This is a genomic window from Paenibacillus oryzisoli, from assembly GCF_001653565.1.
In the GTDB taxonomy this organism is placed as follows: domain Bacteria; phylum Bacillota; class Bacilli; order Paenibacillales; family NBRC-103111; genus Paenibacillus_E; species Paenibacillus_E oryzisoli.
Window position 1 is genome coordinate 420 of the sequence record NZ_LYPB01000056.1, and the last position, 57,671, is coordinate 58,090.

The window sequence follows — 57,671 nt, forward strand, 5'->3', positions numbered from 1 at the left end:
TTTAGAGAAATCTAGGTAAGGCTCTTTTTGCATTCCATCGTGAGCGTAGATCCCGATGGAACTGGAATAGCTGTAGAAACTGCAGTTAGTATCATCGATTTGAACGAAAAAAATGATTTAGCTGGAAAACTTACATCTAATATCGTTGGAACTCGCTATTTCTGACTCAGAGGTCAAATTTAACTGTACCAAATCCATCTAATTCGATATAAACGATAAATATCACAATATTAGATGGAGTTTTTCGGAGTTTTTCTAGTTAATCGCTAGAATAGGCTTACGGTGGAAAATTTACTGTACATAGCAAGATGTATCCTTACTTGATATTTTCACTAAGCCAGCCTTGCGGTAGGGTTGGAAACGGAATAGCATCCAAAGCCGCGGGAGAAGCATCCAACAGTGGAAAATCGTTAGGTGGGCAAGCCAAGTACCAGGGATCCAGGGATACATGATGAGGATCAAGGCAAGTCCGATGACAAACAGATGAAGCTGTACTTTGGTAACGAGACGAACGGACGCATTGCCCTCGGGCAAGAAGCCAGACCAGAAGATTCCCCACCGATAGGACCAACCACGCATAGCCATTCCGATGGTGAAGTGGAAATAAGCTCGAACAAGAAGCGTGTGGAAGATGAGCATAAGTGGATAACTGACTAGTAGTGGGAACAAGTGAGATGAGTCGAACTTGTACAAAAGTAGTAGAATGAGGGAAGCGTAATAGATAACTATTTTATATATCGAATGATAAAATCGCCTCATTAATGTGTAACTGTAAATCGTAGATTGTTTGGATAAATTGGATTCTTGTTTGATTGACATAAGCGAGACCTCCGCGCTGCGGTAACATGTTATGAAGGTATTATCGGCATTTCCCTTCCAAAATATGAGCATTTAGCTAGTTTAGGAGAATCGACAATCGGACATACTAGTCATAAAAGATCGTGGGGGGATCCATATGGAGGAGAATCGGTTTGGACTATGTATGATTTGTGAGCAACAGCGGGTTGGCGGGATTCATATTGTGACGGCGTTCATATGTGATGATTGTAGTAAAGAGATCGTCAAAACGAGCGTTTCTGACCAGAAATATCCGTTTTTTGTGAATCAGATGAAGAAGGCTTTTTACATGGGAAATTCGAAACAGTATATGAATTAAGAGGAGAAGCTTCTTTTACAGAAGCTTTTTTTGTTTTTTTACCGGTAATCCACTACTATAGAAGGGTAAATTAATTGAAAATTGAAAGCTAATGTAGCTGGGGGAGTTTGATCTGTGTGTGCAGCGAACATTTACATGGGGCTCGGGCCCCGTTATTTGAGGCTATGGTGGCCCACCATGCTACGAAGTCCATTAGTCTGCATGTGCCAGGTCATAAATCAGGACAAGGGCTTCTGGAAGAAGGTACAGATTTTCTACAATCGATCATGTCGATTGATTATACGGAAATAACGGGGTTGGATGATTTGCATCATCCAGAGGGTGCGATCAGGGAGGCAGAGCAGCTCGCGGCAGCATGTTTTGGCGCAGAGGAGACGTATTTTCTCGTTGGGGGGAGTACGGTTGGTAATCTAGCGATGATTGGAGCTGTCTGTCAGAGGGGGGATCTCATCCTTGTACAAAGAAATGTACATAAGTCCGTTATTCACGGGCTCATGCTTGCTGGGGCGGAGGCTGTATTCTTAGCGCCAGAGGTTGACGTTGAAACAGGCGTAGCAACAGGTTTACAGATTGAGGTTGTTAGACAAGCGATAGAGCAGTATCCTACTGCGAGAGCTTTATTTATAACGAATCCTAATTACTACGGTATCGGAACGGATTTGAAGCCTTTTGCAAAGTTGATGCATGAAACAGGAAAGCTCCTGCTAGTGGATGAAGCGCATGGTGCGCATTTCGGATTCCATGAGGAAGTGCCCGCCTCAGCTTTATCACAAGGCGCCGACGCCGTCGTGCAGTCTACACATAAGATGCTAACCGCTATGACAATGGGTGCCATGCTCCATGTGCAAGGTCCGAGGATCAACCGTAAGGCGCTTCGACAATTGTTGGCGATGCTGCAAAGTTCAAGCCCATCCTATCCAATCATGGCCTCCTTAGACTTAGCGAGAAAACGAGTACATACAGAAGGACATGCGTGGTTGGAACAAGGCCTCCATATCATGAAAGAATTCAGAGAAGAGCTACAGGCGTTAGGATGTCTTGGTGTTTATCCACGAGAGAATCAGCAATCAAGCGGCGATGGAGTCGTCGAGCCAACAGATCCTTTTAAAATAGCGATTTATGATCCCACCCATTCTTTATCTGGGACCGAGCTCAAAGCACGCTTAGAAGCAGATGGCTGCTTTGTTGAGATGACCGATGGCTATCTGGTTTTACTGGTATTTACTCCTGCTAACTCAAGGGAGGATATGCGGCGTGTAGTCCAAGTTTTAAGCAACATTTGTTTGGACATCACGAGACGTAAGCAGGAACTTCAGGCGCCTATCTCGAATATAATTAAATTACCCACCTACGAGCCCATCTCCTCTCCAATAAGGTTTGACCATCATGTCTTGTTTCAAGAGACAACGCAAATGGTTAAGATAGAGGAAGCGATTGGGAAGCGTTCAGGTGAGATGGTCATTCCTTATCCGCCAGGTATTCCTTATTTATATCGGGGTGAAGTCATAACAGCTTCTGTAGCTGAGTCACTCGTATTCTTGGCTAAACAGGGCATTAGGTTTCAAGGAACCTATTTTGGGCAGACGAACAAGTTAACTATATACACAGAGCACGAAGGGACTTCGTGAAGGCAGTAAACAGGAGGAAGACGTGAAAGGAATATTCATTACGTTTGAAGGACCGGACGGCTCCGGCAAAACAACGCAACTTAAAAAGATTGCCCAAGAGCTACAAAAGTTAGGACATGACGTGCTTGTGACAAGAGAACCGGGTGGCACCGCAATTAGCGATAAAATCCGCAGCATTATTCTCGATCCTGTGAATGAGGAGATGGTGGATCAAGCAGAGGTTTTGCTTTACGCAGCATCACGTGCGCAACATGTTCACGAGCTTATCCTTCCAGCGCTGAAAGCTGGTCGAATTGTACTTTGCGATCGCTTTATTGATGCCAGTGTAGCCTATCAATCTTATGGGCTTGGCGAAGATATCGAGATGGTGAAGCATATTTCGAAATATGCGAGCTCAGGACTGCAGGCAACTAGAACGTATATGATGGACGTTCCCGTTGAAGTCAGCTTAGAGCGATTGAATCAGCGAGCAGGTGCTACAGAGTTTACACAGCAGTTGGATCGCATTGAGCAGAAAAATGTCGATTATCACAGCAGAGTGCGGGCAGGCTTCCACCAGATTGCTGTTGATCATCCAGAACGTGTAATGATGATCGATGCGAATCGAGATGTAGAAAGCATAGCTGCGGATATATGGCAGGATTGCAAACAGTTGCTTGAGGAACATATTTCCGTATAAAGCGGAAAACCCATTCTTAGTTTATAATATAAGGAGGCATCACCTATGAAACTAGTCGTAGCCGTTGTTCAGGATAAAGACAGTAACCGTCTCTCTAACGCTTTAATTAAGGAAGGGTTTAGAGCCACGAAGTTGGCAAGTACCGGTGGGTTTTTGCGTGCTGGGAATACAACCTTTATGATTGGTACGGAAGATGATCGTGTGCAAGAGGTGATGCAGGTGATTCGAGCAAATTGTAAAATTCGCGAGCAGTTGGTGACACCAGTTTCTCCAATGGGAGGAACGACCGATTCGTACATTCCATTCCCAGTGGAAGTGCAAGTGGGTGGAGCGGCTGTTTTCGTGTTACCCGTCGAAAGATTCGAACATTTCTAAACAAACTCAGCTCTACACAAGGATGGATGCGTCTTGAAAATTAATCCGGGGCTGCAGCCCATCGGTAAGAATATTAAAGTTGGTGAGAATGTTCCTCCGCCACAGATGGCTCCGCGCAATTTCTCTGACATCATGCAACAGCACGATGAGAAGTATACGCAGGAACAATTGACCAAAATGGTACAACAAATTACACTTCAAGGCGACCGCTTGTCGAGGGGCATGACCGTTAGAGAGCTTCTGCAATATAAGCTGCTTATACGGCAGTTCCTCGAGGAAACAGCTCGTCGTGGTGTTAACTTAAGAGATACGAAGGGCTGGGATCGTCGCGGCCGTTCGAAACGATATAAGCTGTTGGAAGCTATCGATCAAGAGCTCCTCTTGTTAGCTGATGAATTATTGGAGAATGAGCAGGGGCGGATCGAAATATTGCATAGAATCGGAGAAATCCGAGGTATGTTGATTAATTTGTTATTTTAAAAATATAAGTGTGTAATGGGGCGAAAATAAATGTCCTTCCAAGCTATACCGGGACAAGCAGAGGCCAAAAGGCTGCTGCAGAACGGACTACGTCAAGACAGGCTGTCGCATGCGTATATTTTTAGCGGTCCTGTTGGAACAGGTCGATCCGAAATGGCAATGGCACTCGCCAAAGCGATCTATTGTCAGAATGGGACAGATGAAGCATGCGGCGAATGCCTAGAATGCCGTAAGGTCGAACATGGCAATCATCCTGATCTTCATATGGTCGCTCCTGAAGGCGCTTCAATTAAGATTGAACAGATTCGGGAGTTGCAGAAGGAGTTCGCCTACAGGGCAACAGCATCCGGAACGAAAATATATGTCTTGTATCATGCGGAGAAAATGACGGTGCAGGCTGCGAATAGTTTGTTGAAATTTCTTGAGGAACCGAACTCTCGAGTGGTAGCTATTCTGATTACCGAGAACGGTAACGCCTTGTTACCTACGATTCAATCGCGTGCACAGTGGATCCAATTTACACCAATGGCACGTGAGCAGATGGTTCTTACATTGTTGGAAGAAGGGCTTCCCGCGGCACTAGTACAACCTGCGGCGCATGTAACAGCAGGTTTGCAAGCGGCGAGAGATTTAATTGCAGCAAATTGGTTTGCAGAAATGAGAACCGTAATGTTACAATTAGCGAAGGAGACGCTCACACGTTTCCCTACTTCTATGATTACTGTGCAACAGCGGATTGTGAAAACAGAACTTGCGGATCATGTTTCGGATTTGTTCGACTTACTGATCCTCTGGTTTAAAGATATGGTGCAGTTGCGCCTTGAGCGCAGAGACAAGCTTGTATATAATGACCAGCTAGACTGGATGAGCTCCCTCGCGTTAAGCCGAGATGTCTCAGTCTGGGTGCGTATGATGGAGCAAGCCGTAGAATTACAAAAGCGACTGCGTTCCAATGCCAATTCTCAGCTGGTTATAGAGAAAATGCTCGTGGAGATGCAGGGGGTGTAAGATGTACTCAGTGGTTGGCGTCCGCTTTAAGAAGGCGGGTAAAATATATTATTTTGATCCCATTGATTTACCGATCGAGAAAGAAAGTGCCGTTATTGTTGAGACCGCACGCGGAGTGGAATACGGCAAGGTCGTAGTGGGCAAAAAGATCGTTAAAGAAAACGATGTGGTTCTGCCACTCAAAAAAGTTATTCGTATTGCTGATGATACGGATGCTGATTTGGTTGAAGAGAATAAAAAAGCAGCCAAAGACGCTTTCCAAACGTGTCATGATAAAATTAAAGACCATAGTCTTAAGATGAAGCTAGTGGACGTAGAGTATACCTTTGACCGCAATAAAATTATTTTTTATTTTACGGCTGAGGGGCGCGTCGATTTCCGGGAGCTTGTGAAGGATTTGGCAAGTATTTTCCGGACAAGAATCGAGCTTCGTCAAATTGGTGTGCGTGATGAAGCGAAGATGCTGGGTGGCATAGGTCCGTGTGGGCGAATTCTATGTTGTTCTTCCTTCTTAGGTGATTTCGAGCCAGTCTCCATTAAGATGGCCAAAGATCAGAATCTGTCCTTGAATCCGACTAAGATTTCAGGGTTATGCGGAAGATTAATGTGCTGCTTGAAATATGAACATGATAACTACGAAAGTGCCAAAGATTCGTTACCGACTGTTGGTCGACTAGTGATTACATCTTTTGGCAGTGGTAAAGTATTAGGGCTTAATATTAAAGAACGTACAGCAAAGGTTCAATTGTTTGATCTTGGGAAAGCGCTAGATCTACCATTCGATGATGTTGTTGAACAGGAGTAGAAGATCTGGGTTCCAAGGAGGCGCTGGCCAGTAAGCATGCATGGCACTAGAGGTGAAAGCGTGGATAAACAAGATATTTTTGGACAAATAGATGGGATTGAAGAACGAATGGGTACCACGTATGCGGAATTAGGTGCCTTGAAGAAACGGATTATTACCCTCATCGAAGAAAATAAGAGACTAAGCATAGAGAATCAGCAACTCCGTAAGCTTATCCGACAAGAGGAGACTGTGATCGAGGAGCCGACGAGAGATATGGCTGAGGAACCGGTGCAGCTACCAGGAGCCGGATATGATAATTTAACCCGTTTATACAATGAAGGATTTCATATTTGCAATGTGTATTATGGACACCTTCGGACCGAGGGAGATTGTTTGTTTTGCTTATCCTTTTTAAATAAATAAGTCGTTTGGCCGTAGGGGTGTATCCCTTACGGTTTTTTTCCATCATAAGCAATGAAGAGAAAGGAAAGACGTATGAAGCAAGTTTCCTTACAACCAACTGAACGAATTGATGATTTACTGACATATGAATTGAAAATTATCCAAAGTGATGAAGTGTTCAGCTTCTCGATGGATGCTGTACTTCTAGGGAGATTCGCTAGTTTGCCAGCCAAGGGGCGAGTTGTAGATCTATGTACAGGTAATGGCGTTGTTCCCCTATTGCTATCTACACGCACGCGAGCAGAGATATGGGGCGTTGAAATTCAGGAACGTCTGGCAGATATGGCTGTGCGCAATGCGGAGATTAATGATCTAGGGGAACGGCTGCATATGGTGCAAGGCGATTTGAAGACGATTCACAAAACGTTGGGGCATGGTCAGTTCGATGCTGTCACCGTGAATCCGCCCTATTTGCCAGTACCGAATGGGGAACAGAATAGTAATGCGCATTTTGCAGCGGCGCGTCATGAGATCCATTGCACACTGGAAGATGTGATTGCGGCATGTGCCAAGTTGGTGAAGGCTGGCGGTAAAGTGGCCATGGTGCATCGCGCTACACGCGTGGTCGATATCATCTGCCTCATGCGGCAGTATCGGATTGAACCGAAGCGAATCCGTTATGTGCATGCGCGTGCGGGTGAAGAAGCGATGATGGTGCTGATTGAAGGGATGAAGGATGGCAAGCCGGAGATTCGTACGCTGCCGCCCCTGATCGTATATACAGACAAGGAAGAGTATTGCCAAGAGCTGAAAGAGATCTACTATGGTGGACGAAGTTCGTTAGAGTTCTCGTAAGTAGGTTTAATATAAAAGTATGAGGGAAATACCGTACGATCATACAAAGTGAAGAGGGATTGAACTGTGAGTGTAACGATACAGAAAAGCTACAGCGAGGATGCGAGCGGGATAGGCACGCTATACCTGGTTGCCACGCCCATCGGCAACCTTGAAGATATGACCTTCCGAGCGATCCGCACGCTGAAGGAAGTGAGCCTGATTGCCGCGGAAGACACGCGGCAAACGCGCAAGCTGCTGACCCACTTCGAAGTCGCGACGCGACTGGTCAGCTATCACGAGCACAACAAGGGAGCAAGCGGCCCGGAGCTGGTACGCTTGCTCCTTGAAGGGCAGAGCATCGCGCTAGTCAGCGATGCCGGTCTGCCGGCCATTTCCGACCCAGGTTATGACCTGGTGAGGATGGCCGTTGACCAGGGCGTGCCGGTGGTGCCCATCCCCGGCGCCAATGCGGCGCTGTCGGCGCTGATCGCGTCAGGCCTGCCGACAGAACGATTCGCCTTCGTCGGATTTCTCCCCAGGGAGAAAAAGGACGGGACGAAGTTGCTTGAAGGGCTGCAGCATGTGCAAGACACATTGCTGTTCTATGAATCGCCGCACCGCGTTGAGAAAACACTTCTGCGCATGGCGGAAGTGTGGGGAGCGGAGCGCCGGGTTTGCCTCGCCCGCGAGTTGACGAAGCGGTACGAGGAATTTGTGCGCGGCACGATCGCAGAGTGCCTCGCGCATCTAGAGCAGTACCCGCCGCAGGGCGAGTACTGCGTGATCGCCGAAGGCGCCTCCGACGCGGCCGTGCAAGAAGCGGCCGATGGATGGTGGGAGGCGAAGTCGCTTGGCGAGCACGTTGCCCACTACGAGGATCGCGGGATTGATCGCAAGGATGCGCTGAAGCTGGTTGCGACGGATCGAGGATTATCGAAGCGCGATGTATATAATGCATTGCTTGAGCGCTAAAATGCTAAGGAAGAGTTATCACAGCAAAGGGCCCTCTCCTAGGGCCCAATCCTTCTACTACATATATACTTACAAATTCATTCACGCACAATTGGAATAAGAACCCTTGTGTCTTCTAAGGTCTATACAAAAAAAGATCTCTAACCCGTGGCCGAAGCCAACAAAGTTAGAGATGAAAGGAGATATGAAAAAGGTTAGAATTACCAATAGGATAAGTGCTACTTCTATTATATACTACTTTTCTTATTTTGTCACAGGTGTTGGCATTTCTGCTAAACAAATATGACAAACAATTTTTCCCTTAAAGTACGATACATTCTCCGCATTGCCACAGAAGATACAAGCAGGCTCATATTTCTTCAGCATGATGCGCTCGCCGTCTACATATATTTCCAAAGCGTCTTTCTCGCCAATACCCAACGTGCGACGCAACTCGATAGGAATAACAACGCGTCCTAGTTCGTCCACTTTTCTAACAATTCCGGTAGATTTCATCATATATATAAAACCCCTTTCGATTTTATCAATTTTTTATCAATATCGTCATGTTTCGACATTTGCTTATGACTTATGATACCAACGATTCCCAAAATAGTCAACCATATTTTCACTGAAAACCAGCAGTTTCATCTCTATTCTGAATAATTATGTAAAGCGGTAAAAAACGGTGATGTCCCTATTTACAAGGGTTGTAAGGATTATATTACGATCATTTCAAATACCTATTGCATAAGAAGTGCTAGGAAATCAGCGATGAAGCTCTGAATAAATTGGAATTTGCAATTCGACAATCTTCGACATATCTAAAGGGTTCATGTCGAACATGTCGAAAGTATTAACCATATAAAACCATATCAAGGGAGGTTGGAGCTGTATGAATGAAGAGAAAGTATTTAAAGATCCCGTCCACAAATATATTTATGTGCAAGACAATACGATTTGGGATTTAATCAATACCCGTGAGTTTCAACGCTTGCGCCGTATTCGGCAATTAGGTACGTCCTATTTGACTTTTCATGGAGCAGAACATAGTCGGTTCTCCCACTCGCTTGGGGTCTATGAAATTACGCGGAAAATTATTTCGCAATTCGAACGCAATCACTATGAGGATTGGCCGAAGGAAGAGCGGCTTTTATGTCTGTGCGCTGCATTGCTGCATGATTTGGGACATGGTCCGTTCTCACATTCGCTTGAGAAAGCTTTTGGCACAAGGCACGAAGACTGGTCCTGCCGTATCGTGTTGGGGGATACTGAAGTGAACGAAGTGCTGCGCCGTGTCTCGCCGGATTTCCCAAAGAAGGTTGCAGGAGTCATCTGTAAATCCTATAGCGAAGAGATTGTCGTCAGCCTGGTTTCCAGTCAGTTGGACGCGGACCGTATGGATTATTTACTGCGCGATGCGTATTTTACAGGAGTTAACTATGGTACATTCGATCTGGAACGAATTCTTCGTGTGATAAGGCCTTACAAGGGGCATATTGTTGTCAAAGAAAGCGGCATGCATGCGGTTGAGGATTATCTTATGTCGCGCTATCAGATGTATTGGCAAGTTTATTTTCATCCCGTTACGAGAAGTGCAGAAATTCTTCTGCATAAAGTATTCGCGCGAGCGAAACATTTGTATGAGGAAGGCTACGCGTTCGGATTTATGGTTGAGCCAATTCTTCATCTCATTCAGAATCAAATCTCCTTAGAGGATTATTTGTTATTGGATGAGTCGGTGATGCAAACGATGCTGACCTTTTGGAGCCAAGAGAAAGATGATATGCTGAGAGATATGTGCAAACGATTCTTGGATCGTAAATTGTACAAGTACAGTACTTTTGATGGTGATCAGGAGCAACTCATTCAGCGCATGGAGAAAGCAATGAGAGAAGTTGGCTTCGATCCGACGTACTATATGGAGATCGATTTCCCTTCGAATCAATCCTATGACGTGTATAGAGCTGGCGAGAATGATGATAATTTGCCAATTCTTTTGCTGGATCATAAAGAGACTTTAACTGAAATTACACATCGTTCCGAAATTGTACAGTCAATTAGTGGCTTCCAGATGGGCAAGCATCATGTGTACTATCCAGAGGAGTTCCTTGAGCGGTTGAATGCGGAGGAGTATCCGGAAGTTTGGGAGATGCTGGGGGAGCAAGAATAAGCAGGAATAGTAGCAATAAGAAGCAGGAATAGTAGCAATAAGAAGCTATAAGAAGCTATGAGCAAAAAAGAAGAACTAACATTCATATACCGTTACATAAGGAGAACGAACATGCTAACAGATTCACACACACATTTAAATGCGGAGCAATTCAAAGAAGATCAAGATGAAGTCATTCAGCGGGCGTTAGAGGCCGGGGTTACGAGGATTGTGAACGTTGGCTTTAATCGAGAAACCATTCCTAGCTCAATTGAGCTAGCTGAGAAGTACGACTGGATTTATACGACGGTTGGCTGGCATCCAGTAGATGCGATTGATATGATGCCTGGTGATTTGGAATGGATTGAGTCCTTGTGCCAGCATGAGAAGGTGGTTGCGATTGGAGAGATTGGTCTGGATTATTACTGGGACAAGTCGCCAAGAGATGTTCAGCAGCGAGTTTTCCGGGAGCAAATTCGGTTAGCACGTAAACTAGGGATGCCGATTGTGATTCATAATCGAGATGCGCATCAGGATATTCTAACGATTCTTAAAGAAGAGAAGGCGGCAGAGGTCGGAGGGATCATGCATTGTTTCTCGGGTAGTTGGGAGACAGCGAAGCAGTGTCTGGATATGAATTTCCATATTTCTTTTGGAGGGCCTGTGACGTTTAAAAATGCGGTGCAACCGAAAGAGGTGTTGGCGCAGGTTCCGCTCGATCGATTGTTAATCGAAACGGATGCGCCATACTTGACGCCGCACCCTTTCCGCGGTAAACGCAACGAAACGGGGTACGTTCGCTTAGTTGCCGAGACTGCCGCGGAAATTCGGGGTATGACACTGGAAGAAATAGCTGAGATTACAACCAACAATGCGATTCGGTTACTCGGCCTCAAGTAGGGCGTTCTTCTTGAACTTCCGGCGTAAGACAACGCCGCATGCGAAAGAAATGAAGGCAAGACTGAGTAAAGGGACTACAAGATACTGGATAGGGATTCCTATCATAAATGGAATCGATAAGACGACAAGCTCCACTAAGAGGGTTAGCCAGATGATAAAGGCTAGCGAGCCTGCTCTAGTTTGAGGTTCCAATGGATACATGGTGAGCCAAAACGTGTATCGATGTGCTCGCTCTAATGAAGTAAGTTGAATCATCGAGATTACTAATGCGATGAGTAGAATGACGCTTCGTGCAGTGGTGGAGTCCGCAACAGCTAGGGCTAAGATGCCGATTACAGTCAGACGGAGCACAATGGCGAACATCTCGGTGCGCAGCAATGTCTTCATATATAAATAAAGAAACGCAGAATCCTGTCGAAATGGGATGGTTCGGGTAACCCCGCTAATCCATCCTCGGCGGGCTATTCGTGTTGGTAACTGAGGCACATCCACGAACCAATTGAAGAAGGCGTAGAGTCTGGCTTGTTGCTGTTTCTCTTTGGCGATCAGATGGTCCCATCCGATCACATATTTACCCGCGAATCGGAATGCAATCAGCCAAACGAATACAAGCACTATCGCAGCCAGGCTTGCCCATAAGCTACTGTAGTGAAATTGGATTGTAACTAAGACAAGGGATGCCACCCATCGAAAACAAACAGATACGAATCGAGTGCGTTCAGTGGCAAATCTTCCTTCCTGCCAATGGGCTAATAGGTTCGCTATCTTTAATAGAAGCAATAGAGCGAAAATGAGAAGAAATGGCTGAGCTTCGGTGCCTAGACAGTGTCTATATAAGGGCGTTACGGCAACCCAACCCAGTAATAAACGCCCGCTCTGAAGTGATAGACTGTACAGAAAGCTGCTTCGGAAATAGGCACCCATTTCGTGTTCGATTCGCAATAGAAACATGCGATCAGCACTGCGAATCAACGTACGAATGGAGCTTGAAGCAACGAGTGGAACGAGCACGAGTAACACGATCCATAGATACGGATAATCTGTCGGAAGACGCTGTAATGTTTTTGCATAATAATAGGAAGAAACGATGACAAGAAACAACAAGAAGCCGATAAAATTACTGCGTGCGGCATACTGCCAATACCCCATGGATTCCTTCATATAATGTTGGAAACGCTGCTTCCATAATGCATGTGTGTTAAATGTAGATGTACGATCTGTTAATTGACTCATGCGAGGTCTCCTTGAACAAGCTTGTAGAAGATGTCGTCTAATGACGCCTGAGGCAGGGCCGTTTGGGAGCGTAATTCGACTAAATCTCCCTGTGCAACCATGTGGCCTTTGTGGAGAACGACATAAGCATCGCAATATTTTTCAATTGTAGACAAAATGTGTGAGGAAATGAGAAAGGACGCTCCTTTCTTCTTCATTTGAACCATGAGATCAAGCAAGGAACGAATTGCTAAAGGGTCGAGTCCGAGAAACGGTTCATCTATAATATAGAGAGAGGGTTCGATCAAGAAGGCATTCATGATCATGACCTTCTGTTTCATCCCTTTGGACAAATGACTAGCGAAGCTATTCAGTTTATCTTTCATTTGAAATTGCTCCAATAAGTAGCGAGAACGGGCTTCATAATCCGCTTTAGATAAACCGTAAGCTAACGCTGTTAGCTCGAGGTGTTCGCGAATCGTAAGTTCTTCGTACAGCTCCGGACTTTCGGGCACATAAGCATATGTCGCTCGGTAAGGCAGCGGATTTTCGGCTAGCGTTAACCCATTAATGCGAATTGACCCTTTTTGCGGTTGGAGCAGCCCGAGAATATTTTTGATGGTGGTACTTTTCCCTGCACCATTAAGTCCGATTAGACCCATCATTTCACCTTGGCCGATGGAGAAAGTAAGGTTATGAAGAACGGGTTTGTTGGGTAAATAACCACCGAATAAAGCGTTTACTTGCAGGATGGGGCCCATCACAATTGCCTCCCTAAATAGCAAATTATTGGTATTTTTCAATCAAATACTTCCAGAATCATTATAAACAAAATTGCATTTTTAGCCTAGTTTTGATCATTATATACTAAAAAATCGAGTATACGTACGTTAAAGTTAGACACATGCAGATATAAGTGGGTTATATGTGAAAAATAATCGAAATTTAGTCGATTTAGCCCTTTTTAACGGGTGTTAATCCCTTTACAGGTTGAGATTAACAGCGTAATATACTTTTCATAATAACTTAATATCCAATTTGCCAATTTTCCATTCGCTGAGTTCCAAATGTGGGAACGGGGGAACCACTGCAAGCTTAATGAGCATTCAAATGCCGGTTAAGTAAGCAGAGAGTAATAGGGGTGAATCATAGACGTCAAACAAGCAGTTTGCGTCTACGTAGGGCGACTCTCACGTCCGAATCCGTCAGCTAACCTCGTAAGCGTAAGAGAGGTAACGATTGTCGTGCGTGCTATTTGTATTTCACTATGCAAACTAAGCCAGCGAGAAGAGTCCTCTTCTTGCTGGCTTTTTGTCCACATTTAGGGTCCTACACAGATCATATGACATAAAACAACCCGGAAATCATAGGATGATGAATAGGTAAAAGGGGGGACGACCAGATTCAGCAAGGCAACAAGGCTGATGATGGCGAGTGTGTTAAGTTAAACTATAAAAAACCTTAGTCGCGTCAAATTTAATCATGCTGTAACCTGGCGGCGAGGCTTTGAAGGAGGACCGAAGAAGTGGGCAGTATCTCAATTAGCGAGACCCATGTAAAACGATCATCCAGCATGTCCTTCGCATTGCGATGGAAGCATGAAAACTTGCGTTTGATTTTAAGCCTGGCTATAATCTCAATCGCAATGACTTTCATGTTTTTGGTGTTGTTGTACGGAACGGCTACCAAGAGCGTATCCGTGGTTGTGAATGGACAAGAAACCGTTGTGCACACGAAGCAATGGGTCCTGCAACGCCTACTGGATGAACAAGCCATAAAGATTGGTGAGCACGATGAAATTTCAGCTTCACTCACGACCAAGCTCAAGGGTGGAGACAAAATTGTTATTGAGCATGCATCACCGATTCAATTGACTGCTGATGGAAAGACCACCACTGTTTACACAACTGCAAGAACGGTAGAAAGTGCATTGCAACGTTTACATATTGCACTTGGTGAGAATGATCGTATTTCTCCCGAACCGACAGCCGCTCTTAGCACAGGCGATGAAATTAAAATCGTCCGTGTGACCAAAGAGACGGAGGAAGTCTCTGAATCGATCGCATTCGAGACAGAGAAAAAGAATGACGCGTCTATGCTTAAAGGGAAAGAGCAAGTGGTCCAAGAAGGCAAAGAAGGCGTATTGGTCAAAAAGAAAGAAAAGACTTTCGAGGACGGTGTTTTAGTCGCGGAAGCAGTTGTGGGTGAAGAAGTACAAACAGAAAGCGTTAAGAAAGTAGTCTCCGTAGGCACGAAGAACCCTGTGGTTGTTCTCTCCGCCTCTTCACCGAGTGTGGATGAGGTTTCCAAGAACGGTGTGACCTTTGGCTACAAACAAATTCTCAAGAACGTGAAGCTTACGGCTTATTCAGCTGGTGTTGCTTCGACAGGTAAGACGGAGGGCTCTGCGGGTTATGGTAAAACCTACACAGGTACTACTGTAACTGAAGGGCGTACGATTGCTGTGGATCCGAAGGTTATTCCGCTAGGATGGTGGGTGTACATCGAAGGGATTGGTTTCCGTCGTGCTGAAGATATTGGCAGCGGCGTGAAAGGCCAAATGATCGATGTGTACTATGAAGATCACGGTTATGCAAATAAATTTGGCACGAAGCAAGGGTACACTGTATATGTGGTTGGCCCTACAAAACCGTCCCAGAACTAACGTGTAAACGGTAGTTTTGGCGGGAACACTACTAACATACACGTAGCTTGGCATCTGCCTGCGCGAAAGAAGAGGAGACCCCTCTTCTTTTTCTGCGTACTGAGGAAGGAAACGCATCAATGATAAAAGAAATGATCGTTGTGGAAGGCAAGGACGATACAGCGGCCATTAGGCGGGCTGTGCAGGCGGATACGATTGAAACAGGCGGCTCCGCCATTGGACAAGCCGTGCTCAAACGGATTGCGCTTGCGCAGCAGCGCAGAGGCGTCATTATCTTCACAGATCCCGATCACGCAGGTGAGCGGATTCGCAAAATCGTGGCAGCCAAGGTACCTGGCTGCAAGCATGCTTTCATTACGCAGGAGCAAGCTGCGTATAAGGGCGATATCGGCGTCGAGAACGCGACGCCAGAGACGATACGTCAGGCGCTTCAGAGCCTGAGGACGGAATATGACGCAGCAGTTTCGCTGCTGACGATGGAGGATTTGATTGCTGCCGGGCTCATCGTGCATCCGGATGCGGCAGCTCGCCGCTTGACGGTAGGTAATGCGCTGGGCATTGGTTATTGCAATGGTAAGCAATTCTATAAACGTTGTGCGATGTTTCAGATTTCAAGAGAGGAATTTGAGGCGGCGCTCGAACATTTGAACTAGTAGAATTCTTGGAGTGACTAGAACCCTAAATAGATACGAGGTCTATACGATGAATATAACCAGACAAGAGGTTGTTGTAACAGCCGAAGACGTCGCAACACCAAGTAAAACGAAACAAATTATTAAGAAAAATGGACTGGTGCTCAAAAAAAGCTTAGGCCAGAACTTCTTAATCGATCAAAACATCCTAAGCAAGATCGTTATGGCCGCTGAGCTCGGCCCTACGAAGGCTGCGCTTGAGATCGGCCCCGGCATCGGCGCGCTCACACAGCAGCTAGCCAAGCTCGCTGGCCGCGTGCTGGCGGTCGAGATCGATCAGCGTCTCCTGCCCATTCTGGACGAGACGCTGGCGCCTTACCCCCATGCTACTGTCGTTCATGGGGATATCTTGAAAACCAACCTGCCGGAGTTGTTCCGGCAGCATTTCGAAGGCATGGAAGGCGTCAGCGTTGTCGCCAACCTGCCGTACTACATCACGACGCCGATCATCATGAAGCTTCTCGAAGAGAAGCTTCCCTTGGAGAATATCGTCGTGATGATCCAGAAAGAAGTGGCCGACCGCATGGCGGCTCGTCCGGGCACCAAGGACTACGGCAGCCTTAGCATCGCCGTACAGTTCTACTGCGAGCCGGAGCTCGTCACGATCGTGCCGCGTACCGTCTTCGTGCCGCAGCCGAACGTCGATTCCGCCGTCATCCGGCTGCGCGTGCGTCAAGCGCCGCCAGTTGAAGTGGCGGACGTAGATTTCTTCTTCGCTGTCGTCCAAGCATCCTTCGTTCAGCGTCGCAAAACCCTCTATAACAACCTCGCGGCGAGGTTCTTTACGAAAGAGAATAAGCCTGAGCTGGAAGCGTTGCTGCATGGCATTCAGATCGAGCCTTCACGCCGAGGTGAAACACTCAGCATGGAGGAGTTCGCACGCTTGTCCACGGCGCTTCGTGCGCACGGCTGCAAATAAACCCGCACCAAATGCCTAGTCTCGCCATAGGATACCCTTAGGAGGGGATTTGTGCGATGAGGCAAGGTGATTTTGTTACCCGTATTTCCTATGGCGGCGACGTCGTGTTTAAAATTGAACGAATTGAGCATCTCAAGGCCATTCTGAGGGGTGTCGATGTTCGGTTGCTTGCAGATGCGCCGCTCACGGATCTGACAAAAGCGAATCCTAAGGAGACCTTAGATCATCCGCGGTCAAGCTCGCCTGAATTTCGTGAGTCGCTGCGTCGACTAGCGGTGTCCCAAGTGCAGTTGCAGGAGAAGAATCAAATAGCCGTCAATCATAAACAAAAGTCACAACCAGGTCATAACAGCTATTTCGAAGTGCCAGGAAGAGTTCTACACTTGGATGGCGATCCGAGCTATCTTCGCAAAAGTATGCAGCTCTACGGAGAATTACGCATTCCGGCAGAAGGTTTCTTCATTCCTGAGGCGCAAATGGCGGAAGCGCTGCAAAGATTGCTTCCTCAATATAAACCGGACATTGTCGTCATTACGGGGCATGATGGTATTTTGAAAAATCGACAAAGTGTGAGCCCGAACAATCTGTCGAGTTATAAGAATTCGCAGAATTTCGTGAATGCAGTTCGGGTAGCCCGACAATATGAGAGGAACCGGGATTCCTTAATTATCGTAGCGGGGGCTTGTCAGTCACATTTTGAAGCTTTATTGCGAGCTGGAGCTAATTTCGCCAGTTCGCCTGCGCGCATCCTTATTCATGCCTTAGATCCCCTATGCATTGCTGCTAAGCTGTCCTACACGCCGACAAGAGAAACGATTTCGATGTTGGATATTATGGATTTGACGGTGACAGGTTTAGAGGGGCTAGGCGGGGTGGAGACGCGCGGCAGTTATCGGATGGGCGTTCCTGGTATTCAGCATACAGAAGAGTCTGTATAGCTGAATAAAGCCCTCTAGAGGACGAATAAGGCCTGTATTCATTTGCGTGGATGGGGTCTGCCTAAATGGTAAGATCCAAGTAGACACTTTTTGTCATGAACTCCGGATGGTGCGGAGGATGACGGAGAGTGTTCTTTTTTTATTTGCGGGAGGGTAATGTTCGCTTTGTTAGCGTCATTTTCATAAGTTGAAGGGGAGAAGTTTCTCCTTAACTGGAAAAGTGTGAATAATTTGCGAACATTGGTGACAACCTGTAGGGAGAGGAAATCCCAAAAGCTATAAAAATGCCGTTGACAACGGGATTATGGTGCTGATATAATATTTGACCTCATTTGACATGGTGGGGTGAATGGGTTATAATTGACAAGGAAAGAGGTGGTAGTTGACAATGGCAAAAAATGCGCTATTGGAAATCAAACGCAGTTTGGAGCCCCATGTTGGGCGGAAGATCATGTTGAGAGCGAATGGTGGCCGTCGTAAGACTGTCGAGCGTTCCGGTGTTTTAGAAGAAACCTACCCTTCTGTGTTTATTGTGAAATTAGATCAAGAATCCCACGCCTTCAAACGAGTGTCATACAGCTACGCCGATATCCTAACCGAGTCCGTCGAAGTTACCGTATGCAATGACGATGGCCAGGTTCGCATCACTTATATACAGCATTAGCTTATAGCGTTCCGATATTAGACAGGCCTATTGGCCTGTTTTTGCTTTGTATCTATCCTCATTACCAGGGCATACTAATCGAAATCGTCATCAATCACTGCTTATGATGGTTGCAGCGTTTATTATGCGCAAATGATAAGGAGGGTTCGGTATGAGTCGAAGAAGAAGTGTGATGTCAGAGAGTTTCAAATATGAGTTAGCGAAGGACCTTGGTTTCTACGATGTTGTACAGCGAGAAGGCTGGTCAGGAATTCGGACGAAGGATGCAGGGAACATGGTGAAACGTGCAATTCAAATTGCGGAGGAGCATTTGGCCAAACAATACGTTCCGGCTCCGAACAATGTGAATGCGGGTACGTCTAACTATCGTCAGACAACAGCTAATCAACCGGCATTTAACGGACAGGGTTATACGAGCTACACGTCGTCGCCAACAAGCCATCATCAGCAACAAACTGGCCCTATGAATTATCAGTCGTCAGGTGGTTACCAGCAGCCTTATCCGCAGTCTGGACAAGGGCCGCAACGCCCGTATTACAGCTAAAGCAATTGCTTTAGCTTTTTTTTTATGCTTTTGTTATAATATCGGGGTGGCTAACGAGCAAAAGAAGGTGATCGGATGAAGATTTTTGAGAAAGCACCGGCTAAAATTAATTTGTCTCTAGATGTTTTACATAAAAGACCAGACGGTTACCATGAAGTTGAGATGGTTATGACGATGGTGGATCTGGCGGATCGGATCGAAATGCAGGAGATGGCACGTGACACGATCATCATATCGAGTCAGGCGGGGTATATTCCGCTCGATGAGAAGAATCTAGCCTTTCAGGCTGCACGTCTTATTAAAGACCGCTATGACGTCAAACAGGGCGTTTATATTCATCTGGACAAGCGGATACCTGTGGCTGCAGGATTGGCAGGCGGGAGCAGTGACGCAGCGGCTACGCTGAGAGGCCTTAACCGCCTCTGGAACCTGAATATCTCCAATGAGGAGCTTCAAGTGCTCGGCGCAGAGCTTGGCTCGGATGTGCCTTTCTGTGTGACGGGAGGGACTGCGCTTGCAACGGGGCGTGGCGAGAAGCTGGAACATATCTCAGCCCCGCCTCAGTGCTGGGTTGTCTTAGCGAAACCGCCTATTAATGTGTCAACCTCTGAGATCTACGGCAAGCTGAGGGCGCGCGATATTAAACATCATCCTTCTACAGCGGGTGTATTAAGTGCAATACGGGACAAGCAGTTCGATCGTTTGTGCGATAATCTAGGCAATGTGCTGGAGGAAGTGACCTTGGATCTATATCCGGAGGTCAGACATCTGAAGGAATGCATGCAGCGCTTAGGTGCAGACGGTGTATTGATGTCAGGCAGTGGTCCAACTGTCTTTGGCCTTGTTTCCAAGGAAGCGAAAGTGGCGCGCATTTATAACGGACTGCGAGGCTTTTGCAAGGATGTTTATGCCGTGCGCATGCTGACCTAAAGAAGCTTGGTGGAGCCCCGTATTGGGGCTCTTTTTCATGTAATGGGGCATAATGGTTAGAGTCGTGTCTAAATAATAAACTGTGTTATGTTTGTGTGAGGTTTGTGTTAACATATTTTTCATGGTTTGCTTGAACAAATACGTATAAAAGTGGTATATTTTCATTATAATATTCGGATTTTGGGGGGTAGTGCGATGAAAAAGTTGAAAAGGAGCGCTAGGCTGGTAGAAATGACACAATATTTGTTATTTCGCCCCCACTCGTTAATCCCTTTAACGACTTTTGCCGAGCGTTACAACTCCGCAAAATCTTCCATAAGCGAAGATCTTGCCATCATCAAGGAAGTTTTTGAAGAAGAAGGATTAGGCGAACTGAATACGCTGGCCGGAGCAGCCGGAGGCGTGAAATTTTCACCGAAAGTACCGAAAGACATATCCCTGAAGTTTATCCAGAACCTATGTTTGCAACTTCAACAACCCGAACGAATTCTTCCGGGTGGATACTTGTATATGTCAGATATCATGGGACAACCCCAGTATTTGAACGAAATTGGCAAAACCTTTGCATCCGCTTTCGCTGGACGCGACGTGGACGTGATTATGACCGTTGAAACCAAAGGGATTCCGCTCGCTTATGCGACGGCTACCTATATGAATCTGCCTGTTGTTATCGTGCGAAGAGACAGCCGAGTGACAGAAGGCTCAGCCGTTAGCATTAATTATGTGTCGGGCTCCAACAAACGGATCCAGACGATGTCGCTTGCAAGACGCGCACTGAAGGAAGAATCCAAGGTCTTGATCATCGATGACTTCATGCATGTTGGCGGAACGATTCATGGCATGATGGACCTGTTAGCTGAATTTAAAGCAACGGTGCAAGGTGTTGGCGTATTCATGGAGTCCTGTGAAGCCGAGGAGCAGTTGGTGGATAATTACGTATCACTAGCTCGGTTGTATGGCGTAGACTCCAAGACGAAACAAATTACGGTAGAGCCTGGCAACTATTTTGATTCGAAATAAAGGAGATTTCTAAAAATGGAGCTCATTTCAACTACAGCAGCACCAGCTGCTATCGGACCTTACTCACAAGCGGTTAAACTGGGGAACCTGTTGTTTACTTCCGGACAAATCCCGTTAGGCTTAGATGGTCAAATCGTCGAGGGCGGGATTAAGGAACAGGCTGTTCAAGTTTTTGAAAATTTGAAGGGCGTGCTTGAAGCAGCAGGCTCATCCCTTGGGCAAGTTGTGAAAGCGACTGTCTTCTTGAAGGATATGAACCAATTCGGCGAGCTGAATGAGATCTACGCTACCTACTTCGGAGATCATAAACCTGCTAGATCTACCGTTGAAGTTGCAAGATTGCCACGCGATGTTTTTGTCGAAATTGAACTAATTGCTGTGATTCCTGTCGAAATTTAACATAAACATTAAGAACACATTAAATTATCAAAAATTTCAAAAAAATAAGAAGGAATTTGCATGGATATGTTGAATATATCACCCAAGTCTCAGAGATGGAAAAAGGTGGTGAACACAAGTGCAAATTACAGATGTAAGACTCCGCCGGGTAAACTCCGAGGGGAGGATGAAGGCGATTGCATCCATTACCATTGATAACGAGTTCGTCGTACACGACATTCGTGTCATCGATGGCAATAACGGAATGTTCGTTGCTATGCCGAGCAAGCGAACACCAGACGGTGAATTCCGCGATATCGCTCATCCGATTTCGTCCACGACTCGTGAGAAAATTCAAGCAGCAGTACTCGCTGAATATGATCGCGCGGCTGTAGAAGAGGAAGTTATTGAAGAAGGCGCATAATTCAGATTATTGAGAGAGCCCTTGGGGCTCTCTTTTCTTTTGGCAGGTAATGATGCTATATTGGGGAAGAACTCATTGTTAGAGATAGGCTTCAGAGACAGAAAAAGAGAAATCATAAATTCATTATAAAGGAGTTGGATTTTCGTTGAAGCTCATGGCAATTGTGTTAGCAGCAGGACAAGGGAAACGAATGAAATCAAAGCTATACAAGGTGCTTCATCCGGTTGTTGGTAAACCGATGGTGGGTCACGTTGTGGATACGCTGCAACATATAGAGGTTACGCAAACGGTAGTAGTAGTTGGATTTGGTGCGGAGGCTGTAAAAGGCTATTTAGGAGATCGCACCCAGTATGCGCTGCAAGAGCAACAACTTGGAACGGGGCATGCCGTGCTTCAAGCTAAGGATTTACTTGGTGACGAAGAAGGAATGACGGTTGTTATTTGCGGCGATACGCCACTCATTACAGCAGCTACGCTGCAAGAAACAATTGCACTGCACCAACAATCGGGCGCCGCAGCGACGATTCTGACGGCCAAGTTAGATGAGCCAACAGGCTATGGGCGTATTATTCGTGGTGAAGACGGAGCCGTTGCGCGAATCGTCGAGCAGAAGGATTGCTCGCCTGAGGAAGCGGCTGTTCAGGAGATTAACACGGGTACGTACATTTTTGATAATCGCAAAATGTTTGGTGCACTTGCTTCGGTTACGAACAAGAATGTACAGAATGAGTATTACCTAACAGATGTTATTGGAATTATGACAAGTGCAGGTGAAATCGTTCAGGGCTATTGCATGGCAGACCCAGCTGAGTCAATCGGAGTGAATGATCGAGTGGCATTGTCCGAAGCAGAGCAACTGTTCAAAGCGCGGATTAATCGTGGGCACATGTTGAATGGGGTTACGATTATCGATCCACTGAACACGTACATCGAGAAGGATGTTACGATTGGTGCCGATACGGTTCTGCTGCCAGGTACGATTCTGCGTGGAAACACACAGATTGGTGAGCTTTGTACGATTGGACCGCAAACTGAAATCATCGATTCCGTCATTCAGAACGAAGTAACAATTAAGCAGTCTGTTCTTCAAGAGGCTTATGTGGATAATGAAACATCCGTAGGGCCATTTGCTTATTTGAGGCCTGGTGCTAAGCTTGGCAAGCAAGTGAAGGTTGGCGACTTCGTTGAGATTAAGAATGCAACGCTTGGTGAAGGAACGAAGGTTTCTCATTTGAGTTACGTAGGTGATGCGGTAGTTGGATCGAATGTGAACATTGGCTGTGGTGCCATAACAGTGAATTATGATGGGTTTAATAAAAACCTAACAGAAATCGGTGATAATGCATTCGTTGGCAGTAACGTTAATTTGATCGCGCCTGTGAAAATCGGGGACGGGGCTTATGTCGTTGCCGGCACCACAATCACACATGATGTGAACGATGGAGATCTAGCTATCGCACGTGTACGACAAGAGAACAAAGCCGGTTATGCGGATAAAATTAAAGCGCGAATGAAAGCTAAGAAAGAGAATAAAGGTCGTTGATAGACGGCTTCCCAGATAAGACGGAGTATGTAAGTAGTAGAATGGAACCTCTTGAGGTGGGGTAAGCTAGAAATGAAGTGCTGCCCACTCAGCCTGGTTTACGTGAAAGCGTCCAGGCTGAGCGAGACCGATAGAGGTTCTTTTTCTCGTGCTAGTGCGCCTGCAGAATCTTTAGATGCTTGTAGAGCTGGAAGAGTCACAACTGCCACCCTGATGAAAGCGCTTAATATCCAGGGCGCGAAACAAAAGTATGCTTCTTTCTGCTATAAAAGATACGATTAATCTTAACGAAATGAAGGTTATACATTTCAACAAAGCCTATATCCTTGTGCAGATTTTGATAGTATACTTGGACGGGTACGTCCGCATCGATATGATCTTGGAAATGATCATCTTCTGTAAGCTGTTGTCCATGAAGATACATCGTTCGTTTATCACCTACAGCTTTTATGGAATGGATAACATTAGGTAACAGGTATAATGTAAACAATAACCTTTAGAAGCGGGTTCCGCAAAGGTTTTTTAGTTTATCGCTAGTTGAAAAAGAAAGTAGTCGTTTTTACTTTCTAGTCAACCTGGACAAACACGCTCGTCCCTCGAAGGACGGCGTATCCGTTTATCTATGGGGGGATTTTGAAAATTATGAAATGTTTTATCGGACTGGGAAATCCGGGAAAGCAATATGAGTTGAATCGGCACAATATTGGGTTTATGGCAATCGATCGCTTCGCAGCCAAGTGGGGGATGACCTCATTCCAGAATAAAGGAAAAGGGCTGCTCGCAGAAGGAAATGTGAATGGGACGAAAGTGTATCTATTGAAACCAATGACGTACATGAACCTCTCAGGGGAATCCATGCGAGCATTCCTTGACTTCTACAAAGCGAAATTGGAAGACGTCGTCATTGTGTATGATGATATGGACACATCCTTCGGTCAAATTCGTCTTCGTTATCAGGGCAGCCCAGGCGGACATAACGGTATTAAGTCCATTATTCAGCATGGGGGCACTCAGGTTTTTAATCGGATACGGATTGGCGTGAATCGCCCGGCACCAGGCTATAATATTGCGGATTACGTGCTGTCCAACTTTTCCAAAGAAGAGATGAAGTCCATTAATGACGTGCTCGATTTAACTTGCGATGCCATGGAGTTTAGTTTAGGTGAATCTTTCGAGAAGACGATGGCAAAGTTTAATAAATAATCACTGCACACTAACCTGCCTATATATGATGATATGTAAGCCCCCTATTCGAAAATGGCAATGGCAGATTCGGCTAATTATTCCGAAGAATGGTCATACTAGGATGTAATCGAATTGTTGAAGGAGGCATACATATGATCAAGTATATTTGCAGGCATTGTCATACCTTTGTCGGGGAAATTAATCAGCGTGCGATTACCGAGCAGCAGTTAGGCTTCCATTTCTTGACCCCTGATGAGCGTAGAGATATAATATCGTATAATACGAACGGAGATGTTACGGTTAGAGTCGTTTGCGACTACTGTCGTGAGGCATTAGAAGCGAACCCCGAATTATCCTTGCTAGCCAGTCCGTTGCAATAATTTATGATGAAGATAAAGAGTTAATAGCCGAGGCAAGTGTGCCGAGGCTTCTTTTTGTGAAAATTTAGCATTTATAAGTTTCACAGAATAAGTTAGCTAAATTTCTAGATAAACACACTCGTCTTATAGGACGATGTAGTCGTTTATTTTGGGGGAGTGTACTTGTTTGCAAGCTTTAATTCAAGCTTTTTCTGCGGATTCCGACTTTCAAACGATCGTGACAGGCCTGAGGTCCGAAATGAAAGAGCAGCTCATTGCCGGTTTAACTGGCTCCTCCAGGCAAGTCATGCTCGCCTCGCTTGCGCGTGAGCTAGAGCGTCCGCTTTTCGTTGTTACGCATAATATGTTCGCTGCGCAAAAAATAGCGGAAGACCTCTTGGAGTGTCTATCCCCTGATGAAGTGCTGCTCTATCCATCTCAAGAGCTTCTGACTACGGAAGAAGCGGCTTCAAGCCCAGAGATGCTAGCGCAGCGTATTGACGTTCTTACGAAACTTGCGGGCGGATTCCGCGGTGTAGTAATTGCTCCATTTGCTGGCGTGCGAAGATTGCTGCCACTCAAACAGGTGTTCGAAGAATCCCGAGTAACGGTTAATGTTGGGGACACGGTTCAATTAGACGACCTGTTGGCTTCCTTATCCAGCTTAGGTTATGAACGAGTTGAACGCGTTGAAACCAAAGGCGAAATGAGTGTGCGAGGCGGAATTCTGGATTTATTTCCGTTAACGTCAGAGAATGCCATTCGGATTGAACTTTTTGATATCGAGGTCGACTCTATTCGGACATTCGATGTAAGTGACCAGCGGTCAATTGATAAACTATCAACGGTGACGATCCCTCCATGCCGGGAGATTCAAGCGGATAGAAAGCGGTTACAGTCGGCGGCGCAACACGCATATGAGTTGCTGCAGGCGCAGTTGGCGAAGATGACGGAGCGCTCAGCCAAAGACAAGCTGTTGGAAGTCGTAGGCCGCGATATCGAGCTTATGCGAGAGGGTCAGACGTTCCCGGGCATTTATAAATATATTTCTCTCCTATACACGGAAAGACAGACGCTCATGGACTACATGCCCAAAGACTCTATTCTCATTATCGATGAGCCTGCCCGCCTCTTGGAAACGGCGAAGCAGCTCGAGCGTGATGAAGCCGAGTGGATGATGCATGCGTTAACTGAGGGGAAGAGCTTGCCGGCTTTTGTGCTGTCCAAATCTTACGAAACCCTGTTGCACCGCAGACCGTTCCCGACGCTATATGTGTCCCTTTTCCTTCGTCAGGTGGCGGGCATTCAGCCGCAGAATATCGTTAACTTCGTGTGTCGTGTCATGCAGAACTTCCATGGGCAGATGAATCTACTCAAGGCGGAGATGGAGCGCTGGAAGAAGAATGGCAGTAAGGTCATTCTTCTCGCTAATGGGGATGATCGCGCAGAACGTGTACGCCGTGTTCTTGGCGACTACCAGATCGAAGTACCTGAAATTGTCGATGGTAATCTACAAACCGGGTTCGAAATGCCTTCGATTCATCTCGTTGTGATTACAGAAGGCGAGATCTTCACACAGAAACAGCGTAAAGCGCGCAAAGTGGAGAAGAAGCTGGAGAACGCGGAACGAATCAAGAGCTATCAAGAGCTGAAGATCGGAGACTACGTTGTTCACGTCAATCACGGGATCGGAAAGTACGTTGGCATTGGCACTTTAGAGGTTGGCGGGATTCATAAAGATTATTTGCATATTATGTATGCTGGCGGCGATAAGCTGTCTGTTCCAATCGATCAGATTGATTTGATTCAGAAGTATGTCGGTTCCGAAGAGAAAGAACCGAAGGTATATAAACTTGGCGGCGCAGACTGGGCTCGAGTGAAGAGCAAAGCACGCGCGTCTGTCAAAGATATTGCAGATGAGCTGATTAAGCTCTACGCCGAACGCCAAGCGGCGAAAGGGTATGGCTTCGGCAAGGATAGCTCGTACCAGAACGAGTTCGAAGCGATGTTTCCTTATGATGAGACGCGAGATCAGTTGCGCGCGATAGAAGAAATCAAAACGGACATGGAGAAAGAACGTCCGATGGACCGTCTGTTGTGCGGCGATGTTGGGTACGGCAAAACCGAGGTTGCGGTCCGGGCAGCCTTCAAAGCTGCGATTGACGGGAAGCAAGTGGCCGTGCTTGTGCCAACGACGATTTTGGCGCAGCAACATTATGAAACGTTCCGTGAACGCTTCTCTGGCTATCCGTTCAATGTAAAAGTATTAAGCCGGTTCAGATCTAAGAAGGAACAAACCGAAGTCATGAAAGGCGTCAAGAAAGGTACCGTTGACGTTGTTATCGGGACCCATCGTCTTTTGTCACAAGATGTCCAGTTTAAGGACCTTGGCTTGCTCATCGTCGATGAGGAGCAGCGGTTCGGCGTGTCCCACAAAGAGAAGCTTAAGCGTCTGAAGACGAACGTGGACGTGCTTACGCTAACGGCGACGCCAATTCCTAGAACCTTACATATGTCCATGCTGGGCGTTCGCGACTTATCGGTCATTGAAACCCCGCCTGAGAACCGTTTCCCGGTTCAGACGTATGTCGTGGAATACGGGCCGACGCTGGTTAGAGAAGCTATTGAGCGAGAGCTAGCGCGTGAGGGGCAAGTTTATTATCTATACAATCGGGTGCAAGGCATTACCCAAATCGCTGATCAAATATCAATGATGATTCCGGATGCACGAGTCACTGTCGCGCATGGTCAAATGGGTGAGCAGGAGCTCGAGAAAACGATTCTCGATTTCTTGGACGGGGAGTACGATGTTCTTGTTTCCACAAGCATCATTGAAACCGGCGTAGACATCCCGAATGTGAATACACTTATTGTTCATGATGCGGATAAAATGGGTCTTTCCCAGCTCTATCAGCTGCGTGGACGTGTAGGAAGGTCGAACCGTGTCGCTTATGCGTATTTCACGTATCAGCGTGATAAAGTGTTGACAGAAGTAGCCGAGAAACGACTTCAAGCGATTAAAGAGTTTACAGAACTTGGTTCAGGCTTTAAAATTGCGATGAGGGACTTATCCATTCGTGGCGCAGGAAACTTATTGGGTGCTGAACAGCACGGCTTTATTGCATCTGTCGGCTTTGATTTGTACTCGCAAATGTTAGCTGAAGAAATTGCGAAGCTGAAGCTTGAAATAGATGGAGATGCGGTCATTCCAGAACCGGAATGGCATACATCAATCGACATTCAGTTAGATGCTTATCTGCCATCTGATTACATCTATGACAGCATGCAAAAAATCGAAATTTACAAAAAAGTGGCCGCCATTCGTACGCTGGAAGAAGCCGCGGATCTGCATGATGAGCTCGTTGATCGCTTTGGCGATCTGCCGCAGGCCGTATTCAACCTACTCACAGTGGCTCGTTTGAAAGCATACGGTTCCGAGTACCGGATTGAAACGATTAGCCAAAAAGGAGAGGATTACCTAATCAAGGTGCATATCGACCAGAACGGCAGGCTGGATGGTCAGAAGCTGCTTGCTTTGTCCAAAGGCTTTGATGGTCGTATCAAATTGAATGCAGATCCGCAGCTACTTATTGTTATCCGCTTTAAAGGCATGAAGCCGGAAGCCTCCATCGAATTGTTGGAGAAATTCTTGGTACAATATAAGGATGTTCTGAAAACGAAAGGGGAATTACAGGATGTTGCCAAATGAAACTAGCAAACAACGACGTACTTCGAAAAAATGGATATTAGGATTGGCGACAGTTGTCCTTGCATTCTCTGTCCTCAGCGCGTGTGGAGACAAAAAGGAGGGCGCGGGGGCAGCTTCGCCTTCCGCATCAGCTGCTGCTACAGGTAATCCAAGTGATACAATTGCTACGTACAAAGAAGGCGGGAAAATTACACGCGGTGAATTCGATTCTTTCATCAACGTGAATAAAATGTTCTCTCCGCAGTTAGCTCAATACTTGGCAGATCCAGCATTCCAACAAGATATGTTGAAACAAATGGTTACTTTCCGCGTTCTTTCTGCTAAAGCGGACGACAAAGTGAAAACGGATGCTGACAAGCAAGTTACGGAGCAAATGAAAGCCATTACGGATTACTTCGGTAAGCAAGAAGGCGGAATGGACAAGCAGTTGAAAGATAACGGTATCGAGTTGAAAGATATCGAGTCCCTAATGAAATTAAGCTTCTACACAATGGGCAGCATGGAAAGTAAAATTACGGACCAAGCGGTTCAAGATGCGTACAAAGAGCAAGCCGCTGCGCATGCGTTTGACATTGCAACAGTCAGCCATATCCTTATTTCCTTAAAAGATTCTGCAACCCAAGCAGATCTTCGTACGAAGGAAGATGCGCTCAAAAGAGCGAAAGAAGTGAAGGCGAAATTGGATGCAGGCGGAGATTTCGCAGCGCTTGCGAAAGAATATTCCGATGATCCAGGTTCCAAAGATGTAGGCGGTACGTACAAAGATGCTAACATCAATGAATGGGTAACAGAGTTCAAAGATGCAGCAAGCACGCTTCCATTGAACAAAATCAGTGATCCTGTAGAATCCAGTTTCGGTTATCACGTGATGAAAGTAGAATCCAGAAGCACGAAGCAATTGGATGATACACTTAAAACGCAAATCAAATCTCAGCTTGCAGAGAAATCCTTGTCTGAATTTGCTGAAACTGAGTATCCGAAATTGATCGAAACGAATAACCTTCCTAAAGTAGAAGCAGCACCAGCGCCAGCAGCAAGCCCTGCAGCAAGCCCGGCGGCAAAGTAAGAACTTACCAGGATGTCCGATAATGGACATCCTGTTTTTATTTCTCATTTTTGGACATGATAAGCGCAGCAGGATGCAGAGCTAAATAAAGTAAATTGCTTAGTCGGGGCGTCTGCATAGAAGAATGGGAAGTGAAGAATACTATGGATAGATTTCAAGTTCCCACCAAATCCCGATCTAGCATACAAGTTTCATGCTCGTGTCGTATCTAATTCGAAAGCGGAAAGTGAGGCATCTAGAAGTATGAAAGCAACTGGAATTGTCCGTCGGATAGATGATTTAGGGAGAGTTGTAATCCCCAAGGAAATACGGCGCACGCTACGCATTCGTGAAGGTGACCCTTTGGAAATTTTCGTGGATCGTGATGGAGAAGTTATTTTGAAGAAATATTCACCGATTGGTGAGCTTGGTGATTTTGCGAAGGAGTATGCGGAGTCACTGTTTGAAAGTACCAATCATGTGGCCTTAATTTCGGATCGAGACCATATTATTGCTATGGCTGGTGGATCTAAGAAAGATTACTTAGAGAAATCCGTTGGGGCGGTCATTGAATCTTGCATGGAAAATCGTAAGGCTGTCATTGAAAGCAGTTCAGGTCAATTCGAGATCATTAAAGATACCAACGAAACATTCACTTCCTTCGTAGCTGCGCCGATTGTTGCAGGAGGAGATCCCATTGGTTCAGTAATCCTGATTTCGAAGGACGAGAATGTGAAGATGGGTAATATGGAAGTTAAAATGGTCGAGACTGCCGCTGGGTTCTTAGCGAAGCAGATGGAGCAATGAACACATAATTTCAAACGAAGGCTTCCTTACGGACATGATGCATCTGTAAGCGAAGCTTTTTTTGTCTGAAGGAGTAGATTTCGCTATAATACGTACATAGGAATCATGTTAGCGTAGAGGAGTAAACGGGAATGAGAGCTACCTTCAAGGAGCAAGATGGGCAGAAAGAAGGGCTCTTGAAGCAGGGAAATGGCAAGCGGGGGAAGGACCTGTTGAAGGGTGCAGCCTTGCTTGGGGGAGCAGCTGTGCTCTCTAAACTACTGGGGACGATGCAGAAGATCCCTTTGCAGAATGTAGCTGGAGATGTAGCTTTTGGCATTTATAACGCGGTTTATCCGCTCTATATTTTGATCTTATTTGCAGCAACGGCTGGATTTCCAGTCGCGGTGTCTAAATTTGTTGCCGAACGCGTCATGGAAGGTGATCATCCAGGTGCGAAACGGATTGTGTTTGTTTCATCTGCACTCTTAATGAGCTTGGGATTTCTTTTGTTTATCCTGCTGTATATGGGGGCGGAGACGATTGCCGGTTGGATCGGCATTTCGCAAACCGCGACAGCGATCCGTAGTGTATCATTTGCACTGCTCCTATCTCCAGTTCTTGCTGTTCTAAGGGGATATTTCCAAGGGTATCAGAACATGGTGCCGACCGCGATCTCACAAGTCATCGAACAGCTTATTCGTGTTATTACGATGGTTGCGCTATTGCTTTACTTGGTTGCCCTCGCTTATGATGAGGCATGGATCGCGGCAGGAGCCACATTTGGCTCTGTAACGGGCGCTGGAGCGGGCCTTGTGGTGATGGCTGTGTTTTGGCACAGAGAACGCCGTACCCAACGTGTGAAGCAAGTGAGGGCAGAGTTGTTGGTGAATAGAGAGCAAGCGGGTGGGACAACGCCAATGACAGAGCAGGATACGAGGGAAGCGATAGCTGCCGGTTCAGAGGTTATGCAAGTAACGTCATCTTGGCAGTGGGCGAAACGGATTACGTTGTATGCAATTCCTGTCTGCCTAGGTGCAATTGTCGTGCCGCTGCTCACGCTCGTGGATACGTTCACGATGCCTCGTTTGCTGGAAGCTGCATCAGGCAGTGAGTTGGAAGCTATGCGTCAGTTTGGACTTTATAACCGTGGGTTTCCACTTGTTCAACTGGTCGTGATGGTAGCTTCTTCGATGTCGGCCGTTTTGGTGCCAGCCATTGCAGAAGCCAAGCTGCATGGGCATGTGGAACTCATTCGCTTTCGCGCAGAAATGTCCGTGAGGCTCGCATGGGTGGTTGGACTCGGCGCCTCGTTCGGCCTCGCCTTCTTGGCGATGCCGATCAATCTGATGCTCTATACGAGCACCGAGGCGAGCTGGACCATGGCCGTGTTGGCCTTCACGGCATTGTTTAGTACCCTGAACGCTGTCAGCGCCAGCGTTCTCCAAGGCATCGGCGCGATCCGCACGCCGATGAATGCCTTGCTCGTTGCCATCGTGCTGAAAGCACTCGGCAATGTCGTGTTGCTGCCCCGCTGGGGCATCGACGGCGCCGCGCTCAGCGCGGTGATCGCCTACGCCGCTGCGGCGGGGCTGAACCTGGTGCAGCTGCGCCGCAGCACCGGAGTGCGCTTCGCGCTGCGGCCGTACGCCGTCAGTCCCACGCTTGCCGTGGGACTGATGGGCGGCGGCCTCGCAGCGCTGCAAGGGCTGGCCATGCTCGCTGGCGCGGCATGGCACGTGCCTGAGCGATGGGGCGCAAGCGCCATCGCTCTCATAGGCGTAGTCGGCGGCGCAGCCGTCTACGCGCTTGTGCTGCTGCGCAGCGGGGGCATCAGCCGCGAAGAGCTGCGGCTGATGCCGGAACTTGCCCGGAAGCTGGCGCCGCTCCTAGCGAAGCTAGGGCCGCGAGAGACTTCAGGCGGTTCAGCCCCGCCAAAGAAGTAACGCTATAACATAACGTTATTTAAATATATTTTGAACTTTGGAGGTGTCATCCCATGTCAACAAGCAACCCCCGAATTACCGTCCTTGGACTCGGCACAGGGGACGAAGATCAATTAACGTTAGGCGTATGGAAGAAACTGCAACTAACAGCGAAGTCGCAAGCCAAGTTGTTCCTGCGCACGAAAGATCACCCGATGGTTCACCTGTTGGACGCGAACGCCATCCCGTACGAAACGTTCGATGCGAATTATATGTCGAATGAGTCGTTCGAGGGTGTCTATGAATCTATTGCGGCAGAATTAATCAAGACAGCGAAAAACCAGGGGACAGAAGTGCTTTACGCCGTTCCTGGTCATCCCATGGTTGCAGAGTACACAGTGCAACTGCTGAAACAGCGCTGCCCATCTGAAGGCATTGACCTCCAAATCACAGGAGGCGAGAGCTTCTTAGACCAAGCCTTCTTACGTTTTGGTTTCGACCCCATCGATGGCTTTCAGTTGCTGGATGCGACAAGCATTAGCCGATATGCCTTGAATCCTCAGCTGCACACGGTGATTGGCCAGGTGTATGATACATACACGGCATCGGATCTCAAAATCAGCTTAATGGAATCTTACCCTGACGAATATCGCGTTGTTGTTGGTCATGCATTAGGCGTAGCCGGCCAAGAACAGATCATTGAAGTGCCGCTCCATGAGTTGGATCATGTCAAAGGCTACGGCAATTTGTCACTTGTATGGGTGCCTCGCAGTGAAGGGCAAGAAACATATTATCGTACATTTGGTAAGCTGCATGAGATTGTACAGACCCTGCGCAGCCCGGAAGGATGTCCATGGGACCGTGAGCAGACGCACGAGAGTTTGCGTAAGAATTTAATTGAGGAAGCCTACGAAGTGCTCGAAACGATTGATGAAGACGATCCGGATCACATGTGTGAGGAGCTTGGCGATTTGCTTTTACAAGTCATGCTGCATGCGCAAATCGAAGAGGAGATCGGTACATTCTCTGTGTACGATGTGATCGCGACGTTGAATGAGAAGTTGATTCGCCGACATCCGCATGTGTTTGGAGACTCATCCGCAGAGGATGCCGATGAGGCGCTAGTGAATTGGAATGCGATCAAGGCCGAAGAGAAGCGGAAGAAAGGCATTGATGTGACGAAACAATCGGTGCTGGACGGGGTTCCGCGCGAATTGCCGGGCTTGATGAAGGCGATGAAGCTGCAGAAGAAAGCGGCTGTGGTTGGCTTTGACTGGACAGATTTGGATGACGTGTTGGCTAAAGTGGAAGAGGAGCTGGCTGAGCTGCGCGAAGCGATTGTGAAACCAGCGGAAGAAAGCGCGCAAGAGCGTCGTGACGAGCTGGGAGATGTTCTCTTTTCTATCGTGAATGTTGCTAGATTCCTCAAAGTAGACCCCGAAGAGGCGCTCGCACACACGAATCGGAAATTTATTCAAAGATTTTCATATATCGAGGAACAGCTACGTTTAAAGGGCAGATCTTTTGAACAAACTGGGTTATCAGAGATGGAAGTTTACTGGCAGGAAGCAAAAAAAGTTGTGAAACTTGATCAACGATAGAAGGATTTTGCCGAAAAAAGCAGAATACTAGACTTGTTGCAAGGTATAGTTATGAAATGTAACCACACTTGGTACATAGAAGATGGGATCTTCAATCATTTTGGGAGGTAAAGAAAACTCATGAACAAAACAGACTTGATTAACAACATCGCTGAAAAAAGCGGACTTACTAAGAAAGACGTAGAAGTTGTCCTTAACGGATTCCTTGGTGAAGTGACAGACGCTCTTTCATCCGGAGATAAAGTACAATTGATCGGTTTCGGTACATTTGAAACTCGTAAGCGTTCTGGCCGTACAGGTCGCAACCCGCAAACGGGCAACCCAATCGAAATCGCAGAATCCAATGTTCCTGCTTTCAAAGCGGGCAACAAGCTTAAAGACGCTGTAAAATAATGCGTATCGATAAATTTCTCAAAGTATCTCGTCTGATCAAACGCCGTACGGTTGCTAAGGATGTGTCCGACCAAGGGCGCGTGTGGATTAACGGTAGGGACGCTAAAGCGAGTACGCATGTGAAAGTTGGAGATGAGCTATCCATTCAGTTCGGTCAGAAGAAAGTGACGATTCGCGTTGAACTTCTATCGGAGTCGACCCGTAAGGAAGACGCTGCACAGATGTATACATTGCTGAAGGAAGAAGCTTTCCAGTCCGAATAAAATGGTATGATAAGAGTGGCCTTGGGTTCCTGCAGAGGGGATCTGGGGCTATTTTTATGTGCAAATGACTGTCATCGAGAAGTATATGAACGGGAGTTAAATAAATAAGGCTAATTGATCCTGCCCGGTTCTAAAAATGGACATCCTCCCATATCGTAAGATTAGGTGAAGGAGGGGTACAGGCCATGATTGAACCTGTAAAAAACAACAAAAGGCAAGAAATTAAGATGCTGAATCGCAAGCTCTTGGAAATATCAGGAGTTTTAAACGTAGAAAGCTTTGATAGCGAAGAATTCCTCCTAGAGACGGAAATGGGCTACTTGATGATTAAGGGGCAAAATTTGCATATCAAGAACTTGAGCTTGGAGCAAGGTCTAGTCGCCATTGAAGGTATGGTAAGTGGATTAGATTATGTAGACGGGAATACCCAGGAGAAATCCAAAGGGTTCCTTGGTAAGCTATTTAAGTGACGCTCCACGTTCAATTTCAGACGATATTCATGATGTTCCTGAGTGGCATATGCATAGGGGCTCTGTTCGATATATTCCATGTACTTTCGGGCAAGCTGCGATTGCCACGATGGACCATCCCCATTGTAGATAGCATCTATTGGATTGTGGCGATAATCCTAGTGTTCAAGATGCTCATTTACAGTAATGAAGGACAAGTTCGCATTTTTATCTTTCTCGGAATGGGGATCGGAATCTGTTTCTATTTCGGTCTTCTTAGTTCCCTTGTCATTCGTCTAACCCTCATTCTCATACGAATTGTTGTGGCGATTTACCGCTTCCTCACGCGGACTGTCGAAATATTAATCATTAAACCGATTATTGGCTTATATCGTCTAACCGTGATAATTTTGGGCTTTTTGCTGGCCGTAGCTATATTCCTTTACAGAATTGTGCTACAATTGCTCTATCCTTTGTGGAGACTATTCCTCTGGATGACTAAGCCTGTGCATAAGTACATGGTGATCCCTGACTGGTTGAAGAAACTACAGGGACGTATCCTTGCGCTTTATCGCAGGATATTCTCGAAGTAGGAGGATTTCCTATTCATGCATGCTCAAGCAACCGTTTCAACCAAGCGCATCAGTCGGGAAGGCTCGAAGCGAAGACTGCGTATCCTTTTGATCATCGTCTTATGTTTTCTGAGCTGGGCTGCTGTTAACATCTGGGGGCAGTTCGCCAAGCTGCACGAGAAGAAAGCCGTCGTAGCGAATATGGAGCAACAACTCGTCGAAGCGCGGAAGGTGAATGCCTTAACGACGAAGGAAATCGCACGGCTGCATAACGACGAATATTTGGATCAGATCATTCGCCGGGACTTTCATTACAGTAAACCGGGAGAGACGCCACTAAGCGCCTCGAAGCCGCAATGAGAACCCTCTTACAAGGTAATTTGAAGGTGAGCGACCGTGTTTAGATGTAGGTTTTACCGCCAATAACACAGCGATTTTCGGATACCGAGATCTTATACGTTCTTTATTTGGTAAAAAGCATTACAAGAAGTGGCGAATGCCGTGTTGACCGTGGTTTCTGCATCGGTTATAATCGGCGTAGCCAGTGTTTTCAACATTTTAAGGGAGGAACATTTTACTTTATGGCAATTGAAGTTGGCACCAAGTTAGAGGGAAGAGTGACGGGGATTACTCACTTTGGAGCATTCGTCGAGCTTGCTGAAGGAGTTACCGGTCTTGTTCACATTTCGGAGATCGCGGACAATTATGTGAAGGACGTTAATGACCACTTGAAGCTGGAAGACAAGGTAACGGTCAAAGTAATTAACGTGGACAAGGATGGCAAGATCGGACTGTCGATCAAGCAAACGATTGACAAGCCAGTTGAGGAAAGACCAGCTCGTCCTGAACGTACAGGTGGCAGCAGCTATCAAGGTCGCCCTAGTGGAGATCGTCCAAGCGGCGGTTACCAAGGTGGTCGTCCAAGCGGCGTTGGAGAACGTAGTGGCCCTCCAAGCGGTGGTCCAGGTGGTGGTGGCGGTCGTCCAGGTGGCGGCGGTGGCTTCAATCGTGGCGGCGGTGGTGGTGGTCGCGGCGGCTTTAACAAGCAGCAGGGCGGAGCTAGACCGTTTTCGTTCGAAGATAAAGTATCTCGTTTCCTCAAAGATAGTGAAGAGCGGATTTCGTCCTTGAAGAAGAACACCGAGTCCAAACGCGGTGGCAGAGGCGGAAGAAGAGACTAATAGATGCAGATGATGAACCACATTCGCTTAGGCGAGTGTGGTTTTTTCTTTGCGTTGCGAACGTCACGTAACTTAGCTATGTTGCACGTTTCTCAGCAAATAAAGGATCTATGTTCCGATTCTCTGACGTGGTTGCGGCGATATCTGACTTCAGAGAGCCTTGCAGTCTATGGACTCAGATGAAACTTGTGCGACGTAGCTGACAAAAAAGAGTGAAAATCAATCGACATGGAGTTACGGGTATCTCCCTCATATGCGGCGCGTCGTTTCGAGGTAATCAGACTTCTGGAAACGTTTCCAGTACCAAGAACCTAGAGTAGGCAAGGGCTGAGAGCAGTTGACAAAGACATCGGGACATGTCGGAAATTTCTTTGAATCTATCAACTCATTCTGACAAACTTTCTGCTAGATTGTCTCTATACTAGAGTAACAAATAAGGGAAGAAATGGATGGTGTTCGAGAATATGCAAAGACGAAGCTTAGGCGCGGTGATGGGTAGTGGATGGTCTGGGATTTGGCAGAAAGCAAGAGTAGGTGTTCACAGTGCAGCTGTGGAGAATCGATGGGTTCAAGCTTTTGTTGCTAAGAAATGGTCGTTACTGCTCATTGTTATGGGCTTCCTGCTGGGTCGAGCGATGATTCTGGAACAGTTATCACCATTTGCTTTGGCTTTTGTCGCAGTCATCTATTTTACAAGAAAGGATATCTTGCATTGGGTCGGTATTGCAGCATTTGCTGGAAGCTTGCTCGCGGTGAATGTGAATACCGGATATCTGGTGACAGAAATCGTGATCTTCTTGTTGATCCAGAAGGCACTTGAGAAATATGAACGATCCGACGTATCGTTAGCGCCGCTGCTCGTATTCAGCTCAACGTTCCTCGTGCAGCTCTTTGCGGAGTTGGTTGTTTCAAATCTGACGTGGTACTCCTTAATGATGCTTACCGTTGAAGCGTTGCTAAGTTTGGTGCTGACGCTCATTTTCATTCAAGCGATCCCTGTATTCACCCTTACCCGCAAAAATTATCATCTGAAACATGAGGAGATCATTTGTTTAATTATTTTGCTGGCTTCCGTTATGACAGGTACGGTTGGTTGGCTCGTGGGTCCTGTCACGATAGAACATGTGCTATCTCGTTATTTGATACTCCTGTTTGCATTGGTAGGAGGGGCCCCATTCGGGGCATCCGTGGGTGTTGTTACAGGGCTTATCCTAAGTCTTGCGAATAGCAATGCCATTTATCAGATGAGTTTACTTGCATTCTCTGGTATGCTCGCAGGTCTCCTTAAAGAGGGGAATCGCTTGATGGTTGCCTTTGGGATGCTGATAGGATCATCGATTCTATCTTTCTATATGGGTTCTAGTGTGGATATGATCAATTCTGCTTGGGAGTCCCTTGCGGCCGTTGCCCTGTTCCTACTGACACCTAGAAGTGTCATTCTCATGTTGGCTAAGTATGTACCAGGCACACAAGAGAATCTCAAGTCGCAACAGGACTATGCCAAGCGTGTGCGTGATGTAACGGCGGGGCGCGTGGAGCAGTTCTCGGAGGTATTCCGTCAACTCGCACGCAGCTTCAAACAATTGACGACAGAAGATGAGGTGAGTCGCAAAGAGGAAGATGTCGGACATTTCATGAACGCTGTTGCCCAGAAGGCGTGTGAGTCTTGTTGGAAGAAGAGTCAGTGCTGGGATCAGAAATTCTACCAAACATATACGTATATGACGGATATGATGAGCCAAATTGAGACGAAGGAGAGTATGACGAAGAAGCAGATTCCACCCGAGTGGAAGAAATCCTGTATTCGTACGGAACAGGTGCTAGATGTGATGAAAGGGCAATATAGTTTATATAAGAATGATAGGCATTGGAAAAAGCAAATTATCGATAGCCGGCATCTTGTCGCCGAGCAGTTGTCAGGTGTTTCGCAGGTTATGGAAGACTTAGCGAAGGAAATTAAGCGGGAAGGACAGGAGTTGTTCCTCCAAGAAGAGCAAATTCGTAATGCCCTTGAGGAGCTGGGCTTATCTATTCATACCATCGATGTTATTTCCTTAGACGAAGGTAACATCGAAATTGAAATCATCCATCAATATACGAAGGGATTTGATGAATGTCGGAAGATCATCGCGCCGCTTCTGAGCGAAATCATCGGCGAGAATGTCGCCGTGATGCGTGAGGAAATGCACACGCGCGGCGAGGGCTACAGCACGGTCGTATTCGGCTCCGCCAAGGAATACGAGGTTGAGACCGGAGTCGCCGGCGCTGCTAAGGGAGGAGATCTCTTCTCGGGCGACAGCTACTCCACGGTGGAGCTGGGCAATGGCAAGTATGCCGTTGCGCTGAGCGACGGCATGGGGAATGGCGAACGAGCGCGCGCAGAGAGCGAGACGGCGCTTAGCATCCTGCAGCAGCTGCTGCAGTCGGGGATGGACGAGAAGCTCGCGATCAAGTCGCTGAACTCGGTGTTGATGCTGCGTTCATCGGATGAGATGTACGCCACGGTGGATATGGCATTGATTGATATGTACAACGCGAATACGACGTTCATGAAGATTGGCTCTACGCCAAGCTTTATCAAGCGGGGTACGGAGGTTATCCCGATCTCGGCGAATAATTTGCCTGTAGGGATTTTGAGCGAGATTGATGTCGATCTGGTATCCATACCGCTGCAATCGGGGGATATTCTTGTGATGATGACCGATGGCATCTTTGATGCCCCGGGCCATGCTGTGAACAAGGAGATGTGGATGAAGCGGATGATTCAGGAGATTGATACGACGTTGCCGCAGGATTTCGCGGATTGCTTGTTGGAGCGCATCTTCCGTCATCATCACGGCGAGATTCAGGATGATATGACGGTAGTTGTAGCACGTATTGAGAGACGGCAACCCGAATGGGCGACTTTCCGTTGGCCAGGTATTACACGTATGGAACGTCCGAAAACAGTGAGTTAAGGTTCTAATAAGCCGTGCCGGCTCATTTGCCGGTGCGGTTTTTGGAGTAGTGGAAAGTATAAGTCTTACATGATAAATTAGTCATATATTTCCATTAATACTTGAATACGTCCTAAGAGGACAATGTGGCCGTTTATTGCGCGTCAAGAAAGGTGGGTAGTTGAATGAGCAGGAGATGGTTTGCCTTATTACTCATCCTCCTGGGTGTAGGGGTGTTTCTGTATCCCACGATGAATGATCGCTATGAAAGTTATCAGCAGCAACAAATCTTGCAACAATGGCAAGACAACATGCAAGCGATGGGGCAGTTGATGGAAGAGGAGGGTGAGGATCCGCATAGCGAGGGTGTCTTGAATGCCGCACCCGTTGGGAGTGTTGTGACTCCCTTATCAGAGGCAAGTGCAAGTACAGCTGTTGCAGGGCAGTTGGAGTCCGTTGTGGCGAAGCCCACCAGTGGTAGTAAAGCGCCCGTGAATGTCATAGCGACAGCGAAGCCACCCCCTGCCAAACCTAAGAACATGGAGGGAGTTCTGAGTATTGATAAGATTGATTTGAAACTTCCCATCCTCACGGGGGCGACCATGGATAATATGAAAGTCGCAGTTGCCAGTATTGCGAATACAGGGAAAGCTGGTGCAATAGGCAATTATGCAATTGCTGGTCATCGGAATTTGACTTATGGTAAAAATTTCAATCGCTTAGATGAGGTTGTCCCTGGTGATGAAATTGAAGTAGAGACAGGAAGCCGGAAATTCGTCTACCGAGTAGAGGAGAAATTATATGTTCTGCCATCGGATGTATGGGTATTGCAAAGCACGGAGGGTAATCGGGAAATTACATTAATAACGTGTGATCCCATGGTAGACCCGACGCATCGCTTAATTGTGAAAGGAAAATTAATTGAATAGTTAGAAGTTGACGTATAGAAAGGATAGAAATGACATATTTTCAAAACATGCTGTATTTTCTCATGCCTGTTATGATACAATTTGTATCATAACTCTTTACATGCACTTTTTTGTCTTCGGATAGGCAATTATCGGAATGGAGGCTAAACAAAGATGGTGAAGAAACAAACAAAGGCTATGCTGATTGCGCTCTTGATGTTTATGCAATGCCTTTATGGAATTACTTTATCTAGTCAAGTGAATGCAACGGAGATATCGGGCAACATCCTAGATAGTGTTACACTGGCGGTATACGATAGTAACGGTCAAGTCGTTACGGGGAATGTATATGATCAGAACGCACAAGCGAAGCTGGACTATAGCTGGTCTTTGCCCAATGGTCATGGCTATCATAGCGGAGATACATTCACTTTTACGCTGCCGCAGGAATTTACTTTGTTCAATGATGTAAGCGGTGCCCTTGTCATTGATAACAATTCAACCGTAGGGGATTTCCATGCCGACAAAGATAGTCATCATGTGGTGATTACTTTTAACGAATTTATTGAGAGTCATGATGATTTGAAGGGAACGTTGAGTTTCCTTACACAATTTAATAAGAGCCAGATTACAGGGACGACGGAACAAACAATCGTCATTCCTGTTCGAAGCGGAGACCAGATATTTACCATCAAGTTCAGGCCTACCGTAGATTCAACAATCAGTAAGTCAGGCGCTCCTCTGGGCTATAATGCGAAGTCGATTGATTGGACAGTGGATGTGAACAAGACATTGGATACTATACAGAACGCCGCTGTTACGGATACGATTCCGGAAGGATTAGCGGTTCCTGTGACGGTTGCTGTCTACCAACTACAAGTACAACTCAATGGGTCAGTTATACAGGGGTTGAAATTAGATAGTGGCAGCTACTCAGTGAGTACCGACAGCGGGGTTCTTCGCATTCAATTTACGGAGAGTCCGATCACATCTGCTTATCGTATTCAATATACAACGCCAATTACGGATAAGCTCAAGACTTCCTTTACGAATACAGCGAGTTTCAATGGAACGAATATGGCTGAACCTGTTCGAGCCTCTTCAACAGTGAATGTATCTCGAGGGCAAATGTTGGTGAAGGAAAGGACGGCGTATGATTCAACAACGCAGACCATGCAATGGGCTGTCTTGTATAACGGTGGAGAAGAGGGGATTCCACAATCAGAGGCTAATCTGACAGATGTTTTTGATGATATTCATGGGTTGGTGGGAGATTCCTTACATGTGTATAAAGTGACATTCAATAGCACGGGTGTTGCTGCACTTGCTGGCGAAGTGCCATCGGATAAATACGTGGTATCCTTACATACGGTACAAGGGAAATCAGGCTTTAAATTGCAATTTCTTGAAGATATCTCTTCTGCCTATAAAATCGTTTATGCCACGAAAGCGATAGGCCCCGTCTATGAGGATGGACTTCTGACGAATAAGGTTTATACGGGGGAAAACAGCAGTTCTACAATCACTAAGCCTTTCACACAAGTAGGCATTGTTAAGACGAGAGGTGATGTCAACTATCAATCGAAGGTAGTCGGATGGCAAATTGTCATTAATGGAGATAGCCAGGAAATGGACCACGTTGTTGTAACGGATACATTTTCTAATAAGGGGCTGCAACTCATACCGGGTTCCTTGGTCGTAAAGAAAGGGAATGTTGTACTCAATAGTCCAGTAGATTACACACTTGATGGTAGCGTTGACGCAGATGTCGGATTCACCCTAACATTTACCGATCCCATTTCTCAGCCTGTCAAAATTACTTATGATACTGTATATAACCTTGAATTAGCACTTCCATTAGGCAGTGCAAATGTATTTACCAATCAAGCTAGAATAGACTGGATCAGGCAAGATACAGCGCATACGAAGACTGTATCGGCGGAGTTCAATCCCTTCAATGAAGTGAAGAAAAATGGATTTAAAAGCGGCACGTATAACGCCGTAAACAAACAAATCTCTTGGAGCGTAGGGGTTAACTATAACAGAAAGAATATTTCCCAAGCCATAATTGAGGACGTTTTGGAGTCTGGCCAGACTCTGGTTGCTAACACGTTAGTTATTCACAAAATGGTTATCGCTCCTAGCGGTGCACATTCACTAGGTGATTTGGTGGATCCTGCACGGTACCACTATGAAGTAACGCCTCAGAAGAAAATAATAATAACGTTCCACGATCCTATTACAGAGGGGTATACCATTGATTTCGCTACAAGTTTAGAGAACCAACTGATTATTAATCGGGTGTTCAATACAGCAAAGCTATTTGATGGTTCCAATCAAGTAACCAAAGACCTCACAGCTTCTGTTAATATTCCTCATGGGGGAGAATACGTGAGTAAGAACGGGTCACAAAGCGGTGATAAGATCAACTGGCAGATTACCGTCAACCAGGGCCAATCGAAGCTAACCGATGCGGAAATATTCGATACGCCATCGAAGAATCAAGTGTTACTATCGGATTCCTTTCATTTATTCAGTATGAAGGCAGCTCCTAATGGTGATTTGACGAAGGATGTTGAATTAGTAAAGGGGACCGGCTACACAGTTGATATTCAAACAGATCCAGAAGGGAACCAGGCATTTCGTTTGAAATTCAAGAGTGTGATCTCGACAGCCTTTGTTTTAGAATATCAGTCTGTTATAGCAGCCCGTAATCAGGAGTCAGTCTCTAATAGCGTGAGCTTCAGCGGAAACAATGTGACTACGATTACGAAAGAAACGGTTAAAGACATTGTGGTCGGTGTATCGACAGGTTCGGGCACAGGTAACGGTGTTCGCGGATCGTTGGAAGTGAAGAAGGTTGATGCTGCGAACAGGGAAATGCCGCTTCGGGGTGCAATCTACGAGCTTTACCGGAAGTCTGGCGATACGAAGAATCTCATTCAAACCCAAACGACGAATGAGAATGGCATAGCCATTTTCCAAGGGTTGCTCGCTGGAGACTATGCGATTAAGGAAATAAAGGCTCCGGCTGGTTATTCGCTAGATGGAAAGGAGTATTCATTCACCCTACAGTCAGGAGAGAATAAGAGATTGACATATACGAATACCAAAGCAGAAACGCCGCCACCGACATCGACGCCAACATCAACACCAACATCAACACCGCCAACATCAGAACCGCCAACGACATCAACGCCGACGCCGACGCCGCCAACATCAACACCACCATCGCCGCCGACACCGACACCATCGCCATCGCCATCCATAACGCCGACACCTAGTCTGACGCCAGGTCCGTCTATTACCCCTACACCTAGCCCTATACCGCCATTAGTGACTGTTCCATCTCCTAAAGCGCCTGATCCTGGCGTAGTGGTTCCTTCAACTGGTGAGCCGGCAATGTTGCCGGTAACTGGAGAGTCTAGTCATCTCTATGTTAAGCTTGCGGGTCTTACTTTCGTACTATTTGGCTTGATGCTAGGATGGAAAGTTCGAAGGAGACGCTAATGTAATCAATAGTTGAATTAGCGCTGCGAATAAGCAGGGGGATGCCCTCTGCTTATTTGGCTCATTCCGTAAGCGGCTTAGGATGCCGTCGAATAAATACCTTTCGTAATCCCTGCCTGCAAGATGATTAGACACTCTCACAAATGGAAAAACTAGGATATGAAACTACTAGAGAGCGAATCTAATCGGCCAGGGAGGCAGAAGATCATGATGAAACAAATTTTATTGATTACAGACGGTTGTTCCAATGTTGGTGTAAGTCCCGTGATAGCGGCGGCACAAGCGCAGGCAGAAGGTGTTGCTGTGAATGTCATTGGTGTGATTGATCATGGCGAGTTAGGTGTGCTAGGCTCAGAAGAGATTCGGGAGATTGCAGCAGCAGGCGGTGGCATGAGTCGGATTGTTAATTCCGAACAGTTGTCGCATACGGTACAAATGATGACCCGGAAAACGGTGAATGCGACCATCCAGCATGCGGTGGGTAAGGAACTGCAAAGTATATTAGGAATTTCACAATTAGAGCAATTACCGCCGGAGAAGCGAGCAGAGGTCGTGCAAGTTATTGATAATATGAGTGAAACTACGTCACTGCGTGTGGCTCTTTTAATAGATGCAAGTGCTAGTATGAAGCCGAAGCTAGCTGCGGTACGTGAAGCGATTCACGACCTTTTGCTTAGTTTAAGGGCACGAAGTGGCGTGAGTGAGCTTGCAGTTTTCCACTTTCCATCTACTAAATCGAGTGATCAAGAACTAGAGATGGATCATGGTTGGACGAATCAGCTTGCAAATGTCGACAAGATGTTCTATAAAATAAACATGAAGGGTACGACGCCAACCGGTCCGGCGCTACTGCAAACGTTGCAGTTCGTGACAGAAAAGCCTTTCTCACCAAAGACGACTGAGGAAGGGATGCTGAGTGACTACGTGGTATGATGAGGCCTTTCGCCCGGGGGCTGTTATTAAGGGGAAGTGGAATGGCCATGTGTATGTGGTCGAGCGTTTACTAGGAGCAGGCTCCAATGGTATTGTTGCTCTAGTTCGAAGGGGGAACGCTAGATTTGCACTGAAAGCAGGATATGAGACGGTTGACCATCAGTCAGAAATCAATTCCTTGCTTGCTATTTCGTTGAAAGAGAATTCATTTAAGAACTTCTTGATTGACTCGGATGATATGGTGATTCAAGGGAAGGGGATCTCCTTCTATGTCATGCGATATATTGAGGGAATGACACTAACTGATTTTATACATAGACGCGGACAAGACTGGATATTTGTGATAGGTACGAATCTTTTGCGGAAACTCACTGAAATTCATAGAAGTGGGTATGTATTCGGAGACTTAAAGGTCGAGAATATGATTGTATCTAACTATGGCGATGTGGACTTGATTGATTTCGGAGGCGTATCACCTAAGGGACGAGCGATTAAACAATTAACAGAAGTCTATGATCGCGGGTTTTGGAATATGGGGGAGCGGGTTGCGGAGGAAAGTTACGATCTATTTTCATTTGCCATTCTACTATTAAAAACACTGGATAACCGCAAACGCTTCGCTGGTTTTATCAAGACACTCCCTCAAAATCGGGAGTTGGATCAAGTAATGTCAATTATGCGGGAAAATCCAGTTGCTGCGCAGTTGGCACCTTTTCTGAATAAAGCTTTACGCGGCGAGTTTCATACGTCGGAAGAAGCTATTGTAGAATGGAAGAAACTAGTTGCGGGCAAGAAGATTGCCCTGTCGACGCTGAAGATGCCATGGCTTAAAATATGCTTTGCAGCCTCTATTTTTATTTGTGGAGCAACGATTTATATGTTTTGGTAGGGCAGGGTATCTAAGGGCTGAAAGGAATACGAGATGGAAACGGATCTTGTTGCCAGAGTGGAACGACGAATTGAGGAAGAAAAACTTGCGGATGCAGGAGATGTAATTGTCGTCGCAGTGTCAGGGGGACCTGATTCAGTGGCGCTGTTGCATGTCCTTTTTCGTCTTGCGGCTACCCACCAGTGGACGATCGTTGTTGCCCATGTGAATCATCAATTCAGGGGCAGCGAATCGGATGCTGAAGCAGGTTTCGTTAAAGAGCTAGCAACGGGATTAGCGCTCCCATGTGAAATTGGTGTTATTGATGTTCCTGCCTATATAGAGGAATCATCATTAAATGGGCAAGCGGCAGCGCGGGAGAAAAGATATGAATTCCTCCATAGAGTCGCTAATCAGTACGGCGCACATCGAATCGCTTTGGCTCATCATGCCGATGATCAAGCGGAGACGATGTTGATGCGAATCTTACGTGGGACAGGCCCATCAGGGCTTGTTGGAATGCCGGAACGCAGGCGCGAAAAAAAAGTGGAACTGATTCGTCCTTTTTTACGTATATACAAATCAGATATTGTGAATTATTGCGCTCAGCATGAAATTACCTATTGCAAGGACAGCAGCAATGAGCTGCGGAAGTATTTCCGCAATCGGATTCGGTTAGATCTGATGCCGATGCTGAAACAGTATAATGAACAACTTCCTGAGTCACTCAATCGATTGACGGATGTGATGCAAGCGGAGAATGATTATTTAGATGGAGAAACGGATAAGATTTTCCGCCGTATCGTGACATTTCAGTCGAACATCTGCCGCTTAAATCGGAGTGAATTCGCCGAGCTTCACGTTGCTTTACAAAGGCGTTTGATTAAATTAATATTAAACTGTCTTTGTTTGGAAAGGGAAAGGCTGGTATATACGCGAATTGAGCGCGTGCGTGAATTAATGCTTAAAGATCAAATGTCGAATCAAGTCCTCCAAGTGGATGAACAGATTTATATTGTGAGAGAATATGGATCTATTCAATTTCAGACCTTTGCACCAGATCCTAAGCCTTATGCTTATGAGATCCGGTTAACATCGAATGAGCTGGAACTACCGGACATGAACGCCAAATTGATCTACGCATGGATGCCCTTAAGCTCGTATAAGCAAGCTGCCACATCACCAGACCATAATAGCGACGTTTTTTTGGATGCTGACCACGTGGAATTGCCGCTTTGTTTGAGAAGCCGCAGATCGGGAGACCGATTGGAACCACTTGGTTTAAACGGGTCCAAAAAGGTAAAGGATATGTTCATTGATGCCAAGATGCCGAAGGCTCGGCGCGAGGCCATCCCACTACTGGTCGATGCATCTGGACGAATTCTCTGGATTGCTGGATTTCGTAGGTCCAAACACGCTTTGGTCGGACCAGACACAGAACGTGTGCTTCATATGAAGCTAGTGCTGCAGGAACATACGTAAATTTCGTTCTTCTAGAATGTAAATTTATAAGGATTCATAATATAATCTAGGGGGTTCATCCTTGTACAGCGACATTCAAGAAGTACTTTACAGTGAAGAACAAATTCAAGGCAAGATTAAAGAATTAGGGGATGTACTTTCCACTGATTACGAAGGTAAGAATCCATTGGTAATTTGTGTGCTGAAGGGCGCTTTTATTTTCATGGCGGATCTCGTGAAGCAAATTAGAGTGCCTTTGGAAATTGACTTTATGGCGGTATCTAGTTACGGTCAATCCACGAAATCCTCGGGCGTTGTTAAGATTATCAAAGATCTTGATGTACCCGTAGAAGGACGTCATATTGTGATCGTGGAAGATATTATCGATAGTGGCTTAACGCTTAGTTATCTGATAGATGTGCTAGAACGTCGCAATGCGAAGACTATCTCGGTTGTTGCGCTGTTTAATAAACCGGCACGCAGAACGGTAGAACTTGAACCTGATTATGCAGGTTATGAGCTGCCAGATGAGTTCGTTGTCGGATATGGTCTGGATTATGCAGAGAAGTATCGTAACCTTCCATTTATCGGCATATTGAAACCAGAGATCTATTCGAGCTAGTGTCACGTTCCGCAGGCGCACTAGGGCAGTAATGTTGTAGCGCTTTACCGGGGTGTGGTAAAATAATAATTGTGTGCCGTTTGAGAGGAGGCTCGTTATGAATCGAATTATCCGGAATACCGGCTTTTATTTGCTTATATTTTTGGTTACCGTGGGGATCGTTCATTTCATCAGTACCCAGAATGAACAGAAGGAGTTAATCACTTACGATAAATTCCGACAAGCGGTTGTTAACAAAAATGTAGAGTCTGTCGTGTTAAAGTTCGATGGGTATACCTATTCAATTAAGGGTAAGTATATTAACCCGCCTAATGGTGCTGATAAGAAGAGCTTCGAAACACATGCTCCTTACGAGCCGTTAGTTGTACAAATGATTGAAGCGAACGGCGTACCTTCGGAAGAGTACGGGCCGATGGAACGCGATAGCGTTTGGATTAGCTTTCTTACGTCCATTATTCCATTCGTCATTATCTTCATTTTGTTCTTCTTCTTATTGAATCAAGCGCAAGGCGGCGGCGGTAAAGTGATGAACTTCGGCAAGAGCCGTGCGCGCCTATATAACGAGGAGAAGAAACGTGTCACATTTGAGGATGTGGCAGGTGCAGATGAAGAGAAGCAAGAATTGATCGAGGTCGTTGAGTTCCTCAAGGATCCTCGCAAATTCGCAGCAGTTGGCGCTAGAATTCCTAAGGGTGTTCTATTGAATGGTCCTCCAGGAACAGGTAAAACATTACTTGCTCGTGCTGTTGCGGGTGAAGCAGGCGTTCCGTTCTTCTCAATCTCAGGTTCTGACTTCGTTGAGATGTTCGTGGGTGTCGGCGCATCCCGTGTTCGTGACTTGTTCGAGAATGCGAAGAAAAACTCACCTTGTATTATCTTTATCGATGAAATTGATGCGGTTGGTCGTCAACGTGGCGCTGGTTTAGGCGGCGGACATGATGAGCGTGAGCAAACACTCAACCAATTGCTTGTTGAAATGGACGGATTTGGCGCGAACGAAGGTATTATCATCGTAGCAGCAACGAACCGCCCTGACATTCTAGACCCGGCCCTTTTGCGTCCAGGCCGTTTCGACCGTCAAATCACGGTAGATCGTCCGGATATCAAGGGTCGTGAAGCGGTATTGAAAGTTCATGCGCGTAACAAACCGCTTGCTAAAGATGTGAAGCTAGATTCACTTTCACGTTATACAACTGGTTTTACGGGTGCTGATCTTGAGAACTTACTGAATGAAGCAGCTTTGATTGCAGCTCGTCGTAATCGTAAAGATATTTCCATGGCAGAAGTTGAAGAAGCTTTTGACCGTATTATCGTGGGTACACAGAAGAAAAGTCGTATTATCTCCGAAACTGAGAAACGTATCGTAGCGTACCACGAAGCGGGTCATGCGATTATCGGTTATCATGCGGAGAATGCGGACATGGTTCACAAGGTGACGATCGTACCTCGTGGCCGTGCAGGCGGATATGTGATGATGCTGCCTAAAGAAGGCGAAGATCGCATGATGCAAACGAAGAATGAGCTACTGGATAAAGTAACTGGACTCTTGGGTGGCCGTGTTTCCGAAGAATTATTCATCGGAGAAATTGGCACTGGGGCGTACAGCGACTTCCAGAAAGCAACAGGAATCGTTCGTCGCATGATTATGGAATACGGTATGAGCGATAAGCTTGGACCGATGCAGTTCGGCAGTTCCCAAGGCCAAGTATTCTTGGGCCGCGATATCGGACATGAGCAGAACTATAGTGATGCGATTGCTTACGAAATTGACCAAGAAATGCAAAGCTTAATTCGTATGTGTTACGAACGTGCACGCACGATTCTTACGGAGCATGCGGATCAGATCCACCTTGTTGCCAAAACGTTGTTAGAGAAAGAAACGTTGGATAAAGACGAAATCATCGAACTCTTGGAAAAAGGTAAGCTTAGCACAAGCACCGATGAGGAAGATGTTAAAGTTACGATTCAAGGTCAAAGCCAAGCTAGCGAGAGCAATAAGCTGGAGTTTGACAAAGATAAAGAAGTTAAAGAGATTAAGCCGGATCAAACAGAAGAGTAAGTTGCAATGCGAACTCGGAAATCCGTTGTACACGTTCAGTGTGCGCGGAATTCCGAGTTTTTTTGGTGTATTTGCGCATTGACAGGCGATGTGAGAATGTGTAAATTAGTTGTAAATCTCTAATTTAATTGCTTTTAGATCATACTACTTTTAGATAGACGATTGAGACGATACTTACGTCCCAGATAGGGGAGGAAGCACCATGGAAGCCTTAGCATTAGAGCGCAAAGCGGAACAAAACCGCGAGCTCAAAGAACGACTGCTGCAATTGAAGAAAGAACGTAATGCCATTATTCTTGCTCATTATTATCAGCGTGACGAAGTTCAAGAGGTAGCGGATTTTCGAGGGGATTCCTTTTTGCTTGCTCAGAAGGCGGCACAAACCGATGCGGATGTCATCGTATTCTGTGGTGTTCATTTCATGGGGGAAAGCGCTAAGATTCTTGCGCCGAATAAGACCGTAATTATTCCAGACGAACGGGCTGGCTGCCCAATGGCAGATATGGTGAATGTTGAGGGTCTACGTGCCCTGAAACGCCAGCATCCGAATGCCAAAGTCGTTGCTTATATTAATACTTCGGCTGATGTGAAGTCCGAAACCGATATTTGTTGTACTTCTGCGAATGCCATCAATGTCATCAATTCCGTCGATTCAGATGAGATCATCTGGGTACCGGATAAAAATTTGGGTGACTATGTATCAAAATTCACAAGCAAAAAAGTGATCATTTGGGAAGGCTATTGCAACACGCATGATATGTTGACTGTTAAAGATGTAGAGGAAATGAGAGCGCAATATCCGAATGCACAATTCGTTGTTCATCCTGAGTGTCGTCCGGAAGTAGTGAAGCTTGGGGACTTTGTAGGCAGCACCACAGCGATTATCAAATATTGCAAAGAGTCTGACTGCCAGGAGTTTATTGTAGGGACAGAAGATGGCACTGGATATCAATTGCGTCTGGACAGTCCTAATAAGCAGTTTCATTTTGCTACGAAGTACTTAGTATGCCCGAATATGAAAGTGAATAATTTGAAGAAAATTGTGAAGTGTCTTGAGACAATGCAGCCAGAGATTTATGTACCAGAAGACGTAGCAGATAAAGCAAGATTGTCCTTGGAGCGCATGTTACAAGTTAAGTAGCATGCGCTACTCTCTTGTCTAGAATTAGGTGCCCTCGTGAAGCAAGGCTAGTTTCAATTCGATAAGCGGATAGTAGACGAACTGACGTTGCTTTACGAGGTATTAATGGTGAAGAACAGGTGAACTGGCATGATTCCTAGATATCTCGTTGATGTTGATTTAGATTCTATTCCTCATATACATACGGATGTAATTGTTATTGGAGCGGGTATAGCAGGATTATTCGCGGCGCTTCGTGCTAGCGAGACTAAGAAAGTGCTTATGATTACGAAGAAATCCCTCCTGGATAGCAACACACGCTATGCGCAAGGCGGGATTGCTGCTGTCATTTCAGACGAAGATTCTCCAGAATATCATCGTCAAGATACGGTGATTGCAGGAGCAGGGCTCTGTTCGACAGAAGCTGTTGATGTTCTTGTACATGAAGGACCTGAAGGCGTTCAAGATTTGATTCGGATGGGAACCCAATTCGATCTAGAGAACGGGGAATTTGCTTTGACGAAGGAAGGCGCACATAGTCAGCGTCGAATTCTGCACTCTAATGGCGATGCGACGGGTGCGGAAATCGTCAGAGCCCTTTCGGAGCGTACGAAGCAAGATCCGAATATTGAAATCTGGGACGACCACTTTGTAATCGACCTGATTACCCAAGACGGCGAATGCTACGGTGCGCTCGTGCAGAAACCAAACGGACAGCGTGTGTTTGTGCGTGGCAACGCCACGATTCTTTGCTCCGGTGGCGCGGGACAGCTGTTCCGCTACACAACGAATCCGGACATCGCCACCGGCGATGGGATTGCGATTGCTCACCGGGCAGGGGCGCAAATTCAGGATGTGGAATTCATCCAATTCCACCCTACAGCGCTATGCTATCCAGGCGCACCGCGGTTTCTCATTTCCGAAGCGGTACGGGGCGAAGGTGCCTATTTACGCAACATCAAAGGAGAGCGCTTTATGGAGCGTTATCACCCGCAATTGGAGCTTGCGCCAAGGGATGTTGTTGCACGTGCCATTGTGGATGAGATGGAGAACTGCAAATCAACCTTTGTTTACATTGACATTACACACGAGTCAGAAGAATTAATTAAACATCGGTTCCCAACGATCTATGAATACTGCCTGAATTACGGGCTTGATATGAGCACAGACTGGATTCCAGTTGCTCCTGCAGCGCATTATATGATGGGCGGCGTCAAAACGGATTTATACGGTGAAACCAAAGTTCGCCGCCTGTTTGCATGTGGGGAAGTCTCATCTACAGGTGTACATGGTGCTAACCGCTTAGCAAGTAACTCATTGTCGGAAGCCATCGTATTCGGACGTCGCATTATTGAACGAATCCAGGAATTGCCTGATCTTCAGGGGGATATTCAGATTCGTTCAGCATCCGAGGCCCCTCGAACGGAGATTCCGAATCAAGCCGTTGTAGAGAAGAAGTTGAAGCTTCAGAAAGTCATGCTCCGCTACGCGGGTCTCAAGCGTTCAGCCAAAGGCTTGCAGAAGGGATACGAAGAATTGGCGAGACAGCTGTCGATTTTTGATTCGTTGATGACCAAACGTGAAGAGTATGAGTTTGCTAATTTACTGAACGTAGCCCTCTTAACAACGACAGCAGCATTGGCCCGAGAGGAAAGTCGCGGCGGCCACTATCGTGAGGATTTCCCGGATCGGGATGACTCCGTATGGAGGAAGCATATCGTTTTCCAGCGTGGGGAAGATAGGATTGAGGAGTGGATCTAGTATGTTAGAAATAAATATGGAATTAGTGCGAAAGCAAATTCGCCTTTGGCTTGAAGAAGATATTGGCACTGGCGATGTCACGACCTTGACAACAATCCCTTTGGAACAAGTATCCAAAGGGATTATCCACGTCAAAGAAGATGGAATCGTTTGTGGGCTCCGCATCGCACAGGAGGTTTTTGCTGTGGTCGATGCTTCTCTTCGTTTTGAAACAAAAGTGGTTGAAGGATCGTCTGTTAAGAAAGGGACCATACTAGCTGAGGTGGAAGGCAATACACGTAGCATCCTGTTAGGCGAGCGGTTAAGTCTGAACTTGATGCAACGATTGTCAGGGATCGCCACGAAGACGCATGAGTTTGTGGTTGCTTTAGATGGTTTGCCGACCAGACTGGTTGATACACGCAAAACAACGCCTGGACACAGATTGCTCGAGAAATACGCCGTACGCGTTGGTGGTGGTTATAACCATCGTTTCGGTCTGTATGATGCGGTTATGATTAAGGATAATCATATCAAGGGCTCTGGTGGCATTACCCAGGCGGTTCAAGGGGCTCGTCAGAACATCCCTCATACGATGAAGATCGAAGTGGAAGTTGAGAATTTTGAGCAACTGCACGAAGCGCTTCAAGCGGGCGCGGATATTATCATGTTGGACAATATGGCTCCAGTTCAAATGAAAGAAGCAGTAACGATAATTAAAAGTAAAGCGCCGCATATTGTAGTAGAAGGGTCAGGTTCAGTCACCCCGCAAACGATTAAAGCCATGGCAGAAACGGGTGTAGACGTGATTTCTGTTGGACGGCTGACGTACTCGGTAGCAGCGCTCGATATTTCATTAGATTTGAATGAGCGGAAGGAGACGGCACTATGATTCTCGTTATCGATGTCGGGAATACGAACATTGTGCTCGGTCTTTACCAAGAACGCACACTCTTGCATCATTGGCGGGTAAGCACGAATCGGTCGGCTACCGTAGATGAGTATGGCATGCAGTTGCACAGTTTGTTCCAACACTCTGGTATTTCCTTTGGGCAAGTAGAAGGTGTCATTATTTCATCTGTTGTGCCCCCATTGATGAATGCGATGGAAAACCTTTGCTTACACTACTTGAAGAGGGCGCCGTTTATCGTAGGCCCAGGGATCAAAACAGGATTGAACGTCCGTGTGGACAATCCGAAGGAAGTTGGCGCGGATCGCATCGTGAATGCGGTAGCGGCGCTGGAGCTATATGGTGCTCCGTGTATTATCGTCGATTTTGGTACAGCAACAACGTACGATTACATTGATGCCTCAGGACAACTCGTAGGATGCGCCATTGCGCCTGGCATTGGGATCTCTACTGAAGCGTTGTATCAGAAGGCAGCGAAGTTGCCACGTATTGAGCTGGTTAAGCCGAAAAGTGTTGTCGGTCGGAATACCGTAGCGGCGATGCAGGCGGGGATTATTTATGGGTATGTGGGTCAGGTTGACGGGATCGTTGGACGGGTCATTCAAGAGTTTAATGTAAATCCAACAGTAATCGCGACGGGTGGTTTGGCGGAGCTGATTTCCAGCGAGTCAAGGACGATTCAGGTCGTTAATCCTTTGCTTACCTTACAAGGTTTACAAATGATTTATGAGAAGAATGTTTAGGCTGTACAAGGAAGGATATGGACATGACTGATTATTTAATTCGAGGAACAGCGCTGGATGGACGTGTACGTGCGTTCGCTGTCCAGACGACTCTTCTAACGGAAGAGCTTAGTCGAAGGCATCAAACGACACCAACGGCGACGGCTGCCTTAGGAAGAACAGCGGCGGCGGCGCTTCTTATCGCTTCTATGCTCAAGGGAGAAGAACATCTCATTGTGCAAGTCAAAGGGGATGGCCCGATCGGGCAAATCGTGGTGGATGCGAATGCGAAGGGTGAAGTACGGGGATACGTTGATAATCCTTTTGTAGATCCGCCCCTCAAAGAGAATGGTAAATTAGATGTTGCTGCTGCTGTGGGTACAGACGGTTTTTTATACATAACGAAAGATTTAGGAATGAAAGAGCCTTATAAAGGAAGCGTTCCTTTAATTTCAGGAGAGTTGGCAGAGGATTTTACGTACTATTTTGCCATGTCTGAACAGACGCCTTCGGCTGTTGCGCTTGGTGTTTTGGTGAATACGGATCATTCGATCATTGCCTCTGGGGGATTTGTCATTCAATTACTTCCAGGTTTAACGAGTAGTGAAATTGATGAGATTGAAGCGATGTTAGGCCAAATCCCAACATTCACGAATATGTTAGGCAGGGGATTGAATTTAGAAGAGATTTTACAAACCGTGCTCCCTTCTTTCCGTAAGCTTGATATGATGGACGTCATGTTCCGCTGCAAATGTAGTCGGGAGAAGGTGGAGTCTTCACTGATATCGTTGGGCAAACAAGAGCTTCAAGAGATGCTGGAAGAAGAGGGAGTTGCGGAAGTCGTCTGTCATTTCTGTAATGAAGCGTATCGGTATGAAGGAGAAGATTTGCGACGGATGATTGAGCAACAAGCTTGGTAATCTGTTGATTAGCTAGTGTACCTATGTGCAAACAGTACTATGGAAGTAAAAGAGGGAAATAGGATGCGCAATGTTAAGCGATTGTGGGGAGTCATCATCGCGATGGCGATATGTATTCTCGTGCTCGCATCCTTGCTGATCAGTCATGCCATCAACCATTCAGAACCAAGTCAATCACCGGAGCCAGAACAGCAGGGTGAGAAGAAACATACACGAGTTATTGCCAAAATCGGAAATCGTGAAATTACCATGGATGAGCTCGAATCAGCGCTCACACGCCATTATGGTCCAGAGCAGCTAAGTCAAATGCTAGATCGTGAAGTAATTCGCCTAGAGGGAAATGAGACGGGGATTAAGGTAGAGAGTGCGGAAATCAATCGTGAGCTGAAAAGGATGCAGCAAGGATACGAAAGTGAAAGGCAGTTTTATGACTCCATGCAAAGTCAGTTGGGCATGTCGGAGCAGGAAATCCTAGAGGATGTATCGAATAAGTTGTTACTTGAGAAGTTAGCAACGGCAGCCATTCACATCACAGACACTCAGGTTGATACATACATAAAGACCCATGCAGATGAGTTTGAACAAGAAACGGAATACAACATTGGGCAAATCATTGTATCTACGAAGGAACAAGCAACGAAAGTCATTGCGGAATTAGCCAAAGGGGAGAGTTTCGGGATTCTCGCCAGGGATCGATCCCTTGATGATGCCACCAATAACACGGGTGGTGATTTGGGTTGGGTTGAAGGGGATGACCCTTTCGTGGAAGCGCCGATTCTGGATGCAGCGAAATTGCTGAAGGTTGGCGAAGTGAGCAAGCCTATCCCTGTAACACAAGGGTATGCTGTCGTTTTACTCAAGAGTAGACGGGACAAGAAGAATCCAGATATAGCGTTCATTCGAGAGAATGTGCGTAGGGAGCTTGCGTTGCAACAAGCGCCTCCATTGAAAGATTTTGTCACACAGCTACGCAGTAAATGGAAGGCGAGTGTGGTGGATGCAACACTCCAGTAAGTGATTGTGAGAAATGGGTTGACAACCCGTAATCGCATTGTTAAGATTAGTGTAATTAATACCGACTAATTAACTCGGAAATCATTCAAACTTAATCTGGAGGGGAAATATTATGGCAAGATTAGTACAGAGCATTACGGATTTGATTGGAGATACACCACTAGTTCGTTTGAACCGTGTTGTTCCTGAAGGCAGTGCAGAGGTTTATGTTAAACTAGAGTATCAGAATCCAGGAGCTAGTGTGAAAGACCGTATTGCCATCTCCATGATCGAAGTTGCCGAGCAAGAAGGCAAATTGAAGCCAGGTGACACCATTGTAGAACCGACGAGTGGTAACACGGGAATCGGGATTGCTTTAGTTGCAGCAGCTAAAGGATACAAAGCGATTCTAGTAATGCCAGAAACAATGTCCTTGGAGCGTCGTAACCTGCTTCGTGCTTATGGTGCACATCTTGTTCTAACGCCTGGAGCAGAAGGCATGAAGGGCGCGATTAAACGTGCGGAAGAACTTCAAGCAGAGAATCCTTCCTATTTTATTCCGCAACAATTTAAGAACCAAGCGAATGTGAAAGTTCACCGTGAAACAACAGGTCCTGAAATCGTGGAAGCGATCAACGCACATGATGGGAAACTGGATGCTTTCATCTCCGGTATCGGTACAGGTGGTACAATCACAGGTGCGGGCGGCGTTTTGAAAGAAAACTTCCCGAACATCAAAGTTTACGCAATTGAACCTGCAGCATCCCCAGTTCTTTCTGGTGGTAAACCAGGTCCTCATAAAATTCAAGGTATCGGTGCAGGCTTTGTTCCAGATATTTTGAATACGAATGTGTATGATGAAATTATTACCGTTGAGAACGAAGATGCGTTCGAGACTTCACGCCGTGTTGCCAAAGAAGAAGGTATTCTTGGTGGCATCTCCTCCGGTGCAGCGATTTTCGCAGCATTGAAGGTTGCTAAAGAGCTAGGCGCTGGTAAACGTGTTGTTGCTGTAATTCCAAGTAACGGTGAGCGTTACCTGTCCACGCCTTTGTACCAATTCGAAGAGCAATAAGAACGAGTCTCACGCATAAGCGATTAAGCCTTCAGCTAATACAGCTGGGGCTTTTTTTCTGTATAGGGTTGGAGTATACTAATGGACAACGAATTAACGGATTGTAAGGAGCACGAGTATGATTTTAACTACAGTGGAACAA

56 protein-coding genes, 1 pseudogene and 1 riboswitch (1 of these 58 only partly in view) are annotated in these 57,671 nt (G+C 46.4%); of the genes and pseudogenes, 52 read left to right on the plus strand and 5 right to left on the minus strand.

The genetic code is table 11. From position 1 onward, the window contains the following. Positions 1–291: 291 nt before the first annotated feature. On the minus strand, positions 292–819 hold the full coding sequence (locus tag A8708_RS35330) for a hypothetical protein (protein ID WP_157264681.1): 528 nt from the start codon (positions 817–819) through the stop codon (positions 292–294). Positions 820–955: 136 nt separating this feature from the next. Here A8708_RS35330 and A8708_RS11085 point away from each other — a divergent pair, with 136 nt between their 5' ends. From A8708_RS11085 to rsmI, 10 genes are all read left to right on the plus strand, one after another. Beyond that, the gene (locus A8708_RS11085) at positions 956–1,156 is read left to right on the plus strand and encodes a sigma factor G inhibitor Gin (RefSeq protein WP_068663552.1); all 201 of its coding nucleotides are present in this window, start codon (positions 956–958) and stop codon (positions 1,154–1,156) included. Positions 1,157–1,272: 116 nt separating this feature from the next. Continuing rightward, positions 1,273–2,784, plus strand: a complete 1,512-nt coding sequence (locus A8708_RS11090) for an aminotransferase class I/II-fold pyridoxal phosphate-dependent enzyme (RefSeq protein ID WP_239696638.1) — start codon at positions 1,273–1,275, stop codon at positions 2,782–2,784. Positions 2,785–2,806: 22 nt separating this feature from the next. Continuing rightward, positions 2,807–3,463, plus strand: coding sequence for a dTMP kinase (tmk, locus tag A8708_RS11095; RefSeq protein WP_068663553.1), 657 nt, complete (start codon positions 2,807–2,809; stop codon positions 3,461–3,463). A gap of 45 nt (positions 3,464–3,508) precedes the next feature. After that, the gene (locus A8708_RS11100; protein ID WP_056618038.1) at positions 3,509–3,838 is read left to right on the plus strand and encodes a cyclic-di-AMP receptor; all 330 of its coding nucleotides are present in this window, start codon (positions 3,509–3,511) and stop codon (positions 3,836–3,838) included. A 33-nt stretch (positions 3,839–3,871) separates the two neighbouring features. Further along, a complete protein-coding gene (locus tag A8708_RS11105) occupies positions 3,872–4,318 on the plus strand; it encodes a YaaR family protein (protein WP_056618035.1) in 447 nt (148 codons plus the stop codon). Positions 4,319–4,348: 30 nt separating this feature from the next. Continuing rightward, positions 4,349–5,326 (plus strand): DNA polymerase III subunit delta', encoded by a 978-nt coding sequence (gene holB, locus A8708_RS11110; RefSeq protein WP_068663554.1) that lies wholly within the window; start codon positions 4,349–4,351, stop codon positions 5,324–5,326. A 1-nt stretch (position 5,327) separates the two neighbouring features. Further along, positions 5,328–6,131, plus strand: coding sequence for a PSP1 domain-containing protein (locus A8708_RS11115; RefSeq protein ID WP_056618027.1), 804 nt, complete (start codon positions 5,328–5,330; stop codon positions 6,129–6,131). 60 nt (positions 6,132–6,191) lie between these two features. Next, positions 6,192–6,536 (plus strand): DNA replication initiation control protein YabA, encoded by a 345-nt coding sequence (gene yabA / locus A8708_RS11120; RefSeq protein WP_068663601.1) that lies wholly within the window; start codon positions 6,192–6,194, stop codon positions 6,534–6,536. 72 nt (positions 6,537–6,608) lie between these two features. Beyond that, positions 6,609–7,370 (plus strand): tRNA1(Val) (adenine(37)-N6)-methyltransferase, encoded by a 762-nt coding sequence (locus tag A8708_RS11125; protein ID WP_068663555.1) that lies wholly within the window; start codon positions 6,609–6,611, stop codon positions 7,368–7,370. 66 nt (positions 7,371–7,436) lie between these two features. After that, complete coding sequence (gene rsmI / locus A8708_RS11130) at positions 7,437–8,324, plus strand: 16S rRNA (cytidine(1402)-2'-O)-methyltransferase (RefSeq protein WP_068663556.1); 888 nt, start codon at positions 7,437–7,439, stop codon at positions 8,322–8,324. Positions 8,325–8,567: 243 nt separating this feature from the next. Here rsmI and A8708_RS11135 read toward each other — a convergent pair whose 3' ends face one another. Next, positions 8,568–8,822, minus strand: coding sequence for an AbrB/MazE/SpoVT family DNA-binding domain-containing protein (locus A8708_RS11135; protein ID WP_028557356.1), 255 nt, complete (start codon positions 8,820–8,822; stop codon positions 8,568–8,570). Positions 8,823–9,198: 376 nt separating this feature from the next. Between A8708_RS11135 and A8708_RS11140 the strand changes: the two genes are divergently transcribed. Both A8708_RS11140 and A8708_RS11145 read left to right on the plus strand, forming a co-directional pair. After that, complete coding sequence (locus A8708_RS11140; protein ID WP_068663557.1) at positions 9,199–10,476, plus strand: HD domain-containing protein; 1,278 nt, start codon at positions 9,199–9,201, stop codon at positions 10,474–10,476. Between the two features lie 111 nt (positions 10,477–10,587). Further along, positions 10,588–11,355 (plus strand): TatD family hydrolase, encoded by a 768-nt coding sequence (locus tag A8708_RS11145; RefSeq protein ID WP_068663558.1) that lies wholly within the window; start codon positions 10,588–10,590, stop codon positions 11,353–11,355. On the opposite strand, the gene A8708_RS11150 is transcribed toward A8708_RS11145, so the two are convergent. After that, a complete protein-coding gene (locus tag A8708_RS11150) occupies positions 11,338–12,588 on the minus strand; it encodes an ABC transporter permease (protein WP_068663559.1) in 1,251 nt (416 codons plus the stop codon). The genes A8708_RS11145 and A8708_RS11150 overlap by 18 nt on opposite strands. Beyond that, positions 12,585–13,328 carry an ABC transporter ATP-binding protein gene (locus tag A8708_RS11155; RefSeq protein ID WP_068663560.1) on the minus strand — a complete coding sequence of 248 codons (744 nt, stop codon included), beginning with the start codon at positions 13,326–13,328 and terminating at the stop codon, positions 12,585–12,587. The genes A8708_RS11150 and A8708_RS11155 overlap by 4 nt, the downstream gene beginning before the upstream one ends. 283 nt (positions 13,329–13,611) lie before the next feature. Further along, a riboswitch (cyclic di-AMP (ydaO/yuaA leader) is annotated at positions 13,612–13,806 on the plus strand. A 286-nt stretch (positions 13,807–14,092) separates the two neighbouring features. On the opposite strand from A8708_RS11155, the gene A8708_RS11160 reads away from it, so the two are divergent. The 11 genes and pseudogenes from A8708_RS11160 (at position 14,093) to glmU (ending at position 23,284) form a co-directional block, all read left to right on the plus strand. Next, positions 14,093–15,232, plus strand: a complete 1,140-nt coding sequence (locus A8708_RS11160; RefSeq protein ID WP_068663561.1) for a 3D domain-containing protein — start codon at positions 14,093–14,095, stop codon at positions 15,230–15,232. A 119-nt stretch (positions 15,233–15,351) separates the two neighbouring features. Beyond that, on the plus strand, positions 15,352–15,885 hold the full coding sequence (rnmV, locus tag A8708_RS11165) for a ribonuclease M5 (protein ID WP_068663562.1): 534 nt from the start codon (positions 15,352–15,354) through the stop codon (positions 15,883–15,885). A gap of 49 nt (positions 15,886–15,934) precedes the next feature. Next, positions 15,935–16,843: a 16S rRNA (adenine(1518)-N(6)/adenine(1519)-N(6))-dimethyltransferase RsmA gene (gene rsmA, locus A8708_RS11170; protein ID WP_068663563.1), complete on the plus strand. Its 909-nt coding sequence runs from the start codon at positions 15,935–15,937 to the stop codon at positions 16,841–16,843. Between the two features lie 56 nt (positions 16,844–16,899). Continuing rightward, complete coding sequence (yabG, locus tag A8708_RS11175) at positions 16,900–17,781, plus strand: sporulation peptidase YabG (protein WP_068663564.1); 882 nt, start codon at positions 16,900–16,902, stop codon at positions 17,779–17,781. A 388-nt stretch (positions 17,782–18,169) separates the two neighbouring features. Next, positions 18,170–18,445 (plus strand): biofilm formation stimulator Veg, encoded by a 276-nt coding sequence (gene veg / locus A8708_RS11180; RefSeq protein ID WP_068663565.1) that lies wholly within the window; start codon positions 18,170–18,172, stop codon positions 18,443–18,445. A gap of 151 nt (positions 18,446–18,596) precedes the next feature. Further along, positions 18,597–18,767 (plus strand): annotated as a pseudogene (locus A8708_RS35335) (small, acid-soluble spore protein, alpha/beta type); the annotation flags it as partial. A gap of 297 nt (positions 18,768–19,064) precedes the next feature. Continuing rightward, positions 19,065–19,919: a 4-(cytidine 5'-diphospho)-2-C-methyl-D-erythritol kinase gene (ispE, locus tag A8708_RS11190; protein WP_068663566.1), complete on the plus strand. Its 855-nt coding sequence runs from the start codon at positions 19,065–19,067 to the stop codon at positions 19,917–19,919. A 195-nt stretch (positions 19,920–20,114) separates the two neighbouring features. Next, positions 20,115–20,939 (plus strand): pur operon repressor, encoded by an 825-nt coding sequence (gene purR, locus A8708_RS11195; protein ID WP_068663567.1) that lies wholly within the window; start codon positions 20,115–20,117, stop codon positions 20,937–20,939. A 15-nt stretch (positions 20,940–20,954) separates the two neighbouring features. Next, on the plus strand, positions 20,955–21,338 hold the full coding sequence (locus A8708_RS11200; RefSeq protein ID WP_068663568.1) for a RidA family protein: 384 nt from the start codon (positions 20,955–20,957) through the stop codon (positions 21,336–21,338). 118 nt (positions 21,339–21,456) lie between these two features. After that, on the plus strand, positions 21,457–21,741 hold the full coding sequence (spoVG, locus tag A8708_RS11205; protein ID WP_028557369.1) for a septation regulator SpoVG: 285 nt from the start codon (positions 21,457–21,459) through the stop codon (positions 21,739–21,741). Positions 21,742–21,886: 145 nt separating this feature from the next. Continuing rightward, positions 21,887–23,284, plus strand: coding sequence for a bifunctional UDP-N-acetylglucosamine diphosphorylase/glucosamine-1-phosphate N-acetyltransferase GlmU (gene glmU / locus A8708_RS11210; protein WP_068663569.1), 1,398 nt, complete (start codon positions 21,887–21,889; stop codon positions 23,282–23,284). Positions 23,285–23,507: 223 nt separating this feature from the next. On the opposite strand, the gene A8708_RS35835 is transcribed toward glmU, so the two are convergent. Then, complete coding sequence (locus A8708_RS35835; RefSeq protein ID WP_068663570.1) at positions 23,508–23,708, minus strand: hypothetical protein; 201 nt, start codon at positions 23,706–23,708, stop codon at positions 23,508–23,510. 218 nt (positions 23,709–23,926) lie between these two features. On the opposite strand from A8708_RS35835, the gene pth reads away from it, so the two are divergent. From pth to A8708_RS37070, 29 genes are all read left to right on the plus strand, one after another. Next, on the plus strand, positions 23,927–24,487 hold the full coding sequence (gene pth, locus A8708_RS11220) for an aminoacyl-tRNA hydrolase (protein ID WP_068663571.1): 561 nt from the start codon (positions 23,927–23,929) through the stop codon (positions 24,485–24,487). 134 nt (positions 24,488–24,621) lie between these two features. Then, positions 24,622–24,849 (plus strand): anti-sigma-F factor Fin family protein, encoded by a 228-nt coding sequence (locus tag A8708_RS11225; protein ID WP_068663572.1) that lies wholly within the window; start codon positions 24,622–24,624, stop codon positions 24,847–24,849. 166 nt (positions 24,850–25,015) lie between these two features. Next, entirely contained in the window at positions 25,016–28,537 is a 3,522-nt protein-coding gene (gene mfd / locus A8708_RS11230) for a transcription-repair coupling factor (protein WP_068663573.1), read from the plus strand. Then, a complete protein-coding gene (locus tag A8708_RS11235) occupies positions 28,524–29,603 on the plus strand; it encodes a peptidylprolyl isomerase (protein WP_082927428.1) in 1,080 nt (359 codons plus the stop codon). Before mfd ends, A8708_RS11235 begins: the two co-directional genes overlap by 14 nt. A gap of 243 nt (positions 29,604–29,846) precedes the next feature. Next, positions 29,847–30,389, plus strand: a complete 543-nt coding sequence (spoVT, locus tag A8708_RS11240) for a stage V sporulation protein T (protein ID WP_068663574.1) — start codon at positions 29,847–29,849, stop codon at positions 30,387–30,389. 131 nt (positions 30,390–30,520) lie between these two features. Further along, a complete protein-coding gene (locus A8708_RS11245) occupies positions 30,521–32,314 on the plus strand; it encodes a putative polysaccharide biosynthesis protein (protein ID WP_068663575.1) in 1,794 nt (597 codons plus the stop codon). 53 nt (positions 32,315–32,367) lie between these two features. Beyond that, on the plus strand, positions 32,368–33,894 hold the full coding sequence (yabN, locus tag A8708_RS11250; RefSeq protein WP_068663576.1) for a bifunctional methyltransferase/pyrophosphohydrolase YabN: 1,527 nt from the start codon (positions 32,368–32,370) through the stop codon (positions 33,892–33,894). Positions 33,895–34,014: 120 nt separating this feature from the next. Beyond that, positions 34,015–34,287 (plus strand): HU family DNA-binding protein, encoded by a 273-nt coding sequence (locus A8708_RS11255; RefSeq protein ID WP_028557378.1) that lies wholly within the window; start codon positions 34,015–34,017, stop codon positions 34,285–34,287. Continuing rightward, a complete protein-coding gene (locus A8708_RS11260) occupies positions 34,287–34,550 on the plus strand; it encodes an RNA-binding S4 domain-containing protein (RefSeq protein ID WP_028557379.1) in 264 nt (87 codons plus the stop codon). Before A8708_RS11255 ends, A8708_RS11260 begins: the two co-directional genes overlap by 1 nt. 185 nt (positions 34,551–34,735) lie before the next feature. Beyond that, complete coding sequence (yabP, locus tag A8708_RS11265) at positions 34,736–35,020, plus strand: sporulation protein YabP (protein WP_068663577.1); 285 nt, start codon at positions 34,736–34,738, stop codon at positions 35,018–35,020. Continuing rightward, positions 35,017–35,592, plus strand: coding sequence for a spore cortex biosynthesis protein YabQ (yabQ, locus tag A8708_RS11270; protein ID WP_068663578.1), 576 nt, complete (start codon positions 35,017–35,019; stop codon positions 35,590–35,592). The genes yabP and yabQ overlap by 4 nt, the downstream gene beginning before the upstream one ends. Before the next feature lie 15 nt (positions 35,593–35,607). Beyond that, positions 35,608–35,931: an FtsB family cell division protein gene (locus A8708_RS11275; RefSeq protein ID WP_068663579.1), complete on the plus strand. Its 324-nt coding sequence runs from the start codon at positions 35,608–35,610 to the stop codon at positions 35,929–35,931. Between the two features lie 221 nt (positions 35,932–36,152). Beyond that, the gene (locus A8708_RS11280) at positions 36,153–36,752 is read left to right on the plus strand and encodes a S1 domain-containing RNA-binding protein (protein WP_068663580.1); all 600 of its coding nucleotides are present in this window, start codon (positions 36,153–36,155) and stop codon (positions 36,750–36,752) included. A 464-nt stretch (positions 36,753–37,216) separates the two neighbouring features. After that, entirely contained in the window at positions 37,217–39,709 is a 2,493-nt protein-coding gene (gene spoIIE / locus A8708_RS11285) for a stage II sporulation protein E (protein ID WP_068663603.1), read from the plus strand. Positions 39,710–39,873: 164 nt separating this feature from the next. After that, a complete protein-coding gene (locus A8708_RS11290; RefSeq protein WP_068663581.1) occupies positions 39,874–40,617 on the plus strand; it encodes a class D sortase in 744 nt (247 codons plus the stop codon). Positions 40,618–40,770: 153 nt separating this feature from the next. Continuing rightward, positions 40,771–44,106, plus strand: a complete 3,336-nt coding sequence (locus A8708_RS11295) for a collagen binding domain-containing protein (protein WP_068663582.1) — start codon at positions 40,771–40,773, stop codon at positions 44,104–44,106. 210 nt (positions 44,107–44,316) lie between these two features. Further along, positions 44,317–45,039: a vWA domain-containing protein gene (locus tag A8708_RS11300; RefSeq protein WP_057313332.1), complete on the plus strand. Its 723-nt coding sequence runs from the start codon at positions 44,317–44,319 to the stop codon at positions 45,037–45,039. Next, on the plus strand, positions 45,023–45,928 hold the full coding sequence (locus A8708_RS11305) for a protein kinase domain-containing protein (protein ID WP_068663583.1): 906 nt from the start codon (positions 45,023–45,025) through the stop codon (positions 45,926–45,928). Before A8708_RS11300 ends, A8708_RS11305 begins: the two co-directional genes overlap by 17 nt. Positions 45,929–45,961: 33 nt before the next feature. After that, positions 45,962–47,389: a tRNA lysidine(34) synthetase TilS gene (gene tilS, locus A8708_RS11310; protein ID WP_068663584.1), complete on the plus strand. Its 1,428-nt coding sequence runs from the start codon at positions 45,962–45,964 to the stop codon at positions 47,387–47,389. 61 nt (positions 47,390–47,450) lie between these two features. Beyond that, the gene (gene hpt, locus A8708_RS11315; protein ID WP_068663585.1) at positions 47,451–47,990 is read left to right on the plus strand and encodes a hypoxanthine phosphoribosyltransferase; all 540 of its coding nucleotides are present in this window, start codon (positions 47,451–47,453) and stop codon (positions 47,988–47,990) included. Between the two features lie 97 nt (positions 47,991–48,087). Beyond that, positions 48,088–50,049 carry an ATP-dependent zinc metalloprotease FtsH gene (gene ftsH / locus A8708_RS11320; protein ID WP_068663586.1) on the plus strand — a complete coding sequence of 654 codons (1,962 nt, stop codon included), beginning with the start codon at positions 48,088–48,090 and terminating at the stop codon, positions 50,047–50,049. Positions 50,050–50,251: 202 nt separating this feature from the next. After that, positions 50,252–51,190 carry a quinolinate synthase NadA gene (gene nadA, locus A8708_RS11325; protein WP_028557389.1) on the plus strand — a complete coding sequence of 313 codons (939 nt, stop codon included), beginning with the start codon at positions 50,252–50,254 and terminating at the stop codon, positions 51,188–51,190. A gap of 129 nt (positions 51,191–51,319) precedes the next feature. Beyond that, positions 51,320–52,930: an L-aspartate oxidase gene (nadB, locus tag A8708_RS11330; RefSeq protein WP_068663587.1), complete on the plus strand. Its 1,611-nt coding sequence runs from the start codon at positions 51,320–51,322 to the stop codon at positions 52,928–52,930. 1 nt (position 52,931) lies between these two features. Beyond that, the gene (gene nadC, locus A8708_RS11335) at positions 52,932–53,801 is read left to right on the plus strand and encodes a carboxylating nicotinate-nucleotide diphosphorylase (protein WP_068663588.1); all 870 of its coding nucleotides are present in this window, start codon (positions 52,932–52,934) and stop codon (positions 53,799–53,801) included. Continuing rightward, entirely contained in the window at positions 53,798–54,562 is a 765-nt protein-coding gene (locus tag A8708_RS11340) for a type III pantothenate kinase (protein ID WP_068663589.1), read from the plus strand. Before nadC ends, A8708_RS11340 begins: the two co-directional genes overlap by 4 nt. A 23-nt stretch (positions 54,563–54,585) precedes the next feature. After that, positions 54,586–55,461, plus strand: a complete 876-nt coding sequence (hslO, locus tag A8708_RS11345; RefSeq protein WP_068663590.1) for an Hsp33 family molecular chaperone HslO — start codon at positions 54,586–54,588, stop codon at positions 55,459–55,461. A gap of 63 nt (positions 55,462–55,524) precedes the next feature. Further along, positions 55,525–56,475 (plus strand): peptidyl-prolyl cis-trans isomerase, encoded by a 951-nt coding sequence (locus A8708_RS11350; protein WP_068663591.1) that lies wholly within the window; start codon positions 55,525–55,527, stop codon positions 56,473–56,475. A gap of 112 nt (positions 56,476–56,587) precedes the next feature. After that, positions 56,588–57,529, plus strand: coding sequence for a cysteine synthase A (cysK, locus tag A8708_RS11355; RefSeq protein ID WP_068663592.1), 942 nt, complete (start codon positions 56,588–56,590; stop codon positions 57,527–57,529). Between the two features lie 118 nt (positions 57,530–57,647). Next, a protein-coding gene (locus A8708_RS37070; protein WP_068663593.1) for an anthranilate synthase component I family protein crosses the window boundary here: on the plus strand, positions 57,648–57,671 show its 5' portion. 1,497 nt of this gene lie beyond the right edge of the window; 24 of the gene's 1,521 nt are visible here — the first part of the coding sequence; its start codon is at positions 57,648–57,650; its stop codon lies beyond the right edge, outside the window.

Bases quoted from the DNA above. Each gene is read 5' to 3' on its own strand.
- A8708_RS11150 (WP_068663559.1), bottom strand. From the start codon at position 12,588: ATGAGTCAATTAACAGATCGTACATCTACATTTAACACACATGCATTA.
- spoIIE (WP_068663603.1), top strand. From the start codon at position 37,217: ATGCAAAGACGAAGCTTAGGCGCGGTGATGGGTAGTGGATGGTCTGGG.
- A8708_RS35330 (WP_157264681.1), bottom strand. From the start codon at position 819: ATGTCAATCAAACAAGAATCCAATTTATCCAAACAATCTACGATTTAC.
- A8708_RS11350 (WP_068663591.1), top strand. From the start codon at position 55,525: ATGCGCAATGTTAAGCGATTGTGGGGAGTCATCATCGCGATGGCGATA.
- A8708_RS11235 (WP_082927428.1), top strand. From the start codon at position 28,524: ATGTTGCCAAATGAAACTAGCAAACAACGACGTACTTCGAAAAAATGG.
- A8708_RS11085 (WP_068663552.1), top strand. From the start codon at position 956: ATGGAGGAGAATCGGTTTGGACTATGTATGATTTGTGAGCAACAGCGG.
- A8708_RS11155 (WP_068663560.1), bottom strand. From the start codon at position 13,328: ATGGGCCCCATCCTGCAAGTAAACGCTTTATTCGGTGGTTATTTACCC.
- A8708_RS11145 (WP_068663558.1), top strand. From the start codon at position 10,588: ATGCTAACAGATTCACACACACATTTAAATGCGGAGCAATTCAAAGAA.
- rsmA (WP_068663563.1), top strand. From the start codon at position 15,935: ATGAATATAACCAGACAAGAGGTTGTTGTAACAGCCGAAGACGTCGCA.
- A8708_RS11115 (WP_056618027.1), top strand. From the start codon at position 5,328: ATGTACTCAGTGGTTGGCGTCCGCTTTAAGAAGGCGGGTAAAATATAT.
- A8708_RS11280 (WP_068663580.1), top strand. From the start codon at position 36,153: ATGGCAATTGAAGTTGGCACCAAGTTAGAGGGAAGAGTGACGGGGATT.
- holB (WP_068663554.1), top strand. From the start codon at position 4,349: ATGTCCTTCCAAGCTATACCGGGACAAGCAGAGGCCAAAAGGCTGCTG.
- yabP (WP_068663577.1), top strand. From the start codon at position 34,736: ATGATTGAACCTGTAAAAAACAACAAAAGGCAAGAAATTAAGATGCTG.
- nadC (WP_068663588.1), top strand. From the start codon at position 52,932: ATGTTAGAAATAAATATGGAATTAGTGCGAAAGCAAATTCGCCTTTGG.
- A8708_RS11225 (WP_068663572.1), top strand. From the start codon at position 24,622: ATGATCAAGTATATTTGCAGGCATTGTCATACCTTTGTCGGGGAAATT.
- nadA (WP_028557389.1), top strand. From the start codon at position 50,252: ATGGAAGCCTTAGCATTAGAGCGCAAAGCGGAACAAAACCGCGAGCTC.
- A8708_RS11340 (WP_068663589.1), top strand. From the start codon at position 53,798: ATGATTCTCGTTATCGATGTCGGGAATACGAACATTGTGCTCGGTCTT.
- A8708_RS11290 (WP_068663581.1), top strand. From the start codon at position 39,874: ATGAGCAGGAGATGGTTTGCCTTATTACTCATCCTCCTGGGTGTAGGG.
- A8708_RS11200 (WP_068663568.1), top strand. From the start codon at position 20,955: ATGGAGCTCATTTCAACTACAGCAGCACCAGCTGCTATCGGACCTTAC.
- hslO (WP_068663590.1), top strand. From the start codon at position 54,586: ATGACTGATTATTTAATTCGAGGAACAGCGCTGGATGGACGTGTACGT.
- yabN (WP_068663576.1), top strand. From the start codon at position 32,368: ATGTCAACAAGCAACCCCCGAATTACCGTCCTTGGACTCGGCACAGGG.
- ispE (WP_068663566.1), top strand. From the start codon at position 19,065: ATGAAGATTTTTGAGAAAGCACCGGCTAAAATTAATTTGTCTCTAGAT.
- A8708_RS11135 (WP_028557356.1), bottom strand. From the start codon at position 8,822: ATGATGAAATCTACCGGAATTGTTAGAAAAGTGGACGAACTAGGACGC.
- A8708_RS11255 (WP_028557378.1), top strand. From the start codon at position 34,015: ATGAACAAAACAGACTTGATTAACAACATCGCTGAAAAAAGCGGACTT.
- cysK (WP_068663592.1), top strand. From the start codon at position 56,588: ATGGCAAGATTAGTACAGAGCATTACGGATTTGATTGGAGATACACCA.
- A8708_RS11260 (WP_028557379.1), top strand. From the start codon at position 34,287: ATGCGTATCGATAAATTTCTCAAAGTATCTCGTCTGATCAAACGCCGT.
- rnmV (WP_068663562.1), top strand. From the start codon at position 15,352: ATGATAAAAGAAATGATCGTTGTGGAAGGCAAGGACGATACAGCGGCC.
- ftsH (WP_068663586.1), top strand. From the start codon at position 48,088: ATGAATCGAATTATCCGGAATACCGGCTTTTATTTGCTTATATTTTTG.
- A8708_RS11100 (WP_056618038.1), top strand. From the start codon at position 3,509: ATGAAACTAGTCGTAGCCGTTGTTCAGGATAAAGACAGTAACCGTCTC.
- A8708_RS11125 (WP_068663555.1), top strand. From the start codon at position 6,609: ATGAAGCAAGTTTCCTTACAACCAACTGAACGAATTGATGATTTACTG.
- A8708_RS11245 (WP_068663575.1), top strand. From the start codon at position 30,521: ATGAGAGCTACCTTCAAGGAGCAAGATGGGCAGAAAGAAGGGCTCTTG.
- veg (WP_068663565.1), top strand. From the start codon at position 18,170: ATGGCAAAAAATGCGCTATTGGAAATCAAACGCAGTTTGGAGCCCCAT.
- spoVT (WP_068663574.1), top strand. From the start codon at position 29,847: ATGAAAGCAACTGGAATTGTCCGTCGGATAGATGATTTAGGGAGAGTT.
- A8708_RS11275 (WP_068663579.1), top strand. From the start codon at position 35,608: ATGCATGCTCAAGCAACCGTTTCAACCAAGCGCATCAGTCGGGAAGGC.
- yabG (WP_068663564.1), top strand. From the start codon at position 16,900: ATGAGGCAAGGTGATTTTGTTACCCGTATTTCCTATGGCGGCGACGTC.
- tilS (WP_068663584.1), top strand. From the start codon at position 45,962: ATGGAAACGGATCTTGTTGCCAGAGTGGAACGACGAATTGAGGAAGAA.
- purR (WP_068663567.1), top strand. From the start codon at position 20,115: ATGAAAAAGTTGAAAAGGAGCGCTAGGCTGGTAGAAATGACACAATAT.
- A8708_RS35835 (WP_068663570.1), bottom strand. From the start codon at position 23,708: ATGTATCTTCATGGACAACAGCTTACAGAAGATGATCATTTCCAAGAT.
- A8708_RS11295 (WP_068663582.1), top strand. From the start codon at position 40,771: ATGGTGAAGAAACAAACAAAGGCTATGCTGATTGCGCTCTTGATGTTT.
- A8708_RS11140 (WP_068663557.1), top strand. From the start codon at position 9,199: ATGAATGAAGAGAAAGTATTTAAAGATCCCGTCCACAAATATATTTAT.
- nadB (WP_068663587.1), top strand. From the start codon at position 51,320: ATGATTCCTAGATATCTCGTTGATGTTGATTTAGATTCTATTCCTCAT.
- A8708_RS11300 (WP_057313332.1), top strand. From the start codon at position 44,317: ATGAAACAAATTTTATTGATTACAGACGGTTGTTCCAATGTTGGTGTA.
- pth (WP_068663571.1), top strand. From the start codon at position 23,927: ATGAAATGTTTTATCGGACTGGGAAATCCGGGAAAGCAATATGAGTTG.